The 57,671-nt window shown below is 32.4% G+C and carries 62 protein-coding genes and 6 pseudogenes (2 of these 68 cut by a window edge); 49 read left to right on the forward strand and 19 right to left on the reverse strand.

Annotation, left to right across the window (positions count from 1 at the left end; all coding sequences use genetic code 11):
* From Q9B79_RS05135 to Q9B79_RS05160, 6 genes are all read left to right on the forward strand, one after another.
* A protein-coding gene (locus Q9B79_RS05135; RefSeq protein WP_306182877.1) for a GNAT family N-acetyltransferase crosses the window boundary here: on the forward strand, nt 1-331 show its 3' portion. The gene continues 221 nt to the left of window position 1, outside the view; the window shows 331 of its 552 coding nt (coding positions 222-552); its start codon lies off the left edge, out of view; the stop codon is at nt 329-331.
* Nucleotides 332-335: 4 nt separating this feature from the next.
* Nucleotides 336-674: an NIPSNAP family protein gene (locus tag Q9B79_RS05140; protein WP_306182878.1), complete on the forward strand. Its 339-nt coding sequence runs from the start codon at nt 336-338 to the stop codon at nt 672-674.
* 314 nt (nt 675-988) lie between these two features.
* On the forward strand, nt 989-2,839 hold the full coding sequence (locus Q9B79_RS05145; protein ID WP_306182879.1) for a sigma-54-dependent Fis family transcriptional regulator: 1,851 nt from the start codon (nt 989-991) through the stop codon (nt 2,837-2,839).
* Between the two features lie 112 nt (nt 2,840-2,951).
* A complete protein-coding gene (locus tag Q9B79_RS05150; protein ID WP_306182880.1) occupies nt 2,952-3,209 on the forward strand; it encodes a DUF3977 family protein in 258 nt (85 codons plus the stop codon).
* Nucleotides 3,210-3,341: 132 nt separating this feature from the next.
* Entirely contained in the window at nt 3,342-3,581 is a 240-nt protein-coding gene (locus Q9B79_RS05155; RefSeq protein ID WP_306182881.1) for a YczI family protein, read from the forward strand.
* A 126-nt stretch (nt 3,582-3,707) separates the two neighbouring features.
* Nucleotides 3,708-4,166, forward strand: coding sequence for an SRPBCC domain-containing protein (locus Q9B79_RS05160; RefSeq protein ID WP_306182882.1), 459 nt, complete (start codon nt 3,708-3,710; stop codon nt 4,164-4,166).
* A 92-nt stretch (nt 4,167-4,258) separates the two neighbouring features.
* Here Q9B79_RS05160 and Q9B79_RS05165 read toward each other — a convergent pair whose 3' ends face one another.
* Complete coding sequence (locus Q9B79_RS05165; RefSeq protein WP_306182883.1) at nt 4,259-4,870, reverse strand: TetR/AcrR family transcriptional regulator; 612 nt, start codon at nt 4,868-4,870, stop codon at nt 4,259-4,261.
* A 159-nt stretch (nt 4,871-5,029) separates the two neighbouring features.
* Here Q9B79_RS05165 and kynU point away from each other — a divergent pair, with 159 nt between their 5' ends.
* From kynU to Q9B79_RS05185, 4 genes are all read left to right on the forward strand, one after another.
* Nucleotides 5,030-6,316, forward strand: a complete 1,287-nt coding sequence (kynU, locus tag Q9B79_RS05170; RefSeq protein ID WP_306182884.1) for a kynureninase — start codon at nt 5,030-5,032, stop codon at nt 6,314-6,316.
* 2 nt (nt 6,317-6,318) lie between these two features.
* On the forward strand, nt 6,319-6,948 hold the full coding sequence (gene kynB / locus Q9B79_RS05175; protein ID WP_306182885.1) for an arylformamidase: 630 nt from the start codon (nt 6,319-6,321) through the stop codon (nt 6,946-6,948).
* A gap of 32 nt (nt 6,949-6,980) precedes the next feature.
* Entirely contained in the window at nt 6,981-7,820 is an 840-nt protein-coding gene (gene kynA / locus Q9B79_RS05180) for a tryptophan 2,3-dioxygenase (RefSeq protein WP_306182886.1), read from the forward strand.
* Nucleotides 7,821-8,267: 447 nt separating this feature from the next.
* A complete protein-coding gene (locus tag Q9B79_RS05185; protein WP_306182887.1) occupies nt 8,268-9,185 on the forward strand; it encodes a serine hydrolase domain-containing protein in 918 nt (305 codons plus the stop codon).
* A gap of 76 nt (nt 9,186-9,261) precedes the next feature.
* On the opposite strand, the gene Q9B79_RS05190 is transcribed toward Q9B79_RS05185, so the two are convergent.
* A complete protein-coding gene (locus Q9B79_RS05190; protein ID WP_306182888.1) occupies nt 9,262-9,594 on the reverse strand; it encodes a DUF3889 domain-containing protein in 333 nt (110 codons plus the stop codon).
* A 144-nt stretch (nt 9,595-9,738) separates the two neighbouring features.
* Between Q9B79_RS05190 and sleB the strand changes: the two genes are divergently transcribed.
* From sleB to Q9B79_RS05220, 6 genes and pseudogenes are all read left to right on the forward strand, one after another.
* Nucleotides 9,739-10,518, forward strand: a complete 780-nt coding sequence (gene sleB, locus Q9B79_RS05195; protein WP_306182889.1) for a spore cortex-lytic enzyme — start codon at nt 9,739-9,741, stop codon at nt 10,516-10,518.
* A 15-nt stretch (nt 10,519-10,533) separates the two neighbouring features.
* Complete coding sequence (ypeB, locus tag Q9B79_RS05200) at nt 10,534-11,874, forward strand: germination protein YpeB (RefSeq protein ID WP_306182890.1); 1,341 nt, start codon at nt 10,534-10,536, stop codon at nt 11,872-11,874.
* A 26-nt stretch (nt 11,875-11,900) separates the two neighbouring features.
* Complete coding sequence (locus Q9B79_RS05205) at nt 11,901-12,497, forward strand: YhcN/YlaJ family sporulation lipoprotein (RefSeq protein WP_306182891.1); 597 nt, start codon at nt 11,901-11,903, stop codon at nt 12,495-12,497.
* Between the two features lie 107 nt (nt 12,498-12,604).
* A complete protein-coding gene (locus Q9B79_RS05210) occupies nt 12,605-12,961 on the forward strand; it encodes a hypothetical protein (protein WP_306182892.1) in 357 nt (118 codons plus the stop codon).
* Nucleotides 12,962-12,969: 8 nt separating this feature from the next.
* Entirely contained in the window at nt 12,970-13,482 is a 513-nt protein-coding gene (locus Q9B79_RS05215) for a GNAT family N-acetyltransferase (protein WP_306182893.1), read from the forward strand.
* 80 nt (nt 13,483-13,562) lie between these two features.
* Nucleotides 13,563-14,098: pseudogene (locus Q9B79_RS05220) on the forward strand (DUF1697 domain-containing protein).
* A 42-nt stretch (nt 14,099-14,140) separates the two neighbouring features.
* On the opposite strand, the gene Q9B79_RS05225 reads toward Q9B79_RS05220, so the two are convergent.
* Nucleotides 14,141-14,542: a hypothetical protein gene (locus tag Q9B79_RS05225; RefSeq protein ID WP_306182894.1), complete on the reverse strand. Its 402-nt coding sequence runs from the start codon at nt 14,540-14,542 to the stop codon at nt 14,141-14,143.
* 209 nt (nt 14,543-14,751) lie between these two features.
* On the opposite strand from Q9B79_RS05225, the gene Q9B79_RS05230 reads away from it, so the two are divergent.
* Together Q9B79_RS05230 and Q9B79_RS05235 are read left to right on the forward strand one after the other, a co-directional pair.
* Entirely contained in the window at nt 14,752-15,921 is a 1,170-nt protein-coding gene (locus Q9B79_RS05230; RefSeq protein ID WP_306182895.1) for a ParM/StbA family protein, read from the forward strand.
* Nucleotides 15,922-15,932: 11 nt separating this feature from the next.
* On the forward strand, nt 15,933-16,268 hold the full coding sequence (locus tag Q9B79_RS05235; protein WP_001257753.1) for a hypothetical protein: 336 nt from the start codon (nt 15,933-15,935) through the stop codon (nt 16,266-16,268).
* Nucleotides 16,269-16,385: 117 nt separating this feature from the next.
* On the opposite strand, the gene mleBCA is transcribed toward Q9B79_RS05235, so the two are convergent.
* A complete protein-coding gene (mleBCA, locus tag Q9B79_RS05240) occupies nt 16,386-17,240 on the reverse strand; it encodes a BCA family alpha/beta fold macrolide esterase (protein ID WP_306182896.1) in 855 nt (284 codons plus the stop codon).
* A 280-nt stretch (nt 17,241-17,520) separates the two neighbouring features.
* On the opposite strand from mleBCA, the pseudogene Q9B79_RS05245 reads away from it, so the two are divergent.
* Nucleotides 17,521-17,616, forward strand: a pseudogene (locus tag Q9B79_RS05245) (NADP-dependent oxidoreductase); the annotation flags it as partial.
* Nucleotides 17,617-17,717: 101 nt separating this feature from the next.
* Here Q9B79_RS05245 and pdxR read toward each other — a convergent pair.
* On the reverse strand, nt 17,718-19,151 hold the full coding sequence (pdxR, locus tag Q9B79_RS05250) for a MocR-like pyridoxine biosynthesis transcription factor PdxR (RefSeq protein ID WP_306182897.1): 1,434 nt from the start codon (nt 19,149-19,151) through the stop codon (nt 17,718-17,720).
* 146 nt (nt 19,152-19,297) lie between these two features.
* Between pdxR and Q9B79_RS05255 the strand changes: the two genes are divergently transcribed.
* On the forward strand, nt 19,298-20,215 hold the full coding sequence (locus tag Q9B79_RS05255) for a DMT family transporter (RefSeq protein WP_306182898.1): 918 nt from the start codon (nt 19,298-19,300) through the stop codon (nt 20,213-20,215).
* Between the two features lie 46 nt (nt 20,216-20,261).
* Here the strand turns inward: Q9B79_RS05255 and secY are convergent, their stop codons facing one another.
* Nucleotides 20,262-21,566, reverse strand: a complete 1,305-nt coding sequence (secY, locus tag Q9B79_RS05260; protein ID WP_088096575.1) for a preprotein translocase subunit SecY — start codon at nt 21,564-21,566, stop codon at nt 20,262-20,264.
* 536 nt (nt 21,567-22,102) lie between these two features.
* Between secY and Q9B79_RS05265 the strand changes: the two genes are divergently transcribed.
* The 13 genes and pseudogenes from Q9B79_RS05265 (at nt 22,103) to Q9B79_RS05320 (ending at nt 35,835) form a co-directional block, all read left to right on the forward strand.
* On the forward strand, nt 22,103-22,582 hold the full coding sequence (locus Q9B79_RS05265) for an AraC family transcriptional regulator (protein WP_306182899.1): 480 nt from the start codon (nt 22,103-22,105) through the stop codon (nt 22,580-22,582).
* A 277-nt stretch (nt 22,583-22,859) separates the two neighbouring features.
* Complete coding sequence (locus Q9B79_RS05270; protein WP_306182900.1) at nt 22,860-23,390, forward strand: RNA polymerase sigma factor SigX; 531 nt, start codon at nt 22,860-22,862, stop codon at nt 23,388-23,390.
* Entirely contained in the window at nt 23,391-24,368 is a 978-nt protein-coding gene (locus Q9B79_RS05275) for a DUF4179 domain-containing protein (protein WP_306182901.1), read from the forward strand.
* Nucleotides 24,369-24,823: 455 nt separating this feature from the next.
* Nucleotides 24,824-26,527, forward strand: a complete 1,704-nt coding sequence (locus Q9B79_RS05280; protein WP_306182902.1) for a M4 family metallopeptidase — start codon at nt 24,824-24,826, stop codon at nt 26,525-26,527.
* Nucleotides 26,528-27,012: 485 nt separating this feature from the next.
* On the forward strand, nt 27,013-29,577 hold the full coding sequence (gene pulA, locus Q9B79_RS05285) for a type I pullulanase (protein WP_306182903.1): 2,565 nt from the start codon (nt 27,013-27,015) through the stop codon (nt 29,575-29,577).
* 467 nt (nt 29,578-30,044) lie between these two features.
* Nucleotides 30,045-30,644, forward strand: coding sequence for an undecaprenyl-diphosphatase (locus Q9B79_RS05290; RefSeq protein WP_306182904.1), 600 nt, complete (start codon nt 30,045-30,047; stop codon nt 30,642-30,644).
* Nucleotides 30,635-30,745: pseudogene (locus Q9B79_RS26945) on the forward strand (hypothetical protein); the annotation flags it as partial. The gene Q9B79_RS05290 and the pseudogene Q9B79_RS26945, both read left to right, overlap by 10 nt.
* 255 nt (nt 30,746-31,000) lie before the next feature.
* Complete coding sequence (locus Q9B79_RS05295) at nt 31,001-31,693, forward strand: HAD family hydrolase (protein WP_306183326.1); 693 nt, start codon at nt 31,001-31,003, stop codon at nt 31,691-31,693.
* 202 nt (nt 31,694-31,895) lie between these two features.
* Complete coding sequence (locus Q9B79_RS05300; protein ID WP_306182905.1) at nt 31,896-32,264, forward strand: DUF4180 domain-containing protein; 369 nt, start codon at nt 31,896-31,898, stop codon at nt 32,262-32,264.
* A gap of 87 nt (nt 32,265-32,351) precedes the next feature.
* Complete coding sequence (locus Q9B79_RS05305; protein ID WP_306182906.1) at nt 32,352-32,876, forward strand: MepB family protein; 525 nt, start codon at nt 32,352-32,354, stop codon at nt 32,874-32,876.
* Nucleotides 32,877-33,014: 138 nt separating this feature from the next.
* Nucleotides 33,015-33,782, forward strand: coding sequence for an arylamine N-acetyltransferase family protein (locus Q9B79_RS05310; RefSeq protein WP_306182907.1), 768 nt, complete (start codon nt 33,015-33,017; stop codon nt 33,780-33,782).
* Nucleotides 33,783-33,939: 157 nt separating this feature from the next.
* Entirely contained in the window at nt 33,940-34,593 is a 654-nt protein-coding gene (locus tag Q9B79_RS05315; RefSeq protein WP_306182908.1) for a YdeI/OmpD-associated family protein, read from the forward strand.
* A gap of 126 nt (nt 34,594-34,719) precedes the next feature.
* Entirely contained in the window at nt 34,720-35,835 is a 1,116-nt protein-coding gene (locus tag Q9B79_RS05320) for an NAD(P)/FAD-dependent oxidoreductase (protein WP_306182909.1), read from the forward strand.
* Between the two features lie 42 nt (nt 35,836-35,877).
* Here the strand turns inward: Q9B79_RS05320 and Q9B79_RS05325 are convergent, their stop codons facing one another.
* Both Q9B79_RS05325 and Q9B79_RS05330 read right to left on the reverse strand, forming a co-directional pair.
* On the reverse strand, nt 35,878-36,327 hold the full coding sequence (locus Q9B79_RS05325) for an NUDIX hydrolase (protein ID WP_306182910.1): 450 nt from the start codon (nt 36,325-36,327) through the stop codon (nt 35,878-35,880).
* Nucleotides 36,328-36,375: 48 nt separating this feature from the next.
* Nucleotides 36,376-36,633 (reverse strand): hypothetical protein, encoded by a 258-nt coding sequence (locus Q9B79_RS05330; protein WP_306182911.1) that lies wholly within the window; start codon nt 36,631-36,633, stop codon nt 36,376-36,378.
* A 202-nt stretch (nt 36,634-36,835) separates the two neighbouring features.
* On the opposite strand from Q9B79_RS05330, the gene Q9B79_RS05335 reads away from it, so the two are divergent.
* The 4 genes from Q9B79_RS05335 to Q9B79_RS05350 all read left to right on the forward strand — a co-directional run bounded on the left by Q9B79_RS05335 (nt 36,836) and on the right by Q9B79_RS05350 (nt 39,974).
* Nucleotides 36,836-38,266 carry a PQQ-dependent sugar dehydrogenase gene (locus tag Q9B79_RS05335; RefSeq protein WP_306182912.1) on the forward strand — a complete coding sequence of 477 codons (1,431 nt, stop codon included), beginning with the start codon at nt 36,836-36,838 and terminating at the stop codon, nt 38,264-38,266.
* A gap of 74 nt (nt 38,267-38,340) precedes the next feature.
* Complete coding sequence (locus Q9B79_RS05340; RefSeq protein WP_306182913.1) at nt 38,341-38,913, forward strand: YybS family protein; 573 nt, start codon at nt 38,341-38,343, stop codon at nt 38,911-38,913.
* A gap of 39 nt (nt 38,914-38,952) precedes the next feature.
* Nucleotides 38,953-39,516: a GNAT family N-acetyltransferase gene (locus tag Q9B79_RS05345; protein ID WP_306182914.1), complete on the forward strand. Its 564-nt coding sequence runs from the start codon at nt 38,953-38,955 to the stop codon at nt 39,514-39,516.
* Between the two features lie 77 nt (nt 39,517-39,593).
* On the forward strand, nt 39,594-39,974 hold the full coding sequence (locus Q9B79_RS05350; RefSeq protein ID WP_001048948.1) for a nucleotide excision repair endonuclease: 381 nt from the start codon (nt 39,594-39,596) through the stop codon (nt 39,972-39,974).
* A 58-nt stretch (nt 39,975-40,032) separates the two neighbouring features.
* Here Q9B79_RS05350 and Q9B79_RS05355 read toward each other — a convergent pair whose 3' ends face one another.
* Nucleotides 40,033-40,239, reverse strand: a complete 207-nt coding sequence (locus Q9B79_RS05355; RefSeq protein WP_306182915.1) for a hypothetical protein — start codon at nt 40,237-40,239, stop codon at nt 40,033-40,035.
* Nucleotides 40,240-40,371: 132 nt separating this feature from the next.
* Between Q9B79_RS05355 and Q9B79_RS05360 the strand changes: the two genes are divergently transcribed.
* From Q9B79_RS05360 to Q9B79_RS05380, 5 genes and pseudogenes are all read left to right on the forward strand, one after another.
* Nucleotides 40,372-41,151, forward strand: coding sequence for an undecaprenyl-diphosphate phosphatase (locus tag Q9B79_RS05360; protein WP_306182916.1), 780 nt, complete (start codon nt 40,372-40,374; stop codon nt 41,149-41,151).
* 82 nt (nt 41,152-41,233) lie between these two features.
* The gene (locus Q9B79_RS05365; RefSeq protein ID WP_306182917.1) at nt 41,234-42,556 is read left to right on the forward strand and encodes an FAD-dependent oxidoreductase; all 1,323 of its coding nucleotides are present in this window, start codon (nt 41,234-41,236) and stop codon (nt 42,554-42,556) included.
* A gap of 63 nt (nt 42,557-42,619) precedes the next feature.
* Nucleotides 42,620-43,147 carry a GNAT family N-acetyltransferase gene (locus tag Q9B79_RS05370; RefSeq protein WP_306182918.1) on the forward strand — a complete coding sequence of 176 codons (528 nt, stop codon included), beginning with the start codon at nt 42,620-42,622 and terminating at the stop codon, nt 43,145-43,147.
* Between the two features lie 16 nt (nt 43,148-43,163).
* Entirely contained in the window at nt 43,164-43,685 is a 522-nt protein-coding gene (locus tag Q9B79_RS05375; RefSeq protein ID WP_017561595.1) for a YfiT family bacillithiol transferase, read from the forward strand.
* A 1-nt stretch (nt 43,686) separates the two neighbouring features.
* Nucleotides 43,687-44,134 (forward strand): annotated as a pseudogene (locus Q9B79_RS05380) (GNAT family N-acetyltransferase); the annotation flags it as partial.
* A gap of 120 nt (nt 44,135-44,254) precedes the next feature.
* On the opposite strand, the gene Q9B79_RS05385 reads toward Q9B79_RS05380, so the two are convergent.
* Nucleotides 44,255-44,632: a PH domain-containing protein gene (locus tag Q9B79_RS05385; RefSeq protein WP_061685902.1), complete on the reverse strand. Its 378-nt coding sequence runs from the start codon at nt 44,630-44,632 to the stop codon at nt 44,255-44,257.
* Nucleotides 44,633-44,811: 179 nt separating this feature from the next.
* Here Q9B79_RS05385 and Q9B79_RS05390 point away from each other — a divergent pair, with 179 nt between their 5' ends.
* From Q9B79_RS05390 to Q9B79_RS05415, 6 genes are all read left to right on the forward strand, one after another.
* Entirely contained in the window at nt 44,812-45,663 is an 852-nt protein-coding gene (locus Q9B79_RS05390; RefSeq protein ID WP_306182919.1) for a patatin-like phospholipase family protein, read from the forward strand.
* A 12-nt stretch (nt 45,664-45,675) separates the two neighbouring features.
* A complete protein-coding gene (locus Q9B79_RS05395; protein WP_306182920.1) occupies nt 45,676-46,047 on the forward strand; it encodes a YxiJ-like family protein in 372 nt (123 codons plus the stop codon).
* A gap of 236 nt (nt 46,048-46,283) precedes the next feature.
* The gene (locus tag Q9B79_RS05400; protein ID WP_306182921.1) at nt 46,284-46,649 is read left to right on the forward strand and encodes a hypothetical protein; all 366 of its coding nucleotides are present in this window, start codon (nt 46,284-46,286) and stop codon (nt 46,647-46,649) included.
* Nucleotides 46,650-46,728: 79 nt separating this feature from the next.
* Nucleotides 46,729-47,913: an alpha/beta hydrolase gene (locus Q9B79_RS05405; protein WP_306182922.1), complete on the forward strand. Its 1,185-nt coding sequence runs from the start codon at nt 46,729-46,731 to the stop codon at nt 47,911-47,913.
* A gap of 21 nt (nt 47,914-47,934) precedes the next feature.
* Nucleotides 47,935-48,342 carry a DnaJ family domain-containing protein gene (locus Q9B79_RS05410; RefSeq protein WP_306182923.1) on the forward strand — a complete coding sequence of 136 codons (408 nt, stop codon included), beginning with the start codon at nt 47,935-47,937 and terminating at the stop codon, nt 48,340-48,342.
* A 78-nt stretch (nt 48,343-48,420) separates the two neighbouring features.
* Nucleotides 48,421-49,236 (forward strand): YwqG family protein, encoded by an 816-nt coding sequence (locus Q9B79_RS05415; protein ID WP_306182924.1) that lies wholly within the window; start codon nt 48,421-48,423, stop codon nt 49,234-49,236.
* A 726-nt stretch (nt 49,237-49,962) separates the two neighbouring features.
* Here the strand turns inward: Q9B79_RS05415 and Q9B79_RS05420 are convergent.
* The 4 genes and pseudogenes from Q9B79_RS05420 to Q9B79_RS05435 form a co-directional block, all read right to left on the reverse strand.
* Nucleotides 49,963-50,358 carry a RidA family protein gene (locus tag Q9B79_RS05420; protein WP_306182925.1) on the reverse strand — a complete coding sequence of 132 codons (396 nt, stop codon included), beginning with the start codon at nt 50,356-50,358 and terminating at the stop codon, nt 49,963-49,965.
* 39 nt (nt 50,359-50,397) lie between these two features.
* Nucleotides 50,398-50,951, reverse strand: a pseudogene (locus Q9B79_RS05425) (histidine phosphatase family protein).
* 36 nt (nt 50,952-50,987) lie between these two features.
* Nucleotides 50,988-52,070, reverse strand: a complete 1,083-nt coding sequence (locus Q9B79_RS05430; RefSeq protein WP_306182926.1) for a hypothetical protein — start codon at nt 52,068-52,070, stop codon at nt 50,988-50,990.
* Nucleotides 52,071-52,205: 135 nt separating this feature from the next.
* A complete protein-coding gene (locus Q9B79_RS05435) occupies nt 52,206-53,183 on the reverse strand; it encodes an LAGLIDADG family homing endonuclease (RefSeq protein WP_306182927.1) in 978 nt (325 codons plus the stop codon).
* A 175-nt stretch (nt 53,184-53,358) separates the two neighbouring features.
* On the opposite strand from Q9B79_RS05435, the pseudogene Q9B79_RS05440 reads away from it, so the two are divergent.
* Nucleotides 53,359-53,664 (forward strand): annotated as a pseudogene (locus Q9B79_RS05440) (MBL fold metallo-hydrolase); the annotation flags it as partial.
* Nucleotides 53,665-53,719: 55 nt separating this feature from the next.
* Here Q9B79_RS05440 and Q9B79_RS05445 read toward each other — a convergent pair.
* The 5 genes from Q9B79_RS05445 to Q9B79_RS05465 form a co-directional block, all read right to left on the reverse strand.
* On the reverse strand, nt 53,720-54,553 hold the full coding sequence (locus Q9B79_RS05445; protein WP_306182928.1) for an alpha/beta fold hydrolase: 834 nt from the start codon (nt 54,551-54,553) through the stop codon (nt 53,720-53,722).
* A gap of 67 nt (nt 54,554-54,620) precedes the next feature.
* Nucleotides 54,621-55,559, reverse strand: a complete 939-nt coding sequence (locus tag Q9B79_RS05450; protein ID WP_306182929.1) for a hypothetical protein — start codon at nt 55,557-55,559, stop codon at nt 54,621-54,623.
* 82 nt (nt 55,560-55,641) lie between these two features.
* Nucleotides 55,642-56,154: an NUDIX hydrolase gene (locus tag Q9B79_RS05455; protein ID WP_306182930.1), complete on the reverse strand. Its 513-nt coding sequence runs from the start codon at nt 56,152-56,154 to the stop codon at nt 55,642-55,644.
* Nucleotides 56,155-56,173: 19 nt separating this feature from the next.
* The gene (gene dnaN, locus Q9B79_RS05460; protein ID WP_306182931.1) at nt 56,174-57,307 is read right to left on the reverse strand and encodes a DNA polymerase III subunit beta; all 1,134 of its coding nucleotides are present in this window, start codon (nt 57,305-57,307) and stop codon (nt 56,174-56,176) included.
* A gap of 30 nt (nt 57,308-57,337) precedes the next feature.
* Nucleotides 57,338-57,671: the 3' portion of an NUDIX hydrolase gene (locus Q9B79_RS05465; RefSeq protein ID WP_306182932.1), read on the reverse strand. It continues 110 nt past the right edge of the window; the window shows 334 of its 444 coding nt (coding positions 111-444); the start codon falls outside the window, past its right edge; it ends in the stop codon at nt 57,338-57,340.

A 57,671-nucleotide genomic window follows, 5' to 3' on the forward strand; every position in this document is an offset into this window, starting at 1 on the left:
AGAAGTGCACAACGAAATCATAGGGTTTTCAAGATGTGAAGGATCAAATTTGAAAAGATTATCCCATAAAGTAGAGTTTGGCGTTTGTATTTTAAGAGAGTTTTGGAGATATGGAATCGGGAAGAATCTCTTGCAACAATCTATTCAGTGGGCTAATGAAAATGAAGTGAAAAAGATATCATTACAAGTGTTAGAGACAAATGAAAAAGCCATTCAACTGTATAAAAAATTAGGTTTTGAAGTAGAAGGTATTTTGAAACATGATAAAAGACTGTCGGATGGGAAGTATTATAATACGGTTGTAATGGGAAGATTCATAAAAGAGGTGTAGTGGAATGTTTTACAGAAGAAAGTACTATATAGTAAAGAATGAATTTGTAGAAACATTTAATGAGCATTTTAATACTACGAACTTACCCAATCAATTAAAGCATGGTTCCAGACTAATAGGACGCTGGATGAAAAATAATAATGATGATACAACAGAAATATTCGCCATATGGGAATATGATAGTTATGAACAGTATAAAGACATTGAATCGAAAATTAGAAACGACAAGATGCATGTGAAAAGAATACATGAATGGTATGAAAAACATGGCGGAAGAGAATATGTTTTACAGGAGTACATAGTAGAAATGAAAAACGAAGAGTTAATATGTACTATAAAGTGATAGAGAGGTGAGGGATAAGGGGAATGAAAACAAAATTATATTTTAGTGTAGCATCCACTATTTTATTTGCAATAGCGTTGATAGTTTTCTTTATAAACGGCAATCCACAAAAGTGGTTTTGGTTATGTATTTTCTTTGTGTCTATCATACAAAATATGGTTTTGCTAAAAAAGAATAAAGAAGCGTATTAAGATATTCAAATTATTAACATATTTGTGTCGTCTTGCTAGATTTATTGAAAACGCTTTTATACAGTTTTATAATAAAAGTATGTTTTTACAGATCTCCAAAACAATGAATAGGGAGATGATACAATGTTAGCTTCACCGTTTTACTTACATACATGGAAAAAGTTTGTTGATGAAGGAGTCCTTGATTCGAACCGTATAAATGAAAGAATTTCAGAGTCATGGCATCGATGTAAACAGGCAAATGTGAATCCTCATATGAATAAAGGTCAGAAAATTTTGTCTTCTAATATTTTTCAAGACCAAAAGAAAAAGAGTGAAATCTTCCTAGATATCGCAATCCCTCAAATACAAAGTATGAGAAAAACCATTGATGAACTGCAAATGATGGCATTATTAATTGATCCAGACGGTTACGTTCTATCATTAAGTGGAAATAAACAAACGTTGCAACGAGCGAAACATATTAATTTCATTGAAGGTGTGAAATGGACGGAAGCAGCTGTTGGTACAAATGCGATAGGAACAGCGTTACAGATTGAAGAGGCTATTATGATAAGTGGTACAGAGCATTATTCTGTCGCATCTCATAGCTGGAGCTGTGCAGCCGCTCCCATTCATAATGATGATGGAAAATTAATTGGCGTTCTAGATTTCTCCTGTCCAATTGAATTTTCGCATCCATATATGCTCGGAATGGTAACTTCGATTGCACATGCGATTGAACGTGAATGTAGTATTCGAGTACATCAAAATGAACTGCATTTAATCCATCGTTTTTTAGATATAATTGACAGTGATGAACAAGTTGTAATTTGTAATCATCGTGATGTTATCGTTTCTGCGAGCAAGAGGGTTCGAGAGCGAGTATGTAATTGGTCACGAATGAAACTTGAAGATTTAATGCAAAATGGAATGAAACCTAAATTAGAGGTACCGGTATATAGTAATGATAGAATGATTGGGAAATGTATTTATGTAAAGGAAAATAAACAAGAAAATTTATTTTCAACTTCCGCATGTATAAACGGAATCACTTTCCCTGGAGTTATTGGGACAAGTAGTGCATTTCAACATACATTAGAAGAAATTAAGCTTGTATCACCAACTGACGCTAGTGTATATGTGTGCGGGGCGACAGGTGTAGGGAAAGAATATGTTGCGAGAGCGATTCATGAAAATAGTCCAAGAAAAAATGGTCCTTTTATAGCTGTTAACTGCGGTTCATTACCGAAAGAATTAATGGAAAGTGAATTATTCGGTTATGCTGAAGGAGCGTTTACAGGTGCACGGCGCCAAGGATATAAAGGGAAATTCGAACAAGCAGATGGAGGGACAATATTTTTAGATGAAATTGGTGAAGTGCCACCAGAGATGCAAGTAGCATTATTGCGTGTTTTACAAGAACGAACAGTAACCCCAATTGGCAGTTCAAAAGAGGTGCCGGTAAATATTCGTATTATTACTGCGACACATAAAGATTTATTGCGATTAGTAGAAGAAGGGAAATTTCGTCAAGATTTATATTATCGTTTACATGTTTATCCGCTATATGTTCCGTCGTTAATAGAAAGAAAAGAGGATATTCCGTACTTCATACAACATTTTTGTGAACGAAAGAATTGGAATGTTGTATTTCCAAAAAGTATTTGTAATCAATTTTATCAGCATACATGGCCCGGAAATATTCGGGAATTATTAAATGTATTAGAACGCATTTACATTTTGTCGCAAGGGCGGGAAATATGCGAAAAACAAATCTCTTTTTTATTTCAAACAATGATGGGAAATCAACATCAAGTTGCATTGCAAGCAGAAAATAAAACAGAGAACACATTGAATTTCCGCGAAAAAATACAGCGTGATAGCATGATTGAAGCGTTAGAAAAGACGAATGGAAATGTTTCCTTAGCTGCAAAACTGTTAGATGTACCTCGAAGTACATTTTATAAACGAATGCAAAAATATCAGTTATAAAGTAGATTTTTGTAATCTACTTTTTCTTTGTGGGCTCATGTTCTGTCGGAATGTGCGCTTACCGGGGAAATAATAAAATAGTTAGAAATAAATTTCCGAAAGGGGGACTTATGTGAAATATATTGAAATTGGTATTGGAAATAGGTGGTTCGTTCGAACAGAAATAGAAAATAAAGATGGAACTGAACTTGAGGAACGAGGAATTATAAAACCTATTTATTTTGAGTCTTTATATGTACGAATTTGGTTTCGGAAAACGTGTTTTATTTTTGATACGAAAGAAGGGTTTAAAAAAGTTAAAAAGAGGAGGATTGAATATAAATTTATAGTTGGGATTGTAAGTAGAATGAATGAAGAAAAGGTGTGCTAACATACGCAGTTATATTGGCTAGGAAATTCTTTGGACTTATATTAAATTCATAAAAAGTAATGTTGTAAATATAAATTGTTAATAAAGCCGCTAAGGAAACTTAGCGGCTTCTTTTATAGGAGGGATTTACGTATGAATAGAATCTTAACGATTTTACTTGCAATTATAATAATGGGCTATTCCATTTATAGTTGGGATGATGCTTCGAAACAAAGTGTACTAATTTTACAAATGCTTTTAGGATGTATGTTAGTTAGTATGGGGGTACAAAATTTTAAAAATAATGAAAAGGAAAATAGGAGTATAGGAATTGCTTTACTACTTGTTGCTTTATTTTTAATTGTTGTATCGTTTATAAAATATTTTAAATGATTTTCTTATGACAATAAGCATTCTCAAAATAAAAGTTAAAATTCTACTTGTATTTCACTATATAAAATATGGCATAATGATTTGGTTAATATAGAATTGGATAGGGTATTTGAGAGGGGCAGTTTAATGAGTTTCGCACTAGAAATAGTAATAAAAGCACCAATTGATGTAGTTTGTGATTATATTGTAGAAGATGAAAAAATAAAAGAATGGAATACGTTTATTATGGAAAATCGTTATCCTTCAAATATGGATAAAGAGAATCCATGTGTAGGAGATAAATATATCTCTGTTCAAAAAGTCGGTAAGAAAATAATTGAGGCAGAAGTAGAAATCATTGAATACGACGCACCACATATTATTTCACTAGGAAGTGAAATGAAGCAAGGTTATTCAGCGATGACTTATATGTTAGAAGAAGATAAGGAAGGTACAGTACTAACATTAATTTCAGAATATGAACCTAGTAATTTTTATTATAAAATTATGTATAAGTTAACAGGTTGGATTTCACGAGGTTTGACTATGGAACAAATGGAGCGTCTAGCAGAATGTGTAGAAACTGCTTATAATAAAGAAAATTAATATTAAAGACATATTAAGGGAAAAGTGCTTCCATATCCAGATAAAATATTTTTATAAATGTAAAATAGCACACCTTATTTATTGAAGGTGTGCTATTTATATAACCCCGTCGTATACATTTCCGTCAATGTATGTACTATCTCTTCTAACTCTAATTTTTTATCATTTTTCACAATCGTCCAAAGAAAAATTTCATTCATTGCGAACCAAGCACGTGCTACAATTTCTTTATTTAATTCAGGTTGTGCTAATCCACTTTCTTGAGAGTATGTAATATCCTGCGTAATATTGTTTATAAAGCGTTCCCGTATCTCGTCCCATTTTTGACGTATCTCTTTTGATAATCCAATCGCTTCTTCTACTACTTGTAAAATAGCTCGTTCTTTCTTTGCTAGTTGCAGAAATGCTCTAACTTGATTTTGAATCATTTTATATGCTTCTTCTTTTGTTTGAGGTGAAAAGGAGCGCTCGGCAATATCATAAAATTGATTCATGACATCTTCCATTAAAACGATGAGGAGGTCATCTTTGTTTTTAAAGTATACATATGCCGTGCCATAACCGGTTTCTGCATGTTTAATAATGTGTGTAATTGTCGTTTTTTGAAATCCGTTACGTATAAAAATAGTGTAACCAGCGTGTAATAGTTTTTTCTTTGTTTCTAAGGAGCGGTGTTTTCTTGATGAAAGAGTACTGTTTTTCAAAGAATCACCTCTTTATACTGAAATATCTGAAAATATAACTGTATTGTAAAAGAAATTCACATATAAAGTCAACTGACATAATATCATTGACGTTATATCAAGTAAGGTGATATATTTCAATTAGTTAGAATAAAAAGAAAATTAAAAGAAGGTGACACCATGTATAAAGAACCATTTCAACCGAATTATGAATATGCGCTTGAATGTGATAAACATGATGAACTGAAAGATTTTCAAACTGAATTCTATAAAAAAGAAGGAACGATATATTTAGATGGAAACTCATTAGGGCTACTTTCAAAAAGAGCAGAGAAATCATTACTTACGTTGCTCGATTCATGGAAGGAGTATGGAATTGACGGCTGGACTGAAGGAGAGCATCCGTGGTTTTTCCTTTCGGAGAAATTAGGTGAATTGACTGCGCCTCTTATTGGAGCTTTACCGGAAGAAACAATTGTAACCGGTTCCACAACGACGAATATTCACCAAGTAATTGCGACGTTTTATGAGCCGAAAGGAATACGTACAAAAATCCTTGCTGATGAATTAACATTTCCGTCAGATATATATGCACTTCAAAGTCAAATTCGTTTAAAGGGCCTAGATCCAGATGAGCATTTAGTACGAGTGAAGAGCCGAGACGGTAGAACACTTTCTGAAGATGATATTATTCAAGCAATGACAGATGACATCGCGTTAATTTTATTACCTTCTGTACTATATAGAAGTGGACAAATTCTTGATATGAAACGTTTAACAATGGAAGCTCATGAGCGTGGTATTCATATTGGATTTGATTTATGTCATTCAATCGGTTCTATTCCGCATCATTTCAAAGAGTGGGATGTTGATTTCGCGATTTGGTGTAATTATAAATACTTAAATGCGGGACCTGGTGGTGTTGCAGGGCTTTATGTAAATAAAAAGCACTTTAATAGACTTCCGGGATTATCAGGTTGGTTTAGTTCTAGAAAAGATAAGCAGTTTGATATGGAACATACATTAACAGCTGCTGATCATGCAGGTGCTTATCAAATAGGTACACCACACGTATTAAGTACTGCACCTTTAATTGGTTCTCTTGAAATGTTTAAAGATGCTGGTATAGAACGTTTACGCGAAAAATCATTACATATTACAAGATACATGCTTAATTTGATTGATCATGAATTAAAAGATTTCGGATTTACAATTGGAAATCCATTTGAGGATGAAAAACGAGGCGGGCACATTTATTTAGAGCATGCAGAAGCAGCACGCATTTGTAAAGCGTTAAAAGCAAATGGAGTTATCCCTGATTTCCGTGCACCTAATGGAGTAAGACTTGCACCGGTCGCTTTATATAACACATACGAAGAAGTATGGAAATCTGTACAAATATTAAAGAAAATAATGAAAAATGAAGAGTATAAGCAGTTTGAAAATAAGCGAGAGGTTGTGGCCTAAGTATGAAAACATCAGAGTGGATTGATATTTCACAACCGTTAAATAATGATATTGCTACTTGGCCAGGGGATACACCGTTCTCGTATGAAGTTTCATGGTCAAAAGAAGAGAGTGGTTCAGTAAATGTCGGAAAGTTAACGATGAGTATTCATACAGGCACTCATATTGATGCACCGTTTCATTTTGATAATGGAGGAAAGAAAGTAATAGACTTAGATGTTCAAGTTTATGTCGGACCAGCGCGCATCATAGATGTTTCGAATCTTGAAAGCATCGGGAAAAAGGAATTGGAAAACTTTCATTTAGAAGGCGTAGAACGATTGTTGTTACGCACATCTTCACATGGTAAAGCGAATGAATTCCCAAATGCAATCCCGCATTTACGCGCTGATATAGCACCGTTTCTTTCAGAGAAAGGTATCCGTTTAATCGGGGTAGATGTACCATCAGTTGATCCATTAGATGATAAAGAATTAGCAGCGCATCACCAATTGTTTAAACATGGCATACATATTTTAGAAAATGTCGTACTAGATCATGTAGCAGACGGCGATTATGAATTGATCGCATTACCACTTGCCTTAACAGATGCAGATGGAAGTCCAGTTCGAGCAGTTATCAGACCAATATAAGTAGAAATATATAAAAGGGGCGTTTGGCTAATATGAAAGAAAATGAAAAGGTAATTATGGAAAAAGGGATTTATACGGACTTTAAAGAGAATATGACGTACGGGGAATATTTACAATTAGATAGTTTACTATCTTCTCAAAAGAGATTATCAGACCATCATGATGAAATGTTGTTCATCGTTATTCACCAAGCAAGTGAACTTTGGATGAAGCTTATTTTACATGAGTTAAACGCAGCAATCGAATCTATTAAACAAGATAAATTACAACCTGCTTTTAAAATGTTAGCACGTGTATCAAAAATTCAGTCTCAAATTATTCAATCTTGGGATATTCTTGCGACATTAACACCATCAGAGTACATTGAGTTTCGTGACTCGCTCGGTCAAGCTTCAGGTTTTCAATCGTATCAATATCGTATGATTGAGTATGCGCTTGGTTATAAAACGCCACATGCATTGAAAATTTATGAAAAAGATCCAGAATTACACGCTCGACTTCATACGGCGCTACATGCACCAAGTTTGTATGATGTCGCAATTCAAGCACTTGTAAAAGAAGGATTCCCTATTCATAAAGATGTGTTGAATCGCGATATTACGCAGCCTTATGAAGAAGATGCCACGGTAGAAGCGGCATGGCTTGAAGTGTATGCCGATGTGAAAAAGTATTGGAACTTATACCAACTTGCTGAAAAATTAATCGATATTGAAGATTGGCTACAACAATGGCGTTTCCGTCATATGAAAACGGTAGAACGAATTATCGGACATAAAATGGGAACAGGTGGCTCTTCAGGTGTATCTTATTTAAAACGAGTACTTGATCAACGATTCTTCCCAGAGCTTTGGAATGTTCGCACGAAATTATAAAAAGAAACCTGTCAGTAATGAACTGTAAACTGGTACCTGTAGTTAGGACGCTTGAAAACGAGTGTTTTTACTACGGGTATTTTTTATATACTTGAATTTCAAGATATGGAGATTAGGGGACATCATGAGTAAAATAATATTTTCAACTAAAGAGATAAAAAACTTCAAAACAATTCAAATTAGAAAATAAATAGACAAGAATGGAGTAGAGTATTATTAAAGTAAAAATAAAAAAGTTAAGTCTTATTGTTTTAAGGTCGTAAAAAGTGCTTCAAAACATTGAGGAACCAATAAAGGGGATTTTTTAAAAGTAGACAGAGCAGGTTCTTTAAGAATGATAGTTACCAGATTAACTGGCAGGTTTGTTTTTTATTTGAACACAAGTATGTTTTAATGAAAGCTACAAGATATAATAAATTAGGTAATGATTTAATTGGAGGTAAAGTTTTGGATTTCAAGCAACTAGAAAATAAATTTGAACAGAAAAAAGTAAATACATTTCTTGTTTATCAAAAAGGTGAGTTAACAACTAAGTATTATAAAACATTAGAGTGTGAAAATAATCTATTTAAAATAAATTCGATTACAAAAAGCATTGTATCTATATTAATTGGTATTGCAATCGATAAAGGCTATATAAATGATATACATACACCGATTACAGAATGGATTGACAATGCATCTGAGGAAAAGCGGGATTTGACTCTGTATCATTTATTAACGATGACTACAGGTGAGGATTGGAAAGAGTTCGGAAATGGAGTAGTGTTCCCCAATGATTTTGTAGAATCAGAGAACTGGGTGCAGTACATATTAGAAAAACGAATAATTGAGGAACCTGCTACAAAAATGAATTATAACTCAGGGTCTTCTCACTTGCTGAGCTATATTATTCAAGAAGCTACTGGAATGCCGACAGAACAGTTTGCGAAAAAATATTTATTTGATCTATTAGAAATTACCGAATATGAGTGGCAACAAGATCCCCAAGGCATACATGTTGGCGGTTTCGGTATGAAAATGAAATCTAAAGATTTATTAAAGCTCGGAATATTATGCTTACAGCATGGATATTGGCAGGGGAATGAAATTGTATCATCGAAATGGTTAGAAGAATCAAGTACAGCTCTATTTGAAACGTATGAACATGTAGGGGCGTATGGATATCATTGGTGGGTTTTGAATAACGAAAGATTTCACATACCGTATTGTATGTACTTTGCTATGGGATATGGTGGGCAATACATCGTTGTCATTCCAAAGTTAGAGCTTGTTGCTGTTATAAGTAGTCATATGCCAAAACGTGGACTTGTTCCATTGAAATTGTTTATTGAGCATGTACAGGAGAATTATAAGTTTAAATAAGAAGAATGTAGGAATGGAGTTTAGAAATGAAAGAACCCGCACTGTTTAAAATATAAAAAGTGCGGGTTCTTTCATTTTATCTACTCGTCTTCTGAAACGTCATCTTTAAAAATTTATCTGTTTTCGTTTCAAATTCAACATCAACAAAAACGCCATATTCTTTTCCGTTCTCACGTAGCCACAATTTAAATTTTTCAATTGTTATTTGAACGGTTTTCGGTTTTCTACCTATATGAAGGTAATCAATAATCTCCGCTTTTGGGTATTGTTCTTTCGTCTTTTCTACAGCAAGTTTCCCCCATTTGGCATACGGTGGCTGTGCATGAACAATTGATGAGCCGGTATATAAATTTGAACCTGTTGTGATAAATAAAATGACGAGTGCGACACGCTTTAACAATTTTTTCATGATGAACTCCTTTTATATTTTTTTATATTGTTTACATATTTTTTCAACGATATGAGTTTGGATTTTTTTGTCTTCTTTACATAAAAGCGAGGCTTTTACAAAACATAACCAAGAAATCATTTACATAATTAAGGAGGGAAAATTATGCGCCAAAAAGCTATTTTTAAAATAGCAGTTTTACTTGCGTTCATAGGACTATCTTTGATGGTCAGTAGTATACAACTGAAAAATGTAGAAGCCTTTTCTAACCAGGTCATTCAAAGAGGAGCATCTGGCGAAGATGTTATTGAACTGCAATCTCGTTTGAAATATAACGGATTTTATACAGGAAAAGTGGATGGTGTTTTTGGATGGGGTACATACTGGGCACTTCGAAATTTTCAAGAAAAATTCGGATTACCTGTTGATGGTTTAGCTGGAGCTAAAACGAAGCAAATGCTCGTAAAGGCAACGAAGTATGATAAGTCAACTGCTAATAAAGGAACGACTACGAATAAAGGAAATAGTGGTGGTACTGCACAAGAGAATAAACCATCTCAAAATAAAGGGACAAATGTTCCAAATGGTTATTCTCAAAATGACATTCAGCTTATGGCAAACGCAGTATATGGAGAATCTCGTGGCGAACCGTACTTAGGGCAAGTTGCAGTAGCTGCAGTTATTTTAAATCGTGTTACAAGTGCATCTTTCCCAAATACTGTTTCGGGTGTAATCTTTGAGCCAAGAGCATTTACAGCGGTAGCAGACGGACAAATCTATTTAACGCCAAATGAAACAGCGAAAAAAGCTGTATTAGATGCAATTAATGGATGGGATCCAACAGGAAATGCATTGTATTATTTCAATCCAGATACTGCAACAAGTAAATGGATTTGGACTCGTCCACAAATTAAAAAGATTGGGAAACATATTTTCTGTAAATAGAGCGGAGGTGGAACTATGTTAAGAGGTATTATCATTGTATTATTAACAGTCGGTGTAGTCGGAACAGGATACTGGGGCTATAAAGAACATCAAGAGAAGAATGCAGTATTAATTCGAGCCGAAAATAGTTATCAACGTGCGTTTCATGATTTAGCATATGAGGTTGATTTATTGCACGACAAAATTGGAACAACGCTGGCGATGAATTCACGCGCATCTTTATCGCCTGCATTAGCAGACGTATGGAGATTAACATCCGAAGCTCGTTCGGATGTAGGACAACTTCCTTTAACATTAATGCCTTTTAATAAAACGGAAGAATTTTTAGCGAATATCGGTGATTTTAGTTACCGTGCAGCCATTCGTGATTTAGAAAAAGAGCCGTTAAATGATCAAGAATACAAAACGTTACAAACTTTATATTCAAATGCAGGAAATATACAAGATGAGTTACGAAAGGTACAACATCTTGTTTTGAAAAATAATTTACGCTGGATGGATGTTGAGATGGCGCTCGCATCAAATCGCGATCCTGCAGATAATACAATTATTGATGGATTAAAGACAGTAGAAAAAAATGTAACATCGTATTCCTCTACAAACTTCGGACCGACCTTTACAAGTGCACAAAAAAATAAAAAAGGTGGATTTGAAGCAGAAGGAAAAGCAATTTCTAAAGAAGAAGCAGCAAAAATCGCAAAATCATTTTTAAATTTCAAAGGAAATGAAAAAGTAGATGTTGAGAAAAGCGGAAAAGGTGCCAAAGAATCTTTCTATAGTGTGAAAATAAAAGATCCAGCAACGAATAATGAATTTTATATGGATATTACCGGAAAAGGCGGATATCCAATTTGGGTTATGAATAATCGAGAAATTAAAGAACAGAAAATTAGTTTGAACGATGCAGGAAGTAAAGGTTTGACATTCTTAAAGGACCATAAGTTTAAGAATATGGAGCTTTTTGATAGTTCACAATATGATAATGTTGGTGTATTTACGTATGTAGTAAATGAAAATGGTGTACGAATTTATCCAGAAGCAATCCAAATGAAAATTGCTTTAGATGACGGTTCTATAGTTGGATTCTCCGCAAAAGAATATTTAGCATCACATCAAAAACGAACAGTTCCATCAGCTAAACTAACTGCAGCTGAAGCAAGAAAGAAAATCAATCCAGATGTTAAAGTTATGGAAGAACGTAAAGCTCTTGTAGTAAATGATTTGCATAATGAAGTGCTTTGCTATGAATTTATTGGTACTTTAGGGAAAGATACGTATCAAATCTTCATTAATGCGAATAATGGAGCAGAGGAAAAAGTGAAGAAAATGCAAGCTGTTGAAAAAATTTATGATTAAATTTTAATAGTAAAGTGGTGAGAATAATGAAGAGCCTAATATATATGTTGATGCTTTGCTTGTTTATAACTGGCTGCAGTATAGGAAAAAAGGACAATCCAAACGAAAAAACAGAGCAAAAAAATGTTTCGACGAAAAATGTTAATTACACGAACAAACCAAATAAGCCAAATGAAAAAGCAGCGGACCATTTAGCATCTTTAGCTGCAAGTGTGCCAGGTGTGAATGATGCAACTGCCGTAGTAGTCGGCAAATATGCTATTGTAGGTATTGATGTAAAAGCGAAGCTTGATCGAACTCGCGTTGAGTCCATTAAATACTCAGTTGCAGAAAGTTTAAAAAATGATCCTGATGGTGCTAATGCAGTCGTTGTAGCAGATGTTGATACGTATGAAAGACTAAAACAAATTGGAAAGCAAATTAAAAAAGGAAAAACAGGCGAAGGTATACTTGATGAGTTAGCAGCAATTGTTGGCCGAGTAATGCCACAAGTTCCAAATGACATGATTGAAAATCGAGAAACGAATCCAATTAAAGATAATGATAAACAATTACCAAAAGATGAAGAACAAGAACTAAGAAAAGAACAGGATGACCAATCAAATAATCATTTGAATAAATAAAGTAATCCCCGTACTAAATTGTACGGGGATTTTTCAATATAATATTAAATATTCAGTTTATTTATAAGAGAATATGTGGTTTAATTATTATGGGAGGGACAACTGTTATGATGAAAAAAAGCGCATTAATTTTATGTAGTTTATGCTTAGGTTTCAGTATGACAGCGTGTGAACAGAAGAAAGAAGTGAAAAAACAAACAGCGACTTCTTCAACTGTGATGGAAAGTGAGAAGAAAGAAACTATTAATATAAATCATTTCTTGAATATAAATGAAGGAATGACTTATACAGAAGTGAAAGATTTAATTGGTTTTGATGGTAATTTACTTATAGAAGAAGGTGTAGAAGATTCTACACAAATTAAACAAATTTTCGCTTGGAAGGGAAGCGATCCAACTACATTAGTTGAAATTACCTTTCTAGATGGAAAAGTACATTCTAAAGCGCAGCAAGGTTTAAGTTAATAAGTAAAATGGGAGAGTTTAGCATGGACATACATACAGGGGAAATACAATTAGTTCCGTATAAAGAAAAATATAAAGAAGTTATACAGACATTTACTTTACCAAGTGAACAAGTTCAATTCACATCAGATCCAAGCGAATTATTGGAGAAAGCAAAGAGTGATCGTACAAAAAATGTGATTGTTATTTTAGATTACAACGGGACACCTGTTGGTCTTTTTGCATTGCAAACGGGAGATAGAGTACAGGAGTTCACAGACAATCCAGATGCATTACTTTTAACATCATTTTCTATAAATTACGATAGGCAAAGAAAAGGATATGCGAAAAAATCATTGGTACTATTACAAGACTTTGTACAACGTTATTTTCCGATGAAAAATGAAGTTGTACTTGCTGTAAATGAAAAAAATATTCCTGCACAAAATTTATACAAAAAAGTTGGCTTCCAAGATAAAGGTTTTAGAAGAATGGGACCAATTGGTCAACAAATAATAATGCATTTACCTATCATAAAATAATGAGAAAAAAAACTTACTCCTCGCGTAATAAAGTAGTAAGTTTTTTTATTTAGAACGATATTTGAATAAGGAGAAATGATATGACCATTTATATTGCGCTTCTAAGAGGAATTAATGTAGGCGGGCATAAGATAATCAAAATGGCTGATTTAAAACAAATGTTTGAATCAATAGAGTTAAAACAAGTAAAAACATATATTCAAAGCGGTAATATCGTGTTCGAATCTGAAAAAGATATTGATTTTTTAAATAAACAAATACAATCAGAAATTAAAAATGTTTTTGGGTTTGATGTTCCGGTCATGTTAAGAACACGTGATGAATTTATAAATTTGATAAAAAGGTGTCCTTATGAAGTCGATTCATTGCTTGAAGGAGAAAGTATACATGTTGCCTTTTTAGCAAATGAACTTTCTGAAAAAGAAAAGGATCAGCTACTTATGCAAAAAATGAGACTGAAGATTGCTATATTCATGAAAAAGTTGTGTATTTATTTTTTAAAAATAGCATTCGGAATTCTAAATTAATGAATCAGTTGCAGAACTTACATACACCAGTTACAGTAAGGAATTGGCGGACTGTGAATAAGTTAAAAGCTATAGTTGAGGGAATATAAATAAAAAGGTGAGATTTTCTGAACATAGAAAATCTCACCTTTTTATTTATATTGTTTTGCAACTATTAGTTCAACAATAGGATAAATAAAGAAAGAAGAACAAAGGGCGATAAAAAGAGGAAGATTCTTTATTTCATCAAGTAATAAAAATGCAAATCCTTCTGATAATACTAAAATAAAAAACATAAGACATATAAGTACAAAATAAGCAACTTTAAAACTTTTATATTGGATTTGTTGTCCCATTTCATCTTGGCTTTCTTCCGATACTCCATTTGGATCTCCCCAAGTAATTTGATTAATTAAATTTCCAAATATTAACGAAAAAGCGAATATTGTTCCGCCTAAAATTGAACCTTCCGTTATATATTTATATGCGCCATGTAAGAGGATTCCGATTAATGATATGACGATAATTATGAAAATGATTTTTTTATGATTCAATTTAGAAATGACACCTCCATAGTTGTAAAAAACTCTTTACATCCATAGTATAAAATTTGAAAACTCTTATGTCAAATACTTTTTACATGATAAAGAAATAATATGATACTTTGTTTTTGTCTTTTATAAAAAATTACATTACATTTGAATGTAAAAGAATAGGCTCGCATATATTTGGAAGGGATGTCAGATTAATTTAGGGGGTAGTTATGTCTATTCTTTTAAAAGCTGGTGCTGATGCAGGAAATAACGGTTTGAAGTTAATGGTGAAAGGGCAAGAGCCTATTTTTATTCCGAGTATATATTCTTTATATATAGGAGAGCCTACTGGATTGTTAGATGAGGGAGATGTTTCCTTATCTGAATTAGAAAATCACATTGACGTGACCATTAGTTCACCATCGCTAATGTTAAATAACGTGCGGTATATCGTTGGAGAAAAAGTCATTCAAGATCAATTAAAAGGTACTGAAGTTGAGAAGAAATCGAATAAGTCAACTGATGAGTTAATGGTTATTACAATTCTATCTGGTTTAGCGGTAAGTGCTATGCGTCAAAGTCCAACGTCTAGTCATATTAATATTCGTTACGATTTATCTGTTGCTCTTCCCATGCAACTTATTACACAAGAAATAGCTGCGGAAAATGCGAAACGTTATATGGGCAATCATAAGGTTGTATTCCATTATCCTAACGGACGTGATGTGACAATTAATATTTCTATCGAATATTGTAAATGCCTACCTGAGGGTGCTTCTGGGACGTGGGGCATTGTATATGATGAAGAAGGAAATGTTGTAAAACATAAAATAGAATGTGAACAAAATCAAGTTTCAGAAATTGATTTTGTTGATAAAACATTATTATCTTTTGATATTGGCGCAGGGACGACAGAAGAAGTAGTTTCACTAGGTGTTAACTTTAGACCACAACTAAGTAAGGGCCTATCATATGGTGTGAAAGAAACGTTACTACAAATTATTACGAGATGGAACCGGAAGTATCCAACAAAGACGATTGATAGCATTACAGAGTTTAACCAAATTTATTTAAATGAAAAGCACCCAAGAAATGCGTTATTAGTTGAGGAGTCACAACCGGCATTGTTAGGGTTAGCAGCGCGTGTCGCAACGGATATCATAAATAAAATTGATGATATGAAGGACGATCCATACGTATTTATTTATGGCGGAGGCGCAGTAATTATTAAAAATAGTTTAAAAATGATTTTAAAACAAAAGGGACGACTAACAAATGTAATCTTTGTAGATAATCCTTTATTTACAAATGCACGTGGATTATTAGTCTACACTTGTTCGCCAAAATATAGAGAGCATAAGCAAAAAGAGTTAGGATTTACAAACTTAACGATAAGTTAGTTGGTGGAAGTATGCGATCTAGGCGATATAAACGTGGTGATCGAGTAAAAATCAATATTCATAAGTCAGTATCACCTGAAATGCTTGCATGGTTAAATAAACAATCAAACCCAACGAATTTCTTTTTCTTTGCAGCGCAGCAACTCTTTAAACAAGTAGGAGATATTGATGTATCAAAAGCAATTCCTAGTAGCCATGTTTTCTCATTATACGTGGAACCATCATCTTTATTAAAAGTCGAAGTAAATCCCTTTAAAAACGTACCATTAGAAGCAAATAAATCCACCGATAATATAAAAAAAAAATCATGGGAAGCTGTTGATCAATTAGATTGTCCGTTTTTTTAAACATAGAAAAATATTAAGTATTGCCCATCACTATACATATGGATACAGTGATGGGTTTTTTATATAACAAATAGAAGGGGCACACGACAATCTGTACTCCTTCTATTCGTAATTTATCTATATTTTAGCTGTATGTTCAGTAACAGCATGAATTATGTTCTCCCAATCATCAGGATGAATTTCATGTCCTGCGCCTTCAAGGGTTAATAGAACAGAGTTAGGAATTTCATCAATTAGTGCGAGACCATGTTCGAAAGGAAGTGCAGTATCGTCCGTTCCGTGAATGACTAATGTAGGTGCCTGTATGGAGTGAAGCACGCCTTCATATGCATCATCGCCTTGAAGTAAAGCGTGATTAAACATGCTTAATAAATTGTTAGCTCGTTCTATTTCTTGTTTTACTTGTTTATAGACTCTTTTTTCATCAAATGTTCGTTTTGATCCACATAATAGGCGAGATCCGGAAACTAAATATTCAGCTACAACTTTATCATTTGTCCAATCTAAATGCGTGCCATTTGCGTGATGTGTTAAAATTCTTTCATCCATCGGAGGTAAATCGCGCGTGTTATCGTCAGATCCTATTATACTTGTAGCTAATAATGTTAACGATAAAATTCTTTCAGGATGTTTTACAGCAGCAATTTGAGCGATCATACCACCTAAAGACATACCAAATAGATGTGCTTGATTAATATGATAAGCATCAAGTACCCCAATCGCATCTTCTGCCATATGTGTAACTGTATAATTGGAAGTTCCAGGCTCGTATGCAACAGAGCGTCCCACATCACGGTTATCAAAACGAATAACAAATTTCCCTGTGTTAGCCAACTGTTCACAAAACTCTTCATCCCAATAAACCATTGAACACGTAGCACCCATAATTAATAAAACAGCTGGGTTTTTAGGGTTCCCAAAGCTTTCTGTACATATATCGATCCCGTTTATTTTAAACATCTTTTCAGCCATCGCGTTCTCCCCATTTCTTTTGAATTAAATTTAAAATATAGTTTTGAAAGATTCTAAGATGTTTGTAAGTTTCGTTTTGGAACTTGCAAACATCTTACGCAATTTACCCCCAAAAATAAGTTTATGCTAATTCAAAGGAAAAAAATTTGAGAAATATTTGTATGTTATTAAAATAAACGCAAGGGGGAGAGGAAATGAAAGCAATTGTTATAGATCAATATGGTAGTATTGAAGAATTAAAAGAAAGATAAGCTTTAAAACAAATTGTTAAAAGTAGCGTAAAGTTGTACTGTTTAATGAAGCAGGGGTAAGAGAAGCTCATATTTTGAGTGAAGGCCAACATGTTAGAGGTAAGATTGTAATAAAAGTGGAATGAAAATGATTAAGTATCTTCGAAATTTTCATTATACCCATACCCCAAAACAAAACTATTTTGGGGTATTTACTTTTTAGCTTAAAGATATTGTGCATATGCTTTTATAGCTTATAGTTTCGTACTGTATCATGTAATTTCTCTAAACCAATCAACATATCTTTTTCATTTAACATAGAATAGCTAAGCCTTAATTGATTATTATTTGTATCGTTATTTAATAGACAAGCTGTTCCTGGTAAAAAAGAGACATCTACTTCATTTGCTTTTTGTAATAAGGTAAAGGGATCAGTCGAATCAGGAAGCGTAATCCACAAATTAAATCCACCATTTGGTATTTCAAAGTGTATTTCTTTAAGTGTTGATAACATATTAATCGTTATATCACGTCTAATTTGTAAAGCCGTACGTAATTTTTCTAAATGGTTTTTCATACGTTCTGCACGCAAAAAAGGTAGAAGTGCTTTTTGTGTTAATAAAGGACTACCGATATCCATTGAACCTTTTACAGCATATAACCATTCGAAAATAGGTCCATCAGCAATAAGAGATGCGATACGTAGCCCTGGTGCTAACGTTTTACTAAATCCTTTTATATATATTACATGGCCATTCGTATCAAAATTTTTGATCGGAGAGGGGATAGTAGCGCCCTCAAAATATATTTCTCCGAAAGAATCATCTTCAATTATAAAAAACTTATATAGCTCTGCTAGTTCTATAAGTTCCATTCTCCGTTCTTTACTCATTACTGTACCTGTTGGGTTTTGGAACGTTGGATTCGTATACAATAAAACGGGATTTTTACTTTGACAAATATCATCGATTAAGTCGGAGCGAACGCCATAATGATCAAGAGAAATAGGTATAATTTGAGCACCTTTATTGATGAAAATATCTAGTGCAGCACTATAACACGGACTTTCCACTAATACAATATCACCAGGTTTTAATAATGTTTGAGCAATTAAATCAATTCCTTGTTGAGCGCCGCTTGTAATTAATAATCGGGATGGATCTGTCACTAATTGCTGGTGTTCATGTAAGTAATTTGCTATTTCAACTCGCAGTTCATAATCTCCTTGAATTGGCCCATAAGTTGCTAGAATCATCTGGTCTTTATGAAGTATTTTATGCATTTCGTCTGCCAAGAATGGATTTGGCAATAAACGGGGATATAAAATCGCTTGAGAAAAATCATAATATTTCCGGTGCTGATTCATTGCGTATTGAGAACGCATAACATTAATTGTTTTCGTTTGTTGCCACTGATACGGAATTGGTTTAAAACCTTTCTTTACATGTTTATGTATATAAGCACCTTTTCCTTGCTGGATGCGTATATATTCTTTCTTTTCTAACTGCTTATATGCTTTACGAACAGTTAATAGGCTAATCTGTAAATCTTCGGCCATAGAGCGTAAAGATGGAAGTGAGTCACCATGTGAAAGCATGCCACTTTGTACTCTTTCAACGATTTGCATATATATTTGCCTGTAATACGGTATGTTGGATTCTTTACGAAGGACAATCTTCATGGTTTCACCTTTTCAGTTTTTATTTAATTAAAGCGAAAAATATAAATAGAATCAACTATGATTTTAGGTAACTGTTATATACATAGTTACACTGTTATACACCATACCTTCTATACTCATGTTAAGAGTAAAAAGGAGGAAGAAAAATGGTCATTTTCAATTATATTTTAGTATGTATTATTTTCGGAACAACATTTTTAACGATAAAGATCGGAATTGAAGCAGGAACGCCCCCGTTATTTTCAGCGGGAATTCGTTTCTTTTTAGCAGGAGTAATCTTGATGATTATATTTAAGTTAAAGCGAAAAGAAATAACGCCACATGTATTTTCAAAACGTATTATATATGCTGGTTTTTGCTTAACGTTTATGACATTCGCAACTTTGTACTGGGCAGAACAATATATTTCTTCAGGGCTAGCTGCTGTGCTATCTGCTACGGGACCGATGATGTTATTGTTATTGCAGGCAAAGAGAAATAAAACAAAATTACAAAAGGAGCAACTGCTAGCTTTAATTATTGCACTAATAGGTGTTGTTTTTGTTTCTTTACCAGGAATGCACCAAGAAATAAGTATCATATGGAGTATCGCTTGTGTTGTTTTAATAATAGGAGAGTTATTTTACGGAATAGGCTCTATTCACTCAAAAGAAATACTTTCGGATTTACAAAATGTATCACCATTTCTCATAAATGGTATTCAAATGTTTTATGGAGGAGTATTACTGCTAATCGTCTCAGCCATAGTAGAACAACCGAATGTATCTGTACTAGCTTCATGGAGTGTACAGTGGCCTATTTTATATCTTATCTTTATCGGATCAATCGGTGGGCACGGATTATATTATTGGCTCTTATCAAAAACAAATCCTGTATTCCCGTCAACGTGGTTATACGTATCACCGTTAATTGCTATTATAGTAGGATATATTATATTAGGAGAACCTTTAAACCCTACAATGGGAATAGGTGCATGTTTCATTTTGGTTGGTGTATTTTTAGCTAATCGATCCACACTCCGGTCTTATTTCAAACAAGGGAAATTATTTGAGAAAGAAATGTAGTAGAATTAAAAACACAGTTGGAAAAATAACCAACTGTGTTTTTTACTTAATTTACTTTCTTTATAAACCCTTTATAATGACGTTTCACAAGCTGGCTTTCTAACGTCTTCATTGTTTCAAGTGCTACACCGACAATGATAAGTAAGCTTGTACCACCAATTTGTGCAGAAGGTGGTAATGTAGCAATCTTTGTGAATACGAGCGGTAAAATTGAAATGGCACCTAAGAAAATTGCACCGATAAATGTTAAACGGTATAAAATTTTCGTTACATATTGTTCTGTTGATTTACCAGGGCGAATACCAGGCACATATCCATTTTGCTTTTTCAAATTCTCAGCCATTTGTTCAGGGTTTACTTGAATAAATGCGTAGAAGTATGTAAAAGCAACGATAAGACCGACATAAAGTGTCATTCCAATTGGATGTGCGAAATCCAGATTAGCAACTAACCATTTTGATACGCTTGAATCAGGGAAAAGCTGCGCAATTGTACGCGGCGTCATTAAAAATGCAGAAGCAAAGATTACTGGAATTACACCAGCACTATTTACTTTAAGAGGTAAATGAGTATTTTTTGCTCCTTGGTATTGATTGTTGCCTGAAACAGCTTTCGCATATTGAATCGGTATTTTACGCACGGCTTGTTGTATGTAAATAACACCGACAACTATCGCTAAAATTACGAGACCAATTAAAACCATCTTTATGATGTGCATGAATAATTGATCGCCTGCATTTTGAAATTGTTGTAAATAAATTTGGTTCGCAACATTTGGAATCGCTGCTACAAGTCCTGCGAAGATAATCATCGAAATACCATTACCTACACCATTAGCGGTAATTTGTTCACCTAACCAAAGTAAAAATGCAGTACCTGCAGTTAAAACTGTCGCAATAAATAAGTATGTAGTCCAGCTTTGATCTGTTATTAATTGTCCACCTGCTATATTATTAAAGCCATAAGACATTCCAATGGCTTGTATGAATGCGAGAATGATTGTAAAGTATCGAGTGAATTGAGCTGATTTTTTACGGCCCATTTCTCCTTGCTTTGCCCATTCCGAAAATTTAGGTATAACGTCCATTTGTAGTAATTGTACTATGATGGAAGCTGTAATATACGGTGTAATACCTACAGCAAAGATTGAGAAGTGTTGCAGTGCTCCTCCGCCAAATACGTTTAGCATACCTAAAACGTTAGCTTGATCTTGTACTTTTAATACCTCTGCGTTAGTATGAGGAACTGGAATAAACGTGCCAATTCGAAAAACGATTAACATCGCTAATGTAAAAAGGATTTTCCTTCTTATCTCAGCTACTCTCATGAAATTTGAAATCGTACGAAACATTATGTCGCCTCCTATATTTTTATCAGTTAAAAAACTGATTATTATATCCCGATGAAGTAACCACAAACCTCCTTCCGCATTAAATTCATTTGACAAATGGATTTACATACATTTTGTAGTTTTCACGGATATAAAAATATAAGATGTTGTATAAGCGACCAATAAGCTTTTCGTAATCATTCAATACACATAATATATCGAATAAATTAACAAATGTACATACATATGCATGAAAAATGGATGAATAGGGGCATTTTTTACATTTATTTAATGATAAATTGAAAGAACATTGCTTTTCATTATTATATTTCTAGTAAGTTGCTAGAACGATGAAAGAGATTCTTTATATAGAGTTGAAATAAAATTTTACATACCTATAACTTCTACAAATTTAGTAATGTAGTATCAATTCAAAAACAACGACTTATGTTTTAATTAAAGAATATGCATTAATAGAATTTGTTTATTTACGAAGGAATATATGAAAATAAAGGCTAAATAAATAGAGTAGAGATTTGTTAAAGGGGCTGATGTAAATGAAAGTGACTATAAAAAAATTACCAACATTAAAAGTAGCCTATATAAGACGAACTGGTAATTATTTTGAACCACAAGATCACTGGGGAAGGTTATTACAGTGGGCAAATGAAAACAAGCTTTATCCACCAGAGCAATCATTTATCGGAATTTCATTGGATAACCCTGAACTTGTTGCAAGTCATAAGTGCCGACATGATGCTTGCGTTACCGTACCTGAAAACTTTGAAAAAAAAACGCATCAGGATGTGCAATTTAAATGTGTAGATGGAGGTCTATACGCTCTATACCAGTTCTATGATGAACCTCATAAATTAAGTGAAGCGTATCGATATATGTACGCAGTGTGGTTACCAAATAGTGAGTATAGTGCAGATTATGATAGGGATAATTTAGAGTTTTGTATAAACAATGTTGCAGAAGACCTAGAAGGAAAATTAAAGGTTAATTTATTTGTCCCATTAAAAAAGAACAAATAAATTCATGTCAGAAATATAGTTTTTAATAAGTAGTATAAATTATAAGAGGTATTAAAATAATTGTTTTTTATAGTCTAAAACCCACTCTTAAAAATAGTTGAGAGTGGGTTTTATGTTGTTATTGAGAAAAAAGTTTACTTTAATTAATATGAATATTTGTTTATATCATGAATGTACGTAGTAGTACATAATAAAAAAATATTATTTTTTGTCACAAAAATGAGCATTCTGGTTTCTCTATAATGCAGGCATCAAACGAGAGAGAGGTTTTATTTACATGCAAACAATAAAAAGTGAAGAGAGGAATGTTTCACATATAACATTTGAAGCGTTGTTTAAACAAAACTATGCGTATGTTGTTAAACAAATAATATGGATCATTAAAGAACAGACAGTTGCTGAGGAATTAGCGCAAGAGGTGTTTTTGCAACTGTATCATTCAGATTGGAACTCAATAGAAAATTTACGAGCTTGGCTTATAAAGTCTTCTACTTATGTCGCCTATAACTACATTCGCTCTGAAAAGAGACATCAGGCAAGAATCGATAAAGAAATCCAGTATCAAGAAGTTCAAATTGATTCGTCACTAGATGATGAATGGATTAGAAAAGAAGAAATTACAAAAGTACAAAGGGTTTTGCGAAAAATGAAAGAACAAGATCGAACAATATTATTAATGAAATTTTCAGGATTTCGATATAAAGAAATCGCGCAAGTACTTCATATTGAAGATTCGTCTGTTGGAACATTGTTGGCACGAGCTAAACTTAAGTTCCGAAAAACTTTTGAACAAATGGAGGGGAAGTAAATGACTTGTTATGAAATGGGATCCATTCAATCATATGTTGATGGCGAACTTTCGCGTGAGGAAAGAAAACAATTTATAAAGCATTTAGATAAATGTATGGAGTGTCAAAATTTATTAATTGAGCTAACAGAATTAAATCAATGGGAACATTCAACACTAGCCGAGGAGAAGCTTCATGAGACTCCAGAAATAAATATTGATGTCGAAAAAGCATGGCAAACATTTAATGGTTATAACCAGACTAATAATGTACTTAGTACAAATCAAACGATAGAAAGAAAGCAGGGAGTATTTTCAAATATGAATAAAAAATCAAAACAGTTCATGTATACGTCGGTTGCTGCGGTAGGCATTTTTACTATAGCTATGATCCCGCAAGTGCAAGTTGCAGCAACTAATATTGCTTCTTACTTTGCTAATGAAGTATTAAATGATACGGTTGTGAATGAAGGAAGTAAAGATGAAAACGGTGTACAACAAGAAGGTATGTTGAACGGGCAGTTTATACCTATTGATGAAAAGATAACAGATCAAGGGATAACTGTACATTTTAAAGAATTATATGTGGCAGATGCACGTATATCTGTTCATTATAGAGTGGAGAAAGCCGATGGAACTCTAATGCCATTTGAATTTGATACAAATGGATTAGATATAAAAAGCGATGGAAAAGTAAATGGACAACAAGAAGAAAATCCTGAATATAACACAGGAAATGGTATGTTTTCACAATTATCATTTATTCAAGGTGAAGACAATTCACCATTTGAATTATTGTCAGAAGGAAAACAGTTAGAGCATGTAGGCATTCGTGATAAAGACAGACCAGAAGGCGTCATTACATTTGTTGAAGGTCCTGAAGGAAAAGGTTCCTTTAAACAGCCTTTAACATTAGATGTAAACATAAATAAAATAGGGAAAATAGCTGGATCTTGGAAAGGTCAATTTCAAATTAATCCTGAAAAAGTAAATAAGTAAAACAAATTTATATGAAAAAAAGAATAACACAATACATGTCGAGTGATATCTTTATCTATTGGTTTGCTTTTATAATGCTTATTTCTTACATTATTTTAACTATCTCTTTTATTTACTAATTAAATAGTAACGAAGAATTTCAATGTATGAGATAACTAATTTTTATAAGTTATTGTGCAGCGAAATCAGCAAATAAACAATTGAATGAGACGAGCATATACTAATAAATGACACAATGCATAATTTATAATCGTATTTGAGGAGCACCTTATAGTGCTCTTTTTTTATTGAAATTCATGCACTTATATGAGTTGTACTTTATTTATATTATCGTCCTTATATTATGTAATTTTGCATAATGTTACATAAATTGTGTATTTTCCCTTTTTTTCGACAAGAACAGCAAGTATACTTTGTACAAGCTTTCTATTTCAAAAATTATACGAGGTGAAAAAATGAAAAACAAAAAGACGTTAACTAAGGTAGCATTAACAACGGGTTTAGCTTTAACAGCAGTTGCACCATACGGAGTAGGTCATGCAGAGGAAACAGATCAACTACAAGTTCAAATTCAGGAAGAATCGTTCCGTTCGGGTGAACTTACACAACCGTCACAAAAGGCACCAGAGAATGTAGTAAAAGATGCTCTAAAGGAGAAAACAGAACAAGCTCTTTCTCCAAAGCAAGTCAATGGAGAAACAGGAGTAGATTATAAAGTTCTTCAAAAACGTGGTTCATATGATGGGACTACACTTGTACGTATTCAGCAAACATACGAAGGGAAAGAAGTATATGGCCATCAATTAACTGCACACGTAGATAATAACGGTGTTATTAAAAGTGTTTCAGGCGATAGTGCGCAAAATTTAAAACAAGAAGAATTGAAAAAACCTATCAATCTATCAAAAGATGAAGCAACACAATATATTTATACGAAGTACGGGAACGATATCAATTTTATTTCTGAGCCAGAAGTTAAAGAAGTTATTTTTGTTGATGAAAATAATGGACAAGCTAGCAATGCATACCAGGTTACATTTGAAGCTGCAACACCAAACTATGTTTCTGGAACTTATTTAATAAATGCACAAAATGGTGATATGTTAAAAAATATGGTACAAGAATCTAACTTAAAAGCAAGTGAAAAACTAGTTGGAGCATTAAAGCAAAGTAAAAAAAGCAATCTTACATCATTAACTGGAACAGGAAAAGATGATTTAGGTATATCACGTACATTTGGTATCTCTAAACAAAGTAATGGCAAATATGCTCTTGCTGATTATACAAGAGGGCAAGGAATCGAAACATATGATGTGAATTATAGAGACATTACGAAAGAAGAAAGCTATTATCCTGGTACATTAGCAACTAGTACTTCGACAACATTTAACGATCCAAAAGCAGTAAGTGCTCATTACTTAGCAACAAAAGTATTTGATTTTTATAAAGATAAATATAAGCGTAATAGCTTTGATAATAAGGGACAAAAGGTAGTTTCAGTTGTACATGCTTGGGATTCCGGAGATACGAATGATCCGAAAAATTGGCAGAATGCTTTAAGTGCGAATAATGGAAGTATGCTTGTATATGGAGATCCTATCGTCAAGGCATATGACGTAGCTGGCCATGAATTTACACATGCTGTTACTTCTAGCGAATCTAATCTTGAATATTATGGTGAACCTGGTGCGATTAATGAGGCACTATCTGATATTATGGGAACATCTATTGAGAAATACGTAAATAATGGAAGTTTTAACTGGACGATGGGAGAACAAACTGGATCTGTTTTCCGTGATATGGAAAATCCGGCTTCTGTTCCATCTTCACTTGGTGTACCTTATCCAGATGATTACAGTGAATTTAATGATTTTAATGGATGGGATCAAGGTGGTGTTCATTTTAATTCAAGCATTATTAATAAAGTTGCGTATCTCATTGCAAAAGGTGGCACTCATAACGGAGTGACTGTTAAAGGGATTGGTGAAGATAAAATGTTTGATATCTTCTATTATGCAAATACAGATGAGTTAAACATGACTTCTAATTTCAAAGAATTAAGATCAGCATGTATTCGAGTGGCAACGAATAAATATGGAGCAAATACAGCTGAAGTTCAAGCAGTTCAAAAGGCATTTGATGCAGCAAAAATTAAGTAAGTTAGAAATATAGTTATCATTCATTTATTCTTACATTATGAAAAACAGCTACTGTCGTTTTAAAGACAGTAGCTGTTTTTTATGTAGCAATGTATGAATGAAAATAGTCTTACTAAGCAATAATTAGGTTGTCTATCTTTATGAAGTTACGACACATATATAAGGTTTAAAGTACATAAAAACAGAAGATTAATAATATATTGACCTTTTAATAGAAAGTGCTATAGAATGAAAGCGATAACAAACGATTGCTTTATAATGATTTCCCTGATCTTTTAGTATTTACAAATATATGAAGACATAAACAAACCTATTTTTTTAAACATTAATGCAAACGTTTTCGTACTAAAAGATCATTGAAATACATATGTGAAATCAGCCAATATGGGGGTGAAATAAAAGAGATTTTTAGATTCATTTAAGTAGCTGTAATGTAGTACGAACAGAATATAACGTTCATACCATTTAAAGAAAGGGTGTATGTGGTGCAAATGATAAAAAGATTAATTAACAAATCAGTTTTATTACTTACTATAATCGTTATGTTATCATCTGTTTTCTCTTTTCAAAGTGTAAAGGCAGTTTCAAATTCGAAAACAACTGAAGTTATCATTCATTACAAAGAGCAGTCTGGAAATACAAAAGACTGGAACCTTTGGATATGGGGAGAAAATGCGAATGGTACATCATATGAATTTACTGGTGAAGATGAATTTGGAAAGTACGCTAAAATGAATATAGATGGTTACTATAATCGTGTAGGATTTATCATTCGTACCAATGATTGGGAAAAAGATGGTGGCGATCGTTGGATTGAAAATATAAAGGACGGTCGTGCTGAAGTATGGATTCTTTCTGGTGATGATAAAGTATATAACTCTAAGCCTTCTGCGGAACTATCAATTCAAAAAGCATCTATTGATAGTTTCAATGAAATTACTGTAACAACTAATGTCCCATTTCATATTAAGGAACGGAATATTGAAATTGAAGGCATTAAAATTAAGGATATTAGTCCTTATGATAGAAACAGTGAGAATGTTACGAATAAGGTTAAAATAATTACGGAGCAGAAAATTGATTTAAAACAGACATACAAAGTTAAAATCGAAAACGTAGCTTATGCGAATACTGAAATCGGTAAAGTCATTCGTAGTGAGGAATTTGATCATTCATTTTACTATGGTGGTAACGATTTAGGTAATATATATACGCCACAACATACGAAGTTCCGTGTATGGGCTCCTACTGCGAGTGAAGCGAAGTTAGTTACATATAAAAAATGGAACGATAAAATAGGTACTGAAATAAACATGCAACAAGATGAAAAAGGAACTTGGAAAGCAGAACTTAAAGGGAACCAAGAAGGTCTCTTTTATACGTATAAGGTCAAAATTGGTGATAAGTGGACGGAAGCAGTTGATCCATATGCACGTGCTGCTTCTGTAAATGGAGATAAAGGTGCGGTTGTTGATTTAGAAGAAACAAATCCGAAAAAATGGAACACTAACAAAAAGCCAAAATTTAAAAATCCGGAAGATGCTATTATTTATGAATTACATGTACGTGATCTTTCTATTCAGCCCGAAAGTGGTATTATACAAAAAGGAAAGTATTTAGGGGTAACAGAAAAAGGAACAAGAGGGCCTGAAGGTGTGAAAACAGGACTTGATCATATGAAAGATCTTGGTATTACGCATGTTCAGTTGTTACCGATATTCGATTATGCATCAGTAAATGAAGAGAATTTAAACGAACCACAATATAACTGGGGATACGATCCAAAAAATTTCAACGTTCCAGAGGGATCCTATTCTACAAATCCATATGAGCCAACTGTTCGAATAACCGAATTAAAGCAAATGATTCAAACACTGCATGATAATAATCTTCGTGTTGTAATGGATGTAGTATATAACCATATGTATAATGCTGCTGAATCTAATTTTCATAAGTTAGTTCCAGGTTATTATTACCGTTACAATGAAGATGGAACATTTGCAAATGGAACCGGAGTAGGAAATGATACAGCTTCAGAACGAAAAATGATGCGAAAATTTATGGTGGATTCGGTCACATATTGGGCAAAAGAATATAACTTAGACGGATTCCGTTTTGATTTAATGGGTATTCATGATTATGAAACGATGAACGAAATACGTAAAGCTATTAATCAGATTGATCCTTCTATTATACTGCATGGAGAAGGCTGGGATTTAAATACACCTCTTGCACCTGAGTTGAAAGCAAATCAAAAAAATGCAGAGAAAATGAAAGGAATTGCTCATTTTAACGATAATATACGTGATGGATTAAAAGGTAGTGTATTTGAGGAGAAAGAAAATGGCTTTGTAAATGGAAAGGACAACATGGAAGACCGTATTAAAAAAGGCATTACGGCAGGCATTGACTACGATACAAATTCGTCTACTTATCAAGATCCGGAGCAGGTGCTAACTTATGTGGAAGCACATGATAATCATACATTATGGGACAAACTTGAGTTGACTAATCCAGGTGACAGTGAAGAAGTGCGAAAACAAATGCACAAATTGTCTTCTTCGATCCTATTAACATCACAAGGTATTCCATTCTTACATGCAGGACAAGAGTTTATGCGCACGAAATATGGTGATCATAATAGTTACAAATCTCCTGATTCAATTAATCAAATGGACTGGTTACGCCGTGCAGCATTTAATAATGAAGTAGATTATATGAAGGGCTTAATAGAATTACGCAAAAAGTACTCAGCTTTTCGAATGACATCTGCAGAACAAATTAAAAAACAGGCCTCTTTCATTGATACCCCAAAAAATGTTGTGGCTTATTCGATAAAGGGAATTGGTAATAAAAACGAATCCTTTATGATGGCTCATAATGCAAATAGAGAAGCCGTTGACATAAAACTTCCATCAAAAGGTCCTTGGAAAGTACTAGTAGACGGTAAGCAGGCAGGTAGTAAAACACTTTACATTGTTAATGATAATAAAATTAAAGTCCCTGCATTAAGTTCATTTGTTTTAAAAACAGAGAAACCAATTAAATAATTACAAAAAAGCGGAGTGAAGGTTATTTTCACTTCGCTTTTAAAATTAAAACGATATAATTTCACGTACTGTAATTTTATTACAATTCAATAAAAAAACATAAACAAAAAGGAGAAGACTCAACAAGGTTCTACTCCTTTTTATTGTGTAATTAGGAAGTAATTGCTACAGAACTATATAATGAAATATTAATATAGACCTAGAGTTACAAGAGTTTTGAAAATAGCGAAAGATAAGGAAATGAATCTAATTACTAAATGACGAGAAAATGACAAAACTGTAAGAATGCACGAACGTTTGTAAGGAAGTTCGATGTTTTCCTTTTTCTTTTTTTATTAAAGTAAAAAAGAAGAAAGCGGTGTCATAAGAGATTGATATTTTTAGATGGGTACAATAACTAAAATTATTCATGCAGTGAAGGTATATGACAATCCGTAAAACACCTTACTAAAAAGGAGCGGTTGAAAATGACTTTTTCTCAATTCAATATTGATAGTTTTCGAGCAATTAATGATTTAGGTAAACAATATTCATTCCTAAACTCAACCATGATATTTTTGGCAGAGTATATGGTATATATTTTAGCTTTAATTATTTTAGCTTATTGGTTTACTGGCCCCAGAAAAAGTAGGATGATGATTATTCAAGCGATAGTTGCTTTTGTAATTGCTGAGGTGATTGGAAAAATAGCGGGAAAATTTCATCTAAATTATCAACCGTTTGCAGTATTGCCTGATGTGAATAAAATTGTCGACCATGCTGTAGATAATTCATTTCCTAGTGACCATACGATTCTCTTTTTTTCAATTTGTTTTTCGTTTTGGCTTGTTCGTAAAAAAACTGGATGGTTATGGCTTATACTTGCATTTTGTGTAGCGATTTCTCGTATTTGGGTAGGGGTTCATTATCCTTTTGATGTTGTGATAGGGGCTTTAATAGGATGTATTTCAGCGGTATTTTCGTATTGGTTAGTACCGAAATTTTCTTTTATCAAGCAATTACTTACTCAATATGAAAGAGTAGAGGAACGTGTTTTACCATCAAAAAATAAATCAAAGGGATTTTGAATATAGCCCTTTCTCATCCTCATTACTATTTTCCACAAGTTGAATGGATTCAGACATTCAATGCACCTATTCATATCCATAAAGACGAAAAGGAATGGATATGAATATTTTCCCGTAAACATTTTATAAGTATTGTTATTGCAGAATTAAACCTATAACCATAAGCCAAAAATATTGTATTTTTTTAAGATGTTTATAAGCTTATATAACAAGTCAACATAGTGTGTTTTCACATTAAATAACAAACAGAAAAGGACTTTCGATTTATCTCTTAGAATATTGTTCTTTACAAGTCCTTTGATATTAATTACTTTTTTGATCTCTACGGAAATATAGAAAGGGTGGGAAATTATATGATTGGTTATAAAGCGATGTTGTTTGATTTAGATGATACGTTACTAGATAGGGATAAGGCAGTAGATAAATTCTTTTTATTAGTTTTAGAAAAGTGTTATGAGGATGTTAGTGATACAGTTAAAAACACTATGTTACAGAAATTCAAAGAATACGATAAAAGAGAATACGGTATTAGCGATAAAACGATAGTTTTAGAATCATTATTTAATGAATTCGCGCCAAAATATAGATTGCCACACAATTACATCCAAGATTTTTGGAATAATAATTTCCCTGGATGTTTTTCAATAGACCAAAATACTATTCATTTGTTAAATCAAATAAAGAAGCAATTTAAAGTTGGAATTATAACAAATGGCTCAACTCAGAGGCAAAAAGCTAAAATATTTAATACGAATTTAAATAGGTATTTTGAAACAATCATTATTTCTGAAGAAGTGGGATTTAGTAAACCTGATAAACGTATATTCGAACTAGCATTGAATAAGCTAAATTTACAGCCGGAAAATACTTTATTTGTTGGGGATGACTTAGAAAAGGATATCGCTGGTCCTCAAAATGCAAATATAAAAGGTGTGTGGTTTAACCCTCAGAAAATCAAGAATACTACCAAAATACAACCATATGCCGAGATTAACACTTTGGATAATTTGTTAAGTTATGTTACTCCACAATATTTTTATAACAAGTAAAAGCAATTTCATATATATATTCAAAAATATAAAAAAGAGAAACTATCATTAATTTCATTGACCGTATTAATAATAAAAAATATATATTTACAATAAAAAATAGAGGCGATTTTAATAGCTGCGGCTAATTTAATCTATGATTAATACGAAGTTTTGTAAAACAATTTTACTCATACTGTGTAAATTATAAAGAGGTGGGACTATGGAGATAAAGAAAGTAGTAATTGATGGAATCAATATTGCGGTCATTAGAAACGATAAGGTATTAATATCGGATGTTCAGTCTGCATTAGATACTATGGCAACAGTTCAATATGAGGTAGATGCGAAACATATTATTATCCCAAAATCTTTAATAAGCGAAGACTTCTTTGATCTAAAGACACGTCTTGCGGGCGATATTCTTCAAAAGTTTATAAACTACAAGGTAAAGTTTGCTATTGTTGGAGATTTCTCTATGTATACTAGTAAAAGCTTAAAGGATTTTATTTATGAATGTAATAAAGGTAGAGATGTTTTTTACTTATCAACTGAACAACAAGCAATTGAAAAACTAAGTACATTAAAGTAATAATTATATCCTGCTAAATTCCCTCATTTCACTTAGTTCATGATTATATACGATATAGAAGAACTGATGTTTGTGATAAACTAAGAAATGAATAAAGGGGGAATTTTCTTGAACAAATTTAATGATGTAATTCGAAATTTAAACAATATAATGTACAAACCTAACAAATTAATACTCACGAATCTAAAAGAAGAACAGCAAAACGCAGAATATGCAGGATGTTTATTTCACTTAAATCATAAAAGCATTCGTTTTAGAATATCAAAAATTACCCCTAATAAAATTGGCCAATTTGTTTCTTTTTGGGAGAAAGATGACAATATGCATAATCAAGCATTTTCTTATGACGCTGCTCCTGACCTTTTAGTTATCACTTGTATAGATAAAAATAAACTAGGACAATTTATTTTCCCTAAAGAAATTCTTCGTAAAGAAAAAATATTAAAAACGCAAAGTCAAAAAGGGAAGATGGCTATGAGAGTGTATCCTATTTGGGATACTCCTGTTAGCAACCAAGCGGAAAAGAGCCAAATATGGCAACTTCAATATTTTGTTGATTTAAGCGATTATAATAATTTACCTATAGACAAACTATTAAATTTATATTCGTAGCTTCTTATCTTAAATAACCTTGTGAGTTAGACTTTTTGTACCGGTACAGTTAAACAAAATGTACATTGTTTCAGTACCCCATCAAATTTACAATCAGCATATACTATTTTAACTTATACATGTTAAGGGGTGCTGACTATGGCAAGTCTAAAAGAAAAGATGTTTACAAGGTTGAAACTTGCAAACCGTACTGAAGTGAGATTTGAAGAATTAAATTCAATTCTCTTTGCATTTGCACACACTATACCATTTGAGAATTTAGATGTTATAGCACGTAATGCGAATACAATTACTATGGAAAATTTACAGAATAAAATTTTAATTACATCCCGAGGCGGACTTTGTTATGAATTAAATACTCTTTTTTACTACTTTTTAAAAGATTGTGGTTATGATGTACAACTTGCTCTTGGAACCGTATATAAAAATGATATAAACGCATGGGCACTTGAGGATGGACATATAACGATTATTTTAAATTATACTAACGAACGATACTTAATTGATGTAGGTATTGCTTCATTAGTACCTTTAATCCCCGTACCTTTTACTGGAGAGTCTGTTTCCTCTAAAAATGGTTCGTATCGAGTAAGAATACGAGACACAAGTAAAGGAAATTATGTTTTAGAAAGAAAAGATACGAATGGAGATTGGAAAGTTTGTCACGCCTTTTATAATCGTATCATCGATGAAGCAGTAGTAAACGATGTTCAAAAAAGAGTAATAGAAGATGAAAAATCTATTTTTAATAAGGGACCAATTGCGGTGAAATTGACGGACTATGGCCATGTCTCTTTAACGAATACTAGTTTAACTGAGATGATTCGTGAGGAAAAAACGAAACGTGTAATTACAGAAGATCAATATAGGGAGTTTTTATATACTTTATTTGCTATTGAGTTATGATGAAATAAATAGCTAGCCGATTCTTATGCAGAATCGGCTATTTTACTAATTTTGATTTAAAGCAACTATTAAAGTTTAATTTTATTAACAGATATAATACACTAGAACGGTATGAAAAAGTATAAACAATGAATTTTGAATGTAAAGGAAGATTTTTATGTCAATTATTGATAAATTGGAACTTAATAAGTATACAAATATGGTCGTAATTAATGAACCTAGTGATTATGACTTTTTTACAGGAAAAGAAACTACATTTTCCAAAGATCATGATGCCATTTTTATTTTTGTAGAAACACTTGATGAAATGGTGAAACAAACGAATTTTATTATTAGTAATGAAGAATTACTAATTGAAAAAGGCTACATATTCTTCGCGTATCCGAAAAAAGGTAATTCTCGTTATAGTACGTTTATTCACCGTGATGAGATGTTTCCTGCATTAAGCGTTGGCGAAGATGGGTATGTAGGACAGAGTGATATTAAATTTGCACGAATGGTAAGTATGGACGACGTCTTTACTGTTGTAGGCTTAAAGCGTGAAAAGAAAAAAGAGAAGAAAACGCCTGCTATGAGTCAATGTGTTGCTGATTATGCAGATCGTATTAAAGATGTTGAAGCATTATTGGTTAATCATCCGAATGAACTTACGTTTTATCAAAGTTTAACACCTGGATATCAAAAAGATTGGGCACGTAATTTATTTTCTGTAAAACAAGAAAAAACACGTGAAAAACGTCTTGAGAAAATGATTGAAATTCTTTCACAAGGATATAAAACAATTGAATTATTCCGTAAGAAGAAAAAATAATGACTAGGAAAGTCACAATGATGCAACAATTAATTATGTTTAGCACATTGAAAAAAGGATTCCTTTCAGTATACTAAAGTATGTTCTTATATTTAAATAATTAGCAAAAGAGAAAAGGTGTTTAAAATGAAATCGTATATTGTAGTTGGAGCCGGTATTTTAGGAGCGTCTACTGCTTATCATCTTGCTAAAGCAGGTGTGAATGTTACTATCGTGGATCGTCAACAACTAGGTCAAGCAACTGATGCAGCGGCTGGTATTGTATGTCCATGGCTTTCACAGCGTCGTAATAAAGCATGGTATAAAATTGCTAAAGGCGGTGCACGTTACTATTCTTCTTTAATTCAGCAATTAGAAGAAGACGGTGAAACGGATACAGGATACAAGCGTGTAGGTGCAATTAGTTTACATACTGATGAGAAAAAGTTAGATAAAATGGAAGAACGAGCTTATACACGACGTGAAGATGCACCAGAGATTGGAGAAATTACACGTTTATCAGCTGAAGAAACGAAAAAATTATTCCCAGCATTATCAGAAGAATATAGTTCTGTTCATATTAGTGGCGCTGCACGAGTAAACGGAAGATCATTGCGTAACGCATTAATAAGTGCTGCGAAAAAACATGGCGCAACTTTTATAAAAGGAGATGCAGTATTAGTCCGTGAAGATAATCATATTACTGGAGTTAAAGTAAATGACAAAACAATGGTAGCGGAAAAGGTTATTGTAACTGCAGGCGCATGGGCGAATGAAATATTGAATCCATTAGGTATTAACTTCTTAGTTACATTCCAAAAAGGACAAATTGTTCACTTGCAAACGGAAAATACAGCAACAGAAAACATGCCAGTTGTTATGCCGCCAAACGATCAATACATTTTAACGTTTGACAATGGTCATGTCGTAATTGGTGCAACACATGAGAATGAAACTGGTTTCGATCACCGTGTGACAGCTGGTGGTTTACATGAAGTATTTCATAAAGCATTAGAAGTTGCACCTGGTTTAGAAGATGGTACTTTGCTTGAAACGAGAGTTGGTTTTAGACCATTTACGCCAGGATTCTTACCTGTTATCGGACCACTTCCTAACTTCAACGGTATTCTTGTTGCAAACGGATTAGGAGCTTCAGGTTTAACAGCTGGTCCATATTTAGGTTCAGAACTTGCTAAATTAGCACTCGGACAACCAATTGAGTTAGATTTAAACGATTATGACGTTGCTGGTGCAATTGAATAATAAAAAAGATTAGGATTCGATCCTAATCTTTTTTATTTATAGTTAACTCTTTAATTGCTTTAATAACCTTTTGTTTAATTCCCATAATGCTGTTTTGTTACTATCCCACTTTAAAAGCGTTACTGCTTCCTCAAAGCATAACCATTTATAATTGGAGTGTTCTTTTGATAATGAAATGTTTTTTGTAGAAACTTGAACTCCAAAAGAAAATTCTTTTATTACATAAACATCATCTCCCCAAAGAAATTCTCCAACTACATCTTCTACCGATAGTGAAGACACAGAATCTAATTGTATATAAGGAAATTCTCTTAAAATACCAGCTTCTTCAAATGCTTCCCGTTTTGCTGATTCAATAGGAGTCTCACCATCTTCTCCACCACCAGCAATTCCTTGCCAATAACCATAATCACTTCGGTTAAAAATAGCGTATTGAATAGAATCTTCAGTTATTATATAAGGAAATATTAATACTTGATATGGCGCTCTCATTGTATAACCTCTTCCTGAAAATAAGCTTTAAATAAATATGAATAATTGTTAATTATTATATAAAGTGGGTGTTCTTTTGAATAAAAACACCACTGATAAAATAAAGATTACAGCCTTTAAACTGCCCCAATACGGATAAACAGCATGATCAGTTAAACTAGCATATTGAAAGATATTCTCTAAACCGAAAATCCCAATAATGACTGCCAAAAGAAATGCAGCCTTTCCTATATTCGTATTACGATAGAGGGTAAATAAATATATTGCACATATAAGTGGTACGATGATTTGTAGTAAGATTGCCATGGATTGTCCCCCTAATTTATATTTTATAGTTATATCATATCAAAAAATGTAATAAAAAGGTATATAAGTTAATTGATGCTAAGCAAAAAACAGGCTTGTACAAACAGAGATATTACGACTTCATGTCTATAGTTTTGATACTAATTGAACTACTCTAATCATATTCTTCTATTAAAAAGAATAAAAAGGGGTGTACAGTTAATTGACACAAGTTAAGGTTCGTTTACGGCCCATCGTTCATAACATAAATTTACCGACTATCATAAAAACAGCAATACTTCCAGCTGAATCAGTTGAAAGACTATTTATCGCAACCCAATTAGGAGAGGTTTTTTACATAGGAGACGGAGATATAAAGACATTTTTAAATATTCGTCACCGAATTATTAAATTAGGCACATTTGAAGAAGGTGTTGCTAGTAGCGGGTATGATGAACGCGGCTTACTAGGACTAGCTTTTCATCCGCAATTTAATCATAATGGCTTATTTTATCTTCATTATTCAGTAGCCGGGACTCAAGGACCAGGAGCGCTTTCAGAACAATTTAAACCGAATCCTTGTGACGAGAAAACTTTAAACTTAAAGTGGACAAATAGAGATACTCAATATGATCATATCGATACAATTGAAGAATGGATTTTACAATCAAACGGTAAACCTAAAAAAAGAAGAACTTTACTTAATACAAGAAGACCATTTTTTAATCATAACGGCGTAAACAGCTTAAACTTTTCACCTGAGACTGGAAAACTTGTTTTTACAAATGGAGATGGTGGTTCAGGCTATGATCCATTTAATTTAAGCCAGGATGATTTAGAAATAGCGGGTAAAATAATTGAAATCGATGTAAGTAGAGATACATTCATAACCAATCCTCCAGTAGTTACACGCTTTAATGAACTTCCTTTATCTATACAAGAAACACTTACAGTCATTGCAAAAGGCGTACGTAATATAACAGGTATTTCATTTCAAAGGTTTTATAATCAATATATCAAATATGCTGGTAATGTCGGACAGGATATTGTAGAGTCTATTTTTTCTTTTGTTCAATATAAACCAATACCAGTTACCGAACTTGTCCAAACTCATTTAATGAGAGTTACTCTCGGTCAATATGGATTTATTAATTTTGGTTGGAGAGGATGGGAAGGAGAATTACCAACTTCTTTTATAAGGCACTGTTCTGAGAATCCAACTTTAGATGAGAGAATAATGGCTTATTATAATGAAACTATAGAAACATCCGTGCAACGTATACAGCCTCTAATTAGTTATTATCATAAAGGTTCCAGACCAGATAAATTTGACGGAACTTCACTTACTGGCGTTCAGCCGTATATGGGAACTGCAATTCCTAGTTTGACTGGTAGTATTGTATTTACTGATCTTGCTAAAAAAGAAAAATCGCAGTCTCTAGTAAAAGGTGCGTTAGCATATTCTAGAGCTGGTACGCATGGTAAACATACTGACTTTCATGTTATTGAAACCCATTATGATTTCGGTGAGCAAGCAGCTTATTTTATGAGTTTAGGAACAAATTTGGATCAAACTAGATTATATTTAGGGGTTTACGGTTCTATGAAAGTAACGGATTTGAACAAAGGTACTATTTTTGAAATCGTTCCTTAATATGATAGACACTATCGGAATTATTCATTATATAATCGTCTACTGTATAATTAGATATCTTTAGGGGGATTTTGATGAATCACTTTAGAAACTATTGGTATCAACCGATGATCGCTCATGGTACGAATTTTGTTCATAAAAGAAAGATGACGCCAGCAAAGAGATTAGTCACTATAGCGTTACTCGGTTCACTTGCTGCTATTTTTCAATCTGCAGGCAACTTAATTCCTGGTATTGGGTTATTTATTAGTCCATTTGCGACGCTGCCGATTTTTCTAGCTATTTGTTATTCTATTCGTGAGGGGCTATTCTCTTATATTTTAACTATTTTCCTATTATTTATTATTGAGCCAAGCGAACTGATTGTCTTTCCTTTTACTACTGGTTTATTGGGTATAGCGTTAGGAGTATCCTTTATACAATTCAAGAGGAGGATTTTGGTGGTTTCCTTTTCAGCGATATGTCTACTTATAGGCATTATGATCGTTCTTGATATTTTTCACTTTCCTGTATTAGGTCCTACCATTCATACAACTTTGGAGATGAAAATTATTTTATCAATATTTATGATGAGCTTTCTATATTGTTGGATCTATGCAGGCCTTTGTAGAATAATGTTGAATAGAGTATATAAAGTATGGTCTTAACAATTCCTCTTATATTATAAAAGAATGGAGATTTAGGTCGTGTATAACATTGAAATTAGAAGACCCAATTCGGATGATATAGATGAAATGAACTTGTTTTTTCGTCTTGTTATTACTAATACCTTTAATAATGAAGGGTTATCACAATTATTAGATGACATAGAAAATGAAATACATACGAAAAAACAGTATTTGAAAAATGATTTGGAGAGCAATGGGGAAAGTCGTTACTTTTTAGTAGCAATTGATACAAGTAACAATAAAATCATTGGAACAATTGAAATCGGTCCAGCAAGTACATTGATTCATAGCTGTACAGGTGGTGTATTTAAAGATTTATATGAAATAGGAACTGTATTCGTACTACCTGAATATCAACAAAAGGGTATAGGTAATTTATTACTACATGCAATGTATATTACGTTACTTAGCAGAGGGATAACAGAATACTGTTTAGATAGTGGATACAAAAAAGCGCAAAGTATATGGACGAAGAAGTTTGGAGAGCCTAGTTATGTACTGAAGGATTATTGGGGAGAATCAAGTGATCATATGATTTGGAAGAAGAGTTTACATGATACACCTATAATATTTGAATTATAAAATGAAAAATGCCTCTGAACGTAGCTTTTCTTACATATGTATGCTATTATTTATCTTTATAATAAAAGAGGACGTGAATGAACTTGATTAAAATTAGTATCCCTGAAGTTGATGTTACAATTACTGAACGTAAACAAGTTATTAAAGGAGACGAGCCAAGAATTACGCCAATCAATGGTTTTATCGATTTCCACTTGTTCCCTAGAGATAAAGGCGGCATTTTCATGTTTTACAATATTAATGACGAACTTCTTTTCGTAGGTAAAGCTCGTAAAATTAGACAACGTATTAAGAAGCATTTTGAAGATAATGTTTCTCCAATCAAAAACCACCGTGATGAAGTATATCGCATTGATGCATGTATCGTAGAAGATCCAACAGAAAGAGAAATTTACGAAACATATATCATTAACGAATACAAAGCGAAATATAACGTTGATAAAGTATTCTACAAATAATCAACATTAATAAAAAACAATCCTAGGTAATATGCCAGGATTGTTTTTTTGTTTAGCGTTATTCTTCATATTTTTCCCCTTTATTTAAATGATTCGCAGCAATAAAACAGACTACACCTATACATATAAGTACAATACCAAGTGTTTTATGCTTTCCCTCAAAGAAGGGAATATCTGAAATCACATTTGTCATACATAACCCTACAAACACAAGGATAGGTCCCACCCAAAGTAATACATTGCCGAATTTTGTGTGCTTCCACATATTAAACCTCCCCAATCCTCTTTACATATATATCCATAAAATAAAAGTAAATTCATAGAGAAATATAGTTTTTTTCATATCGAAAATTTAACCTTCATATATTGGTACAAGCAAACAAGAAAGGGGACCATCATGAATTGGTTAGAAGCTTTTATATTAGGGATCATACAAGGTTTAACAGAGTTTTTACCGATAAGTAGTACAGGTCATCTTTATTTAGGAAGACATTTATTTCAATTAGATGAAGCAGGATTGTTTTTAGATACGATGTTGCATATTGGGACTTTACTTGCGGTGTTTATTTATTACAAAAAAGAATTTATATATTTAATCAAAAAACCATTTTCAAAGCTGATGTTATTACTTATTGTTGGGACGATACCCGCAGTTATAATTGGCTTGTTATTTAAAGACTTTTTTGAGGATATTTCCAAAACAGGTATTACGATTGGTTGGGAGTTTTTAGTGACAGGATTCTTTCTCTACATGGCAGATAAACAAAAGAATGGTCGTAAAAAAATGGACGACATTACATATAAAGATGCATTTATCATCGGTTCATTTCAAGCAGTGGCTATTTTTCCGGCTATTTCTCGTTCTGGTATGACAATCGTCGCTGCATTATGGAGAAAGTTAGACCGCGAAACTGCTGCTTACTTTTCTTTCTTATTATCAACGCCAGCCATTGTCGGAGCTATCATTTTGCAATTTGCAGATGTTTTTCAAGGGAAAGCAGAGTCTATTTCTAGTACATCTTTAATTGTCGGAACGTTATCAGCTGCATTTTTCGGTTACATAGCTGTTTCATGGATGATTCAATATTTAAAACGTCACTCCTTAAAAGTATTCGCGTATTACGTATGGGGATTAGGCATTTTAATTTTAACGTTGCAATATACTCATGTATTTTAATTATAATGATAAAGAAGTTAATTAGTTTAAGATCCTGTTTCATTCATACAAGGCAGGATCTCTTTTTATTAAGGGGGAAAATATGTTTAATAAGGCTATCGTTATTGGCGGAAGTATGGCAGGAAAACTCGCAGCAAAAGCATTATCCAGTGCTTTTAAGGAAGTAATCATTTTAGAAGCAGGTGAAAGATGGGATGGAAAAGCTTCACGAAAAAGAGTTCCACAAAGCAATCACCCTCATGTGTTATTAAAAGGTGGAGAAAAAGCAATTGAGGAATTGTTTCCTAATATTACGAATGAATTAATAGAAGCAGGTAGCATCGTAAATAACTTTACTCGTGATTTGAAATGGCATCAATTTGGTTTATGGAAACAACCATTCATCGGGGAAGTGCATATGATTCAGCAAAGTCGTCCTATGCTAGAATCACATATTCAAAAACGAATTGAACGCGTTTCAAATATTACTACAAAGTATGAAACGTTAGTTGAAGCATTACTAGTAGATGAAAACCATTACAAAGTGTGTGGTGTAAAAGCAAAATATTTAGATACAGGTCTTTATGAAGAATTTCATGCAGATATTGTAGTTGATGCAAGTGGATTCGGTTCAAAAGGTATAGAGTGGTTACGAAAATACGATATTGAAGTGCAAGAAGAAAAGGTTCGTATTGATTTATTTTACGCTACTAGAATGTTTAAGCTTAAAGAAAATGAGAAGTTAGATTGCTGTAATATGATGATGTCTCCAAGTTTTCCGGAAAGCCCTTACGGTGTTCTTATTCAAACAATTGAAGATAATCGTTATTTTGTTACTTTCAGTGGATATGCTAATGAGAAAGCACCGCAAACAGATGATGAGTTTTATAATTTTGCGGAAAATTTATCAATACGAAATGTAACAGATTTCCTAAATAGTGCTGAGGCAATTACTGATATTAAAATATACAAAATTCCTTTTCAAGTACGAAGACGATTCGATCTTGTTACAAATATGCCAGAAGGATTGTTAGTAGTTGGAGATGCACATTGTCGTTTTGACCCCGTTTTCGGTCAAGGTGTTTCAGTTGCAGCTATGGAAGCTTACCAGTTGCAGTTACTTTTACAAAGGAGTAAGAAGCTTGACAAAGCATTTATACAGCAGTTTTATAAAAAGACCGCTAACATCATACAAACTCCATGGGAAATGACTACAACGGAAATATCGCGTCATCCTCAGTTAAAGAGAGAATTAACGATAAAGCAAAAATTTCAGCTATGGTATACGAAACAAATATATCAACTATCTGCAATTGACTCTGACGTTTATATTCGATTAGTAAGAGTGATGAATTTAATTCGTAGTCCATTTCACCTATTTCATCCGAAAGTGTTATTTGCTGTATTACTGAAGCGAAAGAAATAGAAGGAAAATAGTTGATTAAAAAAGAATATATAACAGTTAGTAGATATAGAAGGGGTAATCGAGATGAAAATATACATAGAACAATTAAAGAAACACGATGCTAAGGATTTATTTACGTTTGAGCTTACGAATAAGTCTTTTTTTGAAACAATGGTACCCAATCGTGGCTCGCAATATTTTGATTTTGAATATTTCCAAAAACTACTAGATGATTTGCTAATAGAACAAGCGAATGGAGATTCTTATTTTTATGTAATTCGTAATGAAGAAAATGAAATTGTAGGACGAATAAATTTAGTAGATATAGATTCGGAAACTCGAATCAGTTCGTTAGGTTATCGGGTCGGAGAAAAATTTACTAAAAAAGGAGTTGCAACTGCAGCTGTAAAATTAGTTTTAGACGAAGCGAAGAATAATAAAATTAATGAAGTTCACGCTAAAACAACTACTAATAATATCGCATCACAAATTGTGCTAGAAAAAAGCGGGTTTTCTTCATATTCAAACGAAGCAGATACAACATCTGTACAATTAAACGGAGAACATGTGAAGTTTGTTCATTATATTTGGAGAAATACTTCGCGCTTATAATAAGGGGGACTTATTCATGAATGATTTACGTTATCCAATTGGCCAATTTACATACAAACGCCCTATAACGGAAGAAATGATAGATACATGGATTCAAGAAATTGAAGATTTACCTAATGAACTAACAAAGGCTATTAAAGATTTAGATCAGAAGCAGTTAGATACGCCATATCGAGTTGGTGGATGGACGGTTCGTCAAGTAGTCCATCACGTTGTTGATAGCCATATGAACAGCTACATACGCTTTAAATTGGCACTAACAGAAAAGAACCCTACGATTAAACCATATAAAGAAGAGAAATGGGCAGAATTACCTGATTCTAAATTACCAGTAGATGTTTCACTAGTAATGTTAGATTCATTACATAAAAGATGGGTTAACCTTTTATATTCTCTAGAACTTGAAGATCTTGAAAAGACATTTAATCATCCAGAAACAGGCGAAACAAAACTTGCTGCTGCAATTGGACTATATGCATGGCACGGACGTCATCATACAGCTCATATTACTTCATTAAGAAAACGACTAAATTGGTAACATGAAGATTACTTTAAAGAAGGCGACAGAAAACGATGCAGCAGCTTTATTTCAAATGCAAGTAGAATCGTTTAACCCTTTATTAAATAAATATAAAGACTATGAAATAAATCCAGCGAATGAATCATAATCCCAGCAGTAACTATTATAAAATGATAATAGATTCTAACCTTGTTGGAGCGATATGTATTTCAAAAAAAGAAATACCATATAAATTTTGGATTAGTCCAATGTTCATTCATCCAAACTATCAAGGGAAAGGAATTGCTCAACAGGTGCTTATTTTAATTGAAGTGATGTTTCCAGAAGCACGAAGCTTTGAACTTGCTACGATTTTAGAGGAAGAAAGAAATTGTTTTCTATACGAAAAGATGGGATATAAAAGAACAGAAGTAACAAAGAAATTAAATGGTAAAACTACACTTGTTTATTACAAAAAAGAAAGGTAAAGCATTTGAAATACGCTTTACCTTTTTCTGTTATTTTAGATTAAACATACAAATATGATGTATATTCTTCCAAAATACTCGGGTTAGTAATTTTTAAAATGAATAAACATACAAAAATCGTTATTTTGTCGTATATGTTACTAACGCTTTTTGTATGCTTAAAACACTATCGTCACCTTTAAATTCTTTCGTAATTGGCGTACTCAAACTAGATATCCAAATTTTAAGCTCAGCATCTAAATCAAAATGCCCAGCTGTTTCAATACTAAATTGCGTAATGCTTTTATAAGGAATAGAATGATACTCTGTTTTTTTACCTGATATCCCTTGTTTATCTACTAAAATAAGACGACGATTTGTAAATACGATTAAATCACGAATTAATTTATAAGCATGCTCAACTTTCTCATCGTCTAACATAATCTTCTCTAAATCACGTTCAACACTTTCTGTACTTGTATTTGATGCATTTCCTAAAATACCGCTGAATAAACCCATAGGAAATTCCTCCTCCATTATTTGTGGATTGTGTTACTTATATTGTACCATGCAATGTACTAAGAAATTATGACATTACTTTAGTAGTTTCTGGTTATTGTAGCAATTTATTTTTGTAACCTCATCTTAAAATCTTGTGCTAACATGTAAGTAAGAATAAAGAAGCAGAGGGATAAAGCATGGAAAATATCGGTTTAGTGTTAGAGGGCGGAGGAATGAAAGGGTTATATACTGCAGGAGTACTCGAATATTTTATGGAAAAGAACTTATACTTTCCTTATGTAGTCGGTGTATCAGCTGGAGCATGTATGGGAGCAACTTATTTATCACGTCAAAAAGGAAGGAATAAAAAAGTAAATACAGAGCTCGTATCAGATCACCGTTATATATCTTATCGAAATTTGATTCAGAAACGTGAATTATTTGGAATGGATTTTCTATTTGATGAAGTACCGAATACAATTGTACCATTTGATTTTCAAACTTTCTTAAACTCAAATGAACAGTTTGTTATAGGCACGACGGATTGTGATTCAGGAAAAGCAGTTTATTACAATAAAATAGAACACGGTAATGATATTTTAACAATCATTCGTGCATCAAGCTCGGTTCCCTTTATAGCACCTGCTGTAGAATATGATAATCGCAAATTGCTAGATGGAGGAATTATAGATCCTATACCGGTTTTAAAAGCGCAAACTGATGGTTATCAAAAGAACGTCGTAATTATGACAAAGCCAGAAGGATATGAGAAACAGCCAAATAAGTTTTCTGGACTAGCTAAAATTTTATATAGAAAATATCCGAATATCGCAGAGTCTTTAGTAGAACATTATCGTTTTTATAATGAGACGATATCTTATATGAATCATATAGAACAAAAAGACAACTTTTATGTCATTCAGCCTAGCGTACAGCTTCCTATAAGCGGAATAGAAAGAAATAAAGAGAAACTTGTTAATTTATATAACCTTGGCTATACAGATGCTCAATATCATTATGAAAAATTATTAAGGTGGTTAGAGAAATAAAGGGGTGGAAAGTTGCTATTAGGAAAAAAGGTTATTTTTAATGAATTGCAGAAAATTCATAGTTCACTGCATAAACCGTTTCCATATCGTACTACAGCAAAATTGCAGCGAGACTTAAAAAGTAAATTTACCGAAGATGACTGTATAAATGCTGATTTTAATCATTATCGGATGCATACAGCAGGTACTTTAAATTCTGTACTAAATAAAAAAGAAAAGAATATTTCGTTTCAGCAAATACAGTGGCTAAGGAGATCATTTTTTGAATGGTTTCCGCAATACCGGTTTATTGAAACAGAAATTGTGAAGCATCCTATTTTGTATAGAGATTTCATGAATTATGAGAAGACACGAAGACTATTACTATATTATCTTACTGAATAAAAATATAAACGTACAAGTTATGCTGCTTGTGCGTTTTTTGTTCATAAAAAATACAATTTTAATACCTTGTTTATATAGGGATTTTAAAGTGCAGAAAGAAGTACATATAGAATACAGTAAGGAAGGAGAAGCGTTTAGCAATTGTTTTCCTTTAATGCATTGTCCTACTCGAATATCGTTAGTTATTTATGTTAAAATATTTCGAGTAAAATTAAGACAGGAGGGACAACATTAACATGGAAAATGTATCAAATATAGATAAATTGGAATCAATAAAATCGTTACAATCAACAATTCGTAAACTTGAAAATGCACTATCACAAATGACTCAAAAAGGTGCAAAGACTACATTAGTAAAAAAACGACTTAAAGCCGTTTGCGTAGGGTTAGCAGTACTAGAAAATATTTGGAATCAAGAAAATCACCAGTATAGTTATGAAGAGCTAGCAGAAGCTTGTAATACCCTTGCTAGTTTGCTCCCATCAATAGAGAAAGCCTATGATAAGTCTAAAGCTGGAAGTCCTCAAAGAACACTTTTAACAAGACAGATAAAAGCATTGGAACTTTCTATTCAGGCAATTGATAAACTTTCTAATAAATAATTCACCTACACACATAACATCCTAATCCTAAATTCTATAAAAGCAATCTAATGAAAAGAAATGCAAAGGAGGAAGATGGGTGACTTCAATAATTAGTCCTAAGTTAGAGGAGCTTAATAATCAATTAAAGAATGGAAATGAGAAAGCTTTGTATACTTTTTTGCATGAAATAAAGTCGAATCATACGCCACTAATAGAACAATGTCCTATAGAAAGTCAGTATAAGCTTATAACGTATGTGTGGTTAGGGGACCGAAAAACTGAAAATGTTTATGTATTCGGTAGTTTCCCTGGTTGGGATCTGTCTGTAAATCAACTACAACAGTTGTTACAGACAGATATTTGGTATGTAACGTTTAGGACGGATAAGAGTTTTATTTCAACGTACTATTTTTCAGTAAACGATTTTTTCGAAAATGATTGGATAAAGCGTAGTGAACAGTATCAACTAGACCAATTTAATGGAAATACATTTGGAGAAGGTACCAATAAAGCGTCTTTGTTAAATATAGGAATGGAAGTGCAGTATAGCGGTCGTTTCCCTTCAAAGCATTATCCACCCGGAAAAATTGAAACATATTCTTTTCATAGCACAATTTTAAATAACACACGGAAAATTTATATTTATACGCCTCATGATTATTCTCACACTTCACATCTTCAAGAACTTCTCATTGTATTTGATGGAAATTCATTCATTAATGACCTTTCACTCGCAAAAACACTCAATTATTTAATTTACGAAAGAGAAATTCCATCGTGTATTGCTGTTGCTATAGATCCAGTTAATCGACTAGAAGAGCTAACTTATAACGATAAAATGAATGCATTTTTAACGAAGGAATTACTTTCGTGGATTCAGGTGAAGTATGTTGTGCATCAAGAAGCACAACATACAACAATTGCCGGTTTCAGTCTTGGTGGCTTAACAGCTTGTTATGCAGCGCTTCAAAATCCAGACATTTTCGGGAACGTGTTGTCAATGTCTGGATCTGTACATTGGAAAAAGGATGGGTATGAAAATAAAATTCCTTGGATTGAAAATAAAATTTTATCTATAGATTCAAATGCGACGCAACCTCATTTTTATATAGCAGCAGGAGAAATTGAAAACAAACCTCCTTTAACGGCTAATAGACGCCTGTCTAAGGCTTTAAAAGAAAAGGAATACCCAAAGTTTCAAGGCGGTCATGATAGCGTTTGGTGGCGAGAAAAGTTATTTGATGGGTTGAAAGCATTAAAATCTACAAAAACACTGCTATAAAATATAAAGGGGCGAGATTCTATGAATCAAGAAGAACTAGATAAAAAACTAAAAAAGCAAGAGATTTTAGTAAAAGATGAGAAAGTTTGGACCTTTACGTATGAGGACCATATTAGTTCTATCGTGAAAGAAGCAGAAAAGAAAGGGGCTTTTGATAATTTACCTGGTAAAGGGAAGCCTCTAAATCTAGATAAAGATCTTTCGTACAATCCTGAAAAGCAACTTTATAGAACTTTGAAAAATAATCATGTATTACCTAGATGGATTGAGCTTTCAAAGGAAATTGATGATTTAAAAGAAAAGCTAAACGAAAATACAAATACTGCAGAAGTAGCGGATTTAATTCGAACTATTAATAAAAAGGTTTTAGAATATAATTTACTTTGTCCACCAAGTGCGCAAAAAACGAGGGTGAAAACGGATTTTTAACGATTTTCAATGAAGCTATCTTTTGCTATACAATTAAGTAAGGCATTTTCAATTCATTATTAAAGGGAGGCAAATACAATGAAGAATACGTATCAACTTCAAATTCCGAAAAAACTAGAGCAGTATCGTACTATTTTAGAAGAAAGTGTGAAACCGTATATTAAAGTGACTGGAACATTAGCAGAAACAACGCTTTTTGAGAGTAAGTTTGGTGGTTATCCGTATTTACCTATAGATCAAGAGCATCCTAAAGATTCAAATGAACAACCTATGATGTTACTTGCGCAGCTAAACTTTGAAGAAATGCCGTATGTTGAATATATGCCTCAGGAGGGAATATTACAGTTTTTTGTAAGTGCTGCTGATGAGCTTTACGGCGCGGATTTTGATCATCCAACAATACAAAAAGACTTTCGAATTATTTATCATTCTACAATTATAAAAGATTTAAATAAGGTAATTACTGATTTTAGTTATTTAAACACTTTAGAATTAGAGGACTTTATTATTCCCGAAGCAGCGAAATTAAAGTTTGAATTAGGTTATCAACCAGTAACATCAAGGGATTATCGATTTGAAAAGATGTTTAGTGAGGAAATTGATTGGGAAGAAATTGTTGATGAAGAAAATCATACAGAATTAGGCGAACTGTATGATGATTTATGTGAAGATCAAGGACATAAAATTGGCGGTTACCCATTTTTTACACAGACAGATCCAAGGGAATGGGAAGAAAATTACCAGCAACATGATATATTATTACTACAAATCGATACAGACGATTCATTAAATATTATGTGGGGAGATTCTGGTGTTGCTAATTTCTTTATAAAGAAAGACGATTTGTTAAATCTAGATTTTTCCAATGTAATTTACAATTGGGATTGTTATTAAGAGTATATAACTGAAATACTAGCAAGCTAAAAAATCTTCCTGAAGGTGAGGGAGATTTTTTAAGTTAAAAATAAACATTATGTCAACTAGAATAAAGAACGGTAAGTACAATAAAAGTCAAGCGCAAATAACAGAAATAACAACAAATAATGTAAAGTTATAAAACGTGTGTAAATAGCAATATAAATTCATTAAGTAAAACATAAAATGAATTTAATAATTTATATTTTGTATAGAAATAATTTTTCTGTATAAAAAAATTCTTGTCGATCAAATTTTTTTTGATTCGTTAAAGTTTAATTAATAATCGTTTTAAATTCGTCGTGATGGATTTATAACAAAAAATGATAAAAACTGTAGAAATTCGTTTAAATAAGATTTTGTATGAATCTCACTAAAAATCTCCGTTTCATCTCATTAAGTATAGTTTACTTGGTTTTTGATACCTGATATTACTTTGTTTCTATAACTGCCTATAATATATATTATGTTAACTGTAAAAAATAATAAACTTATTATATATTAGTAACAATTGTTAGACTCCCCTTTTCTTTTGATTCATTCTGTGTGATGGGTTGTTTAGTTGCTTGTTTTTTTGGTGTTTTATAAGTTGTTTATGAAAATTTCTCCAGATATACTTTATATTTAAGACAAAAAAATGCAATTCGTTTTAAATGAACACATTAAACGAATTGCATTGATATGATGACGAATAAGTTTTTAAAATTAGTTTGCTACAGCAATTGCTTCGATTTCAATTAATAAGTTATCGTTAATTAACTTTCTAACTTCTACAGCTGAACTTGCTGGTGGATTTTTAGTATCAATGTATTGGTCTCGTATATCTCTAACAATGGCCATTTGAGAAATATCTGTTAAGAAAAATGTTAATTTTACTACATCGTTAAATTTTAATTCCGAAGTTTCTAATGCACTTTTAATATTTTCGAATACTTGTCGCGTTTGTGTAGCCAAATCGCCAACGCCAACTATTTGACCATCAGTGTTAATCGCTACTTGTCCAGATATGTAAATTGTTCGTTTAGCGTTACAAACTTCGACTACATGCGAGTATCCAAAAGTTGGTGGCATCGTTTCTGGATTGATAAATTTCTTTTGCAAGATTCTTCTCTCCTTTTATATCGTATTTTCTATATATTTTTATTGACTATCTGTTTGTAAATGATTAATTTTGTTATATTCATGTATTTTCCATTGTTCTTGATCATAATAGATGCTACTTATACAGGCAGTAAAAAGTTTTGTTTTTCTTGATCCGATTTCATTATTTGATATTAAAACTAGAATTGTATTCTATTTGCATGTTTTTTCAAAATTATATTTAAACCGGTTATAACTCTTGTTTTTAGTAGTTCTCTCGGTTCTTGATTTGTATAATTACGATTTGGAAACATTTTCACCCGGTCTTCTGTCGTTAATCCTGAAGCCCTACCATAATCACGTTCTATAAAATTTTCCATTCCAATGATTTCAACTGGTTTTAACATGTACTGATTTATGATTTCAGCTGTTTGTTTTGCTCTTGATAAAGGACTAGAAATAATTACATCCCATCAGTTTTCGCGCAAATACAAACCGCATTTTTCGGCTTGTTGCTTACCGTTTTTATTTAGATCAATGTTCTCACGGCCTTGAAGCTTTCCAATAGCATCCCATTCAGTTTCACCATGTCTAATTAAGCATACAACAGTCATATACATACCCTCCTGTTACTTATATGAAGGTCAAATTTAATAAATTATATATGTCTGGTTCTTATGAGAACTGATTCTAATTACATTTTGTTTTATTAATTCTTCAGTTACCTTTGTATAGAAAAAGTGATACCACCAGATAAAGAACTCTTCATAAGTTATTTCTTTTGAATATCTGCTACTTACAAAGTATTCTTTTAAAGGTTTATCGTTTTCTTTAAACAATAAGACTAAATCTTTACTGATTGTGTTCGCAATTTCATTAAGTATCGATAAGTCTGTTGATCTAAATACAGGGATAACAGGTTGTGAATTTTGATATAAGCCTAATTTTTCGTAAACTACATTTAAATGTAAATCTATTTGTCTATCTGCTGCTACGAAACCTTTTACTAATTGCATTTTCTTATAATTAATATCAGTATTAGTGTTTTGGAAATATTCTTCAAATGTTTCGTTATCTGCTGTAATTAAATTTAATGTTGAATATCGAGAATTTCCATAAAGACCAATTTGAACTTCTCCTAAATCTAAATACGTATTACCATACATCCCGAAAGCCTCTATATTTGTTAGTTCTTGTTCTTGAATTGCATAATAATATCGTTTCTTATTTCTTAAAGGTCGCATCTTTTTTAAATAGTTTCCTTCAATGTAATTTATTTGTCCAAAATCTAATAACACTCCACTATACAGTAAGAGACTATAAGATTCTTTAGATAAATAATTAAACGTTTCGATTCTTTTTGAAATAGCTTCAATGTGACTTGAATAATTTTCAATGATTTTAAGTGTGGGTTTAATTAGAGGTTCACAAAGGTTATAAAGCTCTTTTCCTTCACAAGCTGTTATAACCATACACGTTGGATAAAAACTCCCTCCTATTTTTTTCAATAAACCTTCTAATTCTAATGAATTCATGTGTCTTTCAAATTCCTCATTTGTCCAACTTAGTATTGTTTTTATAGTATTCGACTCAAAACCAAGATGAAGCATTACAAGTAAATATTGAAGTTTCGTCCCTTTTATTTTTATAGATGGCGAATTATCTCCAGACGAAATCATTTTAGCTTCATAATCTGTATGTAATATATTCTCTGGAATATTAGTAGTAAACACTTCATAACCCCTCCCTTAATATTAAATTCATTGTAAAATTTATGCATTTATTAACTTCTATAAACGAAAATAAGTATCCTCTAATAATCTCAAATTAAAAACCTTAGCATAGATATACTAAGGTTTTTTGCATTCTTATAATGGATGAATTTTTTCATACTCTCTTTTAAATTGAGTATCATTTTTTAACCAACTTTTAAAAGTTGGTTCCTTTATTTCTAAATTGGAACAAGTTTTAGTGATACATTTATTTTTCATATATTCCTTAAGGAAATTTTGTTTTCTCTGCTTAACAGCAGCTTGAGTTCTTTTTAGTTTTCGATCTTTTAATTGATCTAGACTTAGACTTTCTTTCTGAAATTCTTCATATTTTCTATGCAAATAAACACCTTTGTCTTTATAAATCCATTTTGAAAATAGTTGTATTGATTTTCTTCCGGTTAAAATGACGCGATAATGTTTATTTTGATTTAGTAAATCGGCTGATAAATTGTGATTTTGTAGTATTTGATGTAAAGAATTCATAAAAGTATATGATCCTCCTACAAAACTGACTGTATACGTTTCATACTTGACGTAACCATCCCCATCAAAATACCCACGAACAAAGTGATGTAAATATTCTTCTGGTATAAATGGAAATTCAATGTTAAAAGATTTACACGGCTTAATTCCGTGAATATTCATAAGGTCGTCTTTTATTGTTTTGCTATTAATGTTTAGCATATATACGTCTGTTTTCTTATTTTGATACAGTGGCTGTTTGGTGTTTAGTTCTTGTTTTATATCTTCTAAAATGTAACTTTCTTTTTGAGATATACTGACACATTGATTTTCTTTTTGTATAACACCATCTGCTGCTATAAACCCTAATATATAAGCCATGTTATTTGACCATGTTTTAAAATAATCTTCTGATATGTCATACTTCCTCTTCCAACTCCCTATAGCACGCCTTGGAACGTTATTGTCTGTCAAAACCATACGAATATACCTAGCAGACACATTGGCAAGCGTAGCTATTTCTGAGGTACTCTTCCCTTCTGTATATAGCTGCGTTATTTCAGATTTTGATAATTTACATTTTGATTTCTTTTTTCTCTCTATTTGCACTTACATCCTCTCCTTCCTTTTAATAATTAGGGGTGTATTTTCTTCTATAACATATAACAAAACGTATGTTCTTCGTTGCTTATAAGAAATTATTTACCAAATTAAAACAATTTACATTTACTTTATATTCGTTTTAACTGCTGTATAATTTGTTTTTTGTATATAAGAATAACGTGGTGATAAATACGGTCCATTCGATCTTATATTGGTGGAATGCGGACAATATGATTCGAGATGGTCTGCTATTCATATGTTGCCAGAAGAGACTGCGCAAGCACATATTGATGTAAAAGGAGAATTACTTCTTCCGATTCATTGGGGTGCTTTTACATTAGCTTTACACGAATGGAGTGACCCGATAGAACGTGTTACGAAAGAAGCCAACCGTTTAGGAGTTAAAATTACAACGCCTCAAATTGGCGAATCTATTACGTTAAAATCTACAGACTATCCTAGGTATGCTTGGTGGCGAAAAATCTAATTATAATAAAAAGCGAATCTGTCTTATATAGAAGATTCGCTTTTTTTCTTATTAATTATAATGTATTTTTTACAAACTGATTAAATTTGTCTATTTCTTCAACGAATGGATTATGATTACTTTCTTCAAATTTAGTTAATACTGCGTTCGGGATCAAATTTTCTATTTCACGAGAAAATATGTAGGGACATTGTGCATCATGCTTACCACAGTATATAAAACTTGGAACTTTTATGAATTTAAGTTTCTGACGAACATCATAATCTTTATATTCAACTTGTCTAAAATAATTTAACCGATTGCCAACTGTCTTTCCGCTATTCGGCAATTTTAATGCCTCTTCAAGCTTTTCTTCAGAATAAAAAGACATAAGTGCCCACTCTCTACTTAATACTTTTCTTTCTTCTTGTAATGTACTATCATCATTTAATGCATTCATAATTGATACGATTCTATTAAAATTTTCATTTTTACTACAGTATATACTATCTTTGTGAGATGCATATTCCATACTCGCTGCTGCGCCACCAACAATTATTTTCGTTAAACTTTCTTGTGCTTCAGTCGCATATACAAGAGCTAACATCCCTCCTGTCGAATGACCAGCAAACCCCCACTTATTAATATATAAAGCTTCCCGAATCGCTTCTAAATCTTTAACCGTTTCCATCATACTATATTCGGAATCAGTATTTGCTAAATCTGAATTGCCACAACCCTTTAAATTAACTAAATATACGCTATAAAAATTAGTGAACGGGTTTGCAAAAATATTTCCATTATTGTTATACTCGCTATACATATGTGTAACGCATAAAGGCGGACCTTCTCCCTTCACAAAATACTCAAATTTGCCTCTAGTAGTTTTGATAATATTTGTTTTCCACATATTGAATCTCCTGTCTAAAATTTTTATTTCTATCTGCTTTTTAGAAGTGAATTCATAAATAAAAATATTACTTTACTATATTAGCTTTCCCGCTATCTAAAATTCTATTTGCTGGTACACTGGACATTTCAATCACTGTATTCATACTCTTATCAGTTAGTTCAATAAGCTCCTTTTCATGATTGATTTTCTGCAAATCCCATACCATTCCACTGAATTTGTTATGCTGTCCACTTACTCTTAATATATTTTTCGTTTTACTTGATGGCTGTATTTGTAGATTTGTAAATTGATTCCCACTAATTTCATTTGGCGTAGTTACTTGACTATCTATATAAATCATATTTACACAGTCTTCTAAGGAAAAGTTCATAAAACGATTGGCATTTATCCAAGCTTGTCCGCTGCTCGGTTTTTTCGCTACTAATTTCAGCCCAGTTTCCATTCCCACAACTTTAACGTTTTCAAAGTTAACAAACGAAATTTCATTTTCTTTTCCAGCGGAGTATAAAGAAATTCCGGTACCTTTATTTGTTTCTGTCCAATTGATAATATTTATATCTTTTATTTGTGTCTTGTGCCACGTGTTATAATACTTATTTTTGCCGTCTAAATATATAACTTCAGAATTAAATGTAGGATCGTCTATAACAATATAGGCTCCTTCAATTAATGCGTTTTTTTCTAATTCTAGAACTCTAAAATTACCTTCGACAACAAATTGTGTTCCGTAACCAAATAATAACTTTACACCTTGTTTCACTATAATTGGTGAGGTGATTTTATACTTCTTATCATCAAGCAATACCGTTTTAGTTTTACTAGATTCTGCTTTATTAATAGCAGATTGTATTTTGATTGAATCATTTTTACCTTTAAAGTCTTCTACATACACTTTATCATTTTTAGCTACACTATCTTTTTGGTTGTATTGATAAAAAGCAAAAGTAATTAAAACTACAGCTATGAGTAAAATAATTATTTTCTTCATTACACTCATCCCCATTTGAATTTTCTCCTTAGCTACTTTTCGAATCATTTGAGTTATAATTATTTTGCTGTGTATGATAGATTACAATTCCTACTTTTTATAATTGAACTATATTATCTATAGAACTGTACTGCTTAGCCAATTCTTCATTCCTATAATCTATTAATTTATGATTAGACAAAACAAAGTTATGCTCTAATATTAATTCATTGTGAAGTACTGCATATAAAAATTTTGGTATCATCTCTCCTACGCCGTAATTATAGTCGCTTAGAATCCAAGAAATCTCTTTCCAATCTAAAATTCCTTCTGCTACTTTTTTTGGAGTTTGATATGTAAATTCATTAAGTAGCTCTATTAGATAAAGATACATACCGCCAGAATATGAAGAGTCTTCCCACTTAATAATGCCTTTAAATTGAATCTGGTCATGCGTAACTTCTATATTAGTCTCTTCTTTTATTTCACGAATTGCATTTTCTAAAGGTGTTTCTCCCTTTTCTATCTTTCCCCCTACCCCATTCCACAATCCTTTTACAGGGTCATATTCTCTATTTAACATAAGTATCTCTTCATTTCTCTTTATAAAACATAGAGTGTGCTTGTACATAATGTAAATCCTTCCTTTGTTATGAATAAGTTCTTACTGGAGATATAAGATGTACTGCTGCAGATTGTGTCCCTGCTTCAATTAATATTGGTCTCATAGAACCGCTAAAGCTTAAAGTAACCGTTTCTTCTTTTATTGCCTTTAAAGCATCTAACATAAATCGTCCATCGAAAGATATATTTAATTGTTTTTCACCTTGAATCGCATCTACTTGTTGTGTCTCATATATTTTTCCAATCTGAGAAGCGTTAGAAGAAACTTTAATTGTAGATTCGTTTACAATTTCTAAGTTAACATTGTTATTTGCCCATTCACTTGCTAATAAGCTTGATCGATCTACGCCTTGTAAAATCCTTTTTCTATCTATGTTAATGACTGTTTGAAAGTCATTTGGAATTAAACTAGATATATTAGGATATTTCCCTTCAATTAGTCTTGAATATAACGTAGTTGTGCCGAATGTAAAAATAATGTGACTTTCCGAAAGATAGATGTATACGAATTCTGAATTACTACTCATTAATTTTAGCAGCTCACTAATAGTTGCACTTGGTACGATACAACTTGCTTTCGTATCTGTAGAAATTATCATTTCGCGTATAGCAAGTCTATGTGAATCAGTTGCTACGCAAATTAATTTATTATGATCTAACTCTAAATGAACACCGGTAAGAACAGGTCTAGATTCATTTTTAGCTACCGCAAAGACAGTTTGTTTAAACACTTCAATCAATTGTTCTATTTCTACTTGTACTTTTGCATGATCGTTTATAAGCGGTACATTAGGAAACTCGTATGTTGGAAGTCCATTTAAGTTTAATGTGATTTCCTCTGACTGTATTGTAATGATTTGCTCATCCTTACTTTTTATTGTTACATGGCTTGGCATTTTCTTTATAATTTCAATAAAATATTTAGCAGGTACTACTATAGTTCCTGCTTTTAATATAGTTGTTATTCGGTCGTCTTCAATAGAACTAGGGATGAATTTTTCAATGAAAATGTTTGAATTACTTGCGATTAATGTAATCCCGGATTGATCTGCAGTTATTTTTATACCGGAAAGTATAGGGATTATAGCTTTCGTAGATATAGCCTTACTTACTTCTGAAAGTGCTTGAATGAACTGTTTATGATTAACAATAAACTCCATTTTTCCCCCGCCTTACATAATATGATAATTTTATGAAGATTGATGAACGATTGTTCCGTTAAAAAAGTAAGGTACTGTTTCTTTCCTTTGTAATGTATTTAATAAGTGTTCTGGTATACGTAAATGTGGTGCTGCTCTATGTAATTCCATCCAAGTAATCTCTTCAATTTCTTTTGGCCTCGATATATTTGTTTCCCCGCCAATTATTTCCCCTAAAAAATTAAAGAAAATTGCATGGTGTCCTCTCTCTTCAAAAAATGCTTCGCTAATGTAACAAATACCGTTTACAGTTATATGTAGCCCGGTTTCTTCTTTCACTTCCCGAACGACTGCCTCCTCTAACGTTTCACCAAATTTAACTGCG

The sequence above is a fragment of the Bacillus sp. MHSD_36 genome (assembly GCF_030757775.1).
Taxonomy (GTDB): domain Bacteria; phylum Bacillota; class Bacilli; order Bacillales; family Bacillaceae_G; genus Bacillus_A.

Coding starts and splice junctions, on each gene's coding strand:
- Q9B79_RS05140 (WP_306182878.1), top strand. CDS start 336: ATGTTTTACAGAAGAAAGTACTATATAGTAAAGAATGAATTTGTAGAA.
- Q9B79_RS05145 (WP_306182879.1), top strand. CDS start 989: ATGTTAGCTTCACCGTTTTACTTACATACATGGAAAAAGTTTGTTGAT.
- Q9B79_RS05155 (WP_306182881.1), top strand. CDS start 3,342: ATGAATAGAATCTTAACGATTTTACTTGCAATTATAATAATGGGCTAT.
- Q9B79_RS05160 (WP_306182882.1), top strand. CDS start 3,708: ATGAGTTTCGCACTAGAAATAGTAATAAAAGCACCAATTGATGTAGTT.
- kynU (WP_306182884.1), top strand. CDS start 5,030: ATGTATAAAGAACCATTTCAACCGAATTATGAATATGCGCTTGAATGT.
- kynB (WP_306182885.1), top strand. CDS start 6,319: ATGAAAACATCAGAGTGGATTGATATTTCACAACCGTTAAATAATGAT.
- kynA (WP_306182886.1), top strand. CDS start 6,981: ATGAAAGAAAATGAAAAGGTAATTATGGAAAAAGGGATTTATACGGAC.
- Q9B79_RS05190 (WP_306182888.1), bottom strand. CDS start 9,594: ATGAAAAAATTGTTAAAGCGTGTCGCACTCGTCATTTTATTTATCACA.
- sleB (WP_306182889.1), top strand. CDS start 9,739: ATGCGCCAAAAAGCTATTTTTAAAATAGCAGTTTTACTTGCGTTCATA.
- ypeB (WP_306182890.1), top strand. CDS start 10,534: ATGTTAAGAGGTATTATCATTGTATTATTAACAGTCGGTGTAGTCGGA.
- Q9B79_RS05205 (WP_306182891.1), top strand. CDS start 11,901: ATGAAGAGCCTAATATATATGTTGATGCTTTGCTTGTTTATAACTGGC.
- Q9B79_RS05210 (WP_306182892.1), top strand. CDS start 12,605: ATGATGAAAAAAAGCGCATTAATTTTATGTAGTTTATGCTTAGGTTTC.
- Q9B79_RS05215 (WP_306182893.1), top strand. CDS start 12,970: ATGGGAGAGTTTAGCATGGACATACATACAGGGGAAATACAATTAGTT.
- Q9B79_RS05230 (WP_306182895.1), top strand. CDS start 14,752: ATGTCTATTCTTTTAAAAGCTGGTGCTGATGCAGGAAATAACGGTTTG.
- Q9B79_RS05235 (WP_001257753.1), top strand. CDS start 15,933: ATGCGATCTAGGCGATATAAACGTGGTGATCGAGTAAAAATCAATATT.
- mleBCA (WP_306182896.1), bottom strand. CDS start 17,240: ATGGCTGAAAAGATGTTTAAAATAAACGGGATCGATATATGTACAGAA.
- pdxR (WP_306182897.1), bottom strand. CDS start 19,151: ATGAAGATTGTCCTTCGTAAAGAATCCAACATACCGTATTACAGGCAA.
- Q9B79_RS05255 (WP_306182898.1), top strand. CDS start 19,298: ATGGTCATTTTCAATTATATTTTAGTATGTATTATTTTCGGAACAACA.
- secY (WP_088096575.1), bottom strand. CDS start 21,566: ATGTTTCGTACGATTTCAAATTTCATGAGAGTAGCTGAGATAAGAAGG.
- Q9B79_RS05265 (WP_306182899.1), top strand. CDS start 22,103: ATGAAAGTGACTATAAAAAAATTACCAACATTAAAAGTAGCCTATATA.
- Q9B79_RS05270 (WP_306182900.1), top strand. CDS start 22,860: ATGCAAACAATAAAAAGTGAAGAGAGGAATGTTTCACATATAACATTT.
- Q9B79_RS05275 (WP_306182901.1), top strand. CDS start 23,391: ATGACTTGTTATGAAATGGGATCCATTCAATCATATGTTGATGGCGAA.
- Q9B79_RS05280 (WP_306182902.1), top strand. CDS start 24,824: ATGAAAAACAAAAAGACGTTAACTAAGGTAGCATTAACAACGGGTTTA.
- Q9B79_RS05290 (WP_306182904.1), top strand. CDS start 30,045: ATGACTTTTTCTCAATTCAATATTGATAGTTTTCGAGCAATTAATGAT.
- Q9B79_RS05300 (WP_306182905.1), top strand. CDS start 31,896: ATGGAGATAAAGAAAGTAGTAATTGATGGAATCAATATTGCGGTCATT.
- Q9B79_RS05305 (WP_306182906.1), top strand. CDS start 32,352: ATGAATAAAGGGGGAATTTTCTTGAACAAATTTAATGATGTAATTCGA.
- Q9B79_RS05310 (WP_306182907.1), top strand. CDS start 33,015: ATGGCAAGTCTAAAAGAAAAGATGTTTACAAGGTTGAAACTTGCAAAC.
- Q9B79_RS05315 (WP_306182908.1), top strand. CDS start 33,940: ATGTCAATTATTGATAAATTGGAACTTAATAAGTATACAAATATGGTC.
- Q9B79_RS05320 (WP_306182909.1), top strand. CDS start 34,720: ATGAAATCGTATATTGTAGTTGGAGCCGGTATTTTAGGAGCGTCTACT.
- Q9B79_RS05325 (WP_306182910.1), bottom strand. CDS start 36,327: ATGAGAGCGCCATATCAAGTATTAATATTTCCTTATATAATAACTGAA.
- Q9B79_RS05330 (WP_306182911.1), bottom strand. CDS start 36,633: ATGGCAATCTTACTACAAATCATCGTACCACTTATATGTGCAATATAT.
- Q9B79_RS05340 (WP_306182913.1), top strand. CDS start 38,341: ATGAATCACTTTAGAAACTATTGGTATCAACCGATGATCGCTCATGGT.
- Q9B79_RS05350 (WP_001048948.1), top strand. CDS start 39,594: ATGAACTTGATTAAAATTAGTATCCCTGAAGTTGATGTTACAATTACT.
- Q9B79_RS05355 (WP_306182915.1), bottom strand. CDS start 40,239: ATGTGGAAGCACACAAAATTCGGCAATGTATTACTTTGGGTGGGACCT.
- Q9B79_RS05360 (WP_306182916.1), top strand. CDS start 40,372: ATGAATTGGTTAGAAGCTTTTATATTAGGGATCATACAAGGTTTAACA.
- Q9B79_RS05365 (WP_306182917.1), top strand. CDS start 41,234: ATGTTTAATAAGGCTATCGTTATTGGCGGAAGTATGGCAGGAAAACTC.
- Q9B79_RS05370 (WP_306182918.1), top strand. CDS start 42,620: ATGAAAATATACATAGAACAATTAAAGAAACACGATGCTAAGGATTTA.
- Q9B79_RS05375 (WP_017561595.1), top strand. CDS start 43,164: ATGAATGATTTACGTTATCCAATTGGCCAATTTACATACAAACGCCCT.
- Q9B79_RS05385 (WP_061685902.1), bottom strand. CDS start 44,632: ATGGGTTTATTCAGCGGTATTTTAGGAAATGCATCAAATACAAGTACA.
- Q9B79_RS05390 (WP_306182919.1), top strand. CDS start 44,812: ATGGAAAATATCGGTTTAGTGTTAGAGGGCGGAGGAATGAAAGGGTTA.
- Q9B79_RS05400 (WP_306182921.1), top strand. CDS start 46,284: ATGGAAAATGTATCAAATATAGATAAATTGGAATCAATAAAATCGTTA.
- Q9B79_RS05410 (WP_306182923.1), top strand. CDS start 47,935: ATGAATCAAGAAGAACTAGATAAAAAACTAAAAAAGCAAGAGATTTTA.
- Q9B79_RS05415 (WP_306182924.1), top strand. CDS start 48,421: ATGAAGAATACGTATCAACTTCAAATTCCGAAAAAACTAGAGCAGTAT.
- Q9B79_RS05445 (WP_306182928.1), bottom strand. CDS start 54,553: ATGTGGAAAACAAATATTATCAAAACTACTAGAGGCAAATTTGAGTAT.
- Q9B79_RS05450 (WP_306182929.1), bottom strand. CDS start 55,559: ATGGGGATGAGTGTAATGAAGAAAATAATTATTTTACTCATAGCTGTA.
- Q9B79_RS05455 (WP_306182930.1), bottom strand. CDS start 56,154: ATGTACAAGCACACTCTATGTTTTATAAAGAGAAATGAAGAGATACTT.
- dnaN (WP_306182931.1), bottom strand. CDS start 57,307: ATGGAGTTTATTGTTAATCATAAACAGTTCATTCAAGCACTTTCAGAA.